Origin of the sequence: Pseudohongiella nitratireducens (genome assembly GCF_001642735.1) — a bacterium.
Taxonomy (GTDB): Bacteria; Pseudomonadota; Gammaproteobacteria; order Pseudomonadales; family Pseudohongiellaceae; genus Pseudohongiella; species Pseudohongiella nitratireducens.
The window spans coordinates 115,344-173,014 of record NZ_LWHM01000001.1; the positions used below are offsets into that span (position 1 = coordinate 115,344).

Annotated in this window: 45 protein-coding genes (1 of these 45 only partly in view); 21 read left to right on the forward strand and 24 right to left on the reverse strand. The window is 51.6% G+C overall.

Translation table 11 applies throughout. From position 1 onward, the window contains the following. The 7 genes from PSCS_RS00565 to PSCS_RS00585 all read left to right on the forward strand — a co-directional run. On the forward strand, positions 1–45 hold the 3' portion of the coding sequence (locus PSCS_RS00565; protein ID WP_068809843.1) for a VOC family protein. Its footprint begins 756 nt before the window's first position; only the last 45 of its 801 coding nucleotides appear in the window; the start codon falls outside the window, past its left edge; it ends in the stop codon at positions 43–45. A 12-nt stretch (positions 46–57) separates the two neighbouring features. Beyond that, positions 58–429: a YciI family protein gene (locus PSCS_RS00570; RefSeq protein ID WP_068809844.1), complete on the forward strand. Its 372-nt coding sequence runs from the start codon at positions 58–60 to the stop codon at positions 427–429. Between the two features lie 93 nt (positions 430–522). Next, a complete protein-coding gene (locus tag PSCS_RS00575; RefSeq protein WP_068809845.1) occupies positions 523–1,368 on the forward strand; it encodes a diguanylate cyclase domain-containing protein in 846 nt (281 codons plus the stop codon). Further along, on the forward strand, positions 1,365–1,661 hold the full coding sequence (locus tag PSCS_RS00580; protein WP_068809846.1) for a GNAT family N-acetyltransferase: 297 nt from the start codon (positions 1,365–1,367) through the stop codon (positions 1,659–1,661). Before PSCS_RS00575 ends, PSCS_RS00580 begins: the two co-directional genes overlap by 4 nt. Positions 1,662–1,692: 31 nt before the next feature. After that, complete coding sequence (locus PSCS_RS15770) at positions 1,693–1,848, forward strand: SRPBCC family protein (protein ID WP_157885574.1); 156 nt, start codon at positions 1,693–1,695, stop codon at positions 1,846–1,848. Between the two features lie 55 nt (positions 1,849–1,903). Next, complete coding sequence (locus PSCS_RS16200) at positions 1,904–2,032, forward strand: hypothetical protein (protein WP_267890024.1); 129 nt, start codon at positions 1,904–1,906, stop codon at positions 2,030–2,032. A 188-nt stretch (positions 2,033–2,220) separates the two neighbouring features. Beyond that, positions 2,221–2,787: a tetratricopeptide repeat protein gene (locus PSCS_RS00585; protein WP_157885575.1), complete on the forward strand. Its 567-nt coding sequence runs from the start codon at positions 2,221–2,223 to the stop codon at positions 2,785–2,787. Between the two features lie 156 nt (positions 2,788–2,943). Here the strand turns inward: PSCS_RS00585 and katG are convergent, their stop codons facing one another. Further along, positions 2,944–5,148 (reverse strand): catalase/peroxidase HPI, encoded by a 2,205-nt coding sequence (gene katG / locus PSCS_RS00590; protein WP_397387139.1) that lies wholly within the window; start codon positions 5,146–5,148, stop codon positions 2,944–2,946. Positions 5,149–5,377: 229 nt separating this feature from the next. Between katG and PSCS_RS15950 the strand changes: the two genes are divergently transcribed. The 4 genes from PSCS_RS15950 to PSCS_RS16375 all read left to right on the forward strand — a co-directional run bounded on the left by PSCS_RS15950 (position 5,378) and on the right by PSCS_RS16375 (position 6,899). Beyond that, complete coding sequence (locus PSCS_RS15950) at positions 5,378–5,515, forward strand: hypothetical protein (RefSeq protein ID WP_188619122.1); 138 nt, start codon at positions 5,378–5,380, stop codon at positions 5,513–5,515. Further along, a complete protein-coding gene (locus PSCS_RS00595) occupies positions 5,512–5,898 on the forward strand; it encodes a cupin domain-containing protein (RefSeq protein WP_068809849.1) in 387 nt (128 codons plus the stop codon). Before PSCS_RS15950 ends, PSCS_RS00595 begins: the two co-directional genes overlap by 4 nt. A 130-nt stretch (positions 5,899–6,028) precedes the next feature. Then, on the forward strand, positions 6,029–6,454 hold the full coding sequence (locus tag PSCS_RS00600; RefSeq protein WP_068809850.1) for a MarR family winged helix-turn-helix transcriptional regulator: 426 nt from the start codon (positions 6,029–6,031) through the stop codon (positions 6,452–6,454). A gap of 49 nt (positions 6,455–6,503) precedes the next feature. Continuing rightward, positions 6,504–6,899: an ACT domain-containing protein gene (locus PSCS_RS16375; RefSeq protein WP_082866700.1), complete on the forward strand. Its 396-nt coding sequence runs from the start codon at positions 6,504–6,506 to the stop codon at positions 6,897–6,899. Here the strand turns inward: PSCS_RS16375 and PSCS_RS16205 are convergent. Together PSCS_RS16205 and PSCS_RS00610 are read right to left on the reverse strand one after the other, a co-directional pair. Then, positions 6,801–7,535: a hypothetical protein gene (locus PSCS_RS16205; protein ID WP_267890023.1), complete on the reverse strand. Its 735-nt coding sequence runs from the start codon at positions 7,533–7,535 to the stop codon at positions 6,801–6,803. The two genes, PSCS_RS16375 and PSCS_RS16205, sit on opposite strands and share 99 nt — an antisense overlap. Beyond that, positions 7,507–16,704, reverse strand: a complete 9,198-nt coding sequence (locus PSCS_RS00610; protein WP_068809852.1) for a DUF4347 domain-containing protein — start codon at positions 16,702–16,704, stop codon at positions 7,507–7,509. Before PSCS_RS00610 ends, PSCS_RS16205 begins: the two co-directional genes overlap by 29 nt. Positions 16,705–16,948: 244 nt before the next feature. On the opposite strand from PSCS_RS00610, the gene PSCS_RS00615 reads away from it, so the two are divergent. The 3 genes from PSCS_RS00615 (at position 16,949) to PSCS_RS00625 (ending at position 20,993) form a co-directional block, all read left to right on the forward strand. Then, positions 16,949–18,331, forward strand: coding sequence for an SEL1-like repeat protein (locus PSCS_RS00615; RefSeq protein ID WP_068809853.1), 1,383 nt, complete (start codon positions 16,949–16,951; stop codon positions 18,329–18,331). Positions 18,332–18,422: 91 nt separating this feature from the next. Continuing rightward, positions 18,423–19,277 (forward strand): class I SAM-dependent methyltransferase, encoded by an 855-nt coding sequence (locus PSCS_RS00620; RefSeq protein WP_082866699.1) that lies wholly within the window; start codon positions 18,423–18,425, stop codon positions 19,275–19,277. A 45-nt stretch (positions 19,278–19,322) separates the two neighbouring features. Then, positions 19,323–20,993 (forward strand): CocE/NonD family hydrolase, encoded by a 1,671-nt coding sequence (locus PSCS_RS00625; protein ID WP_158662882.1) that lies wholly within the window; start codon positions 19,323–19,325, stop codon positions 20,991–20,993. Positions 20,994–21,025: 32 nt separating this feature from the next. Here the strand turns inward: PSCS_RS00625 and aroA are convergent, their stop codons facing one another. From aroA to PSCS_RS00640, 3 genes are all read right to left on the reverse strand, one after another. After that, a complete protein-coding gene (aroA, locus tag PSCS_RS00630) occupies positions 21,026–22,330 on the reverse strand; it encodes a 3-phosphoshikimate 1-carboxyvinyltransferase (RefSeq protein WP_068809855.1) in 1,305 nt (434 codons plus the stop codon). 345 nt (positions 22,331–22,675) lie between these two features. After that, positions 22,676–22,888 (reverse strand): DUF2061 domain-containing protein, encoded by a 213-nt coding sequence (locus PSCS_RS00635; protein WP_317621767.1) that lies wholly within the window; start codon positions 22,886–22,888, stop codon positions 22,676–22,678. Between the two features lie 253 nt (positions 22,889–23,141). Beyond that, positions 23,142–25,217, reverse strand: coding sequence for a PQQ-binding-like beta-propeller repeat protein (locus PSCS_RS00640; protein ID WP_068809856.1), 2,076 nt, complete (start codon positions 25,215–25,217; stop codon positions 23,142–23,144). 344 nt (positions 25,218–25,561) lie between these two features. Between PSCS_RS00640 and PSCS_RS00645 the strand changes: the two genes are divergently transcribed. Next, positions 25,562–27,103, forward strand: a complete 1,542-nt coding sequence (locus PSCS_RS00645; protein ID WP_068809857.1) for a bifunctional GNAT family N-acetyltransferase/carbon-nitrogen hydrolase family protein — start codon at positions 25,562–25,564, stop codon at positions 27,101–27,103. Positions 27,104–27,110: 7 nt separating this feature from the next. Here the strand turns inward: PSCS_RS00645 and PSCS_RS00650 are convergent, their stop codons facing one another. Continuing rightward, the gene (locus PSCS_RS00650; RefSeq protein WP_068809858.1) at positions 27,111–27,656 is read right to left on the reverse strand and encodes a hypothetical protein; all 546 of its coding nucleotides are present in this window, start codon (positions 27,654–27,656) and stop codon (positions 27,111–27,113) included. Between the two features lie 179 nt (positions 27,657–27,835). Here PSCS_RS00650 and rlmKL point away from each other — a divergent pair, with 179 nt between their 5' ends. Further along, positions 27,836–30,013 carry a bifunctional 23S rRNA (guanine(2069)-N(7))-methyltransferase RlmK/23S rRNA (guanine(2445)-N(2))-methyltransferase RlmL gene (gene rlmKL / locus PSCS_RS00655; protein WP_068809859.1) on the forward strand — a complete coding sequence of 726 codons (2,178 nt, stop codon included), beginning with the start codon at positions 27,836–27,838 and terminating at the stop codon, positions 30,011–30,013. Here rlmKL and PSCS_RS00660 read toward each other — a convergent pair. From PSCS_RS00660 to PSCS_RS00685, 6 genes are all read right to left on the reverse strand, one after another. Further along, a complete protein-coding gene (locus tag PSCS_RS00660; protein ID WP_068809860.1) occupies positions 29,983–31,551 on the reverse strand; it encodes a BCCT family transporter in 1,569 nt (522 codons plus the stop codon). The two genes, rlmKL and PSCS_RS00660, sit on opposite strands and share 31 nt — an antisense overlap. A 22-nt stretch (positions 31,552–31,573) precedes the next feature. Then, the gene (locus tag PSCS_RS00665) at positions 31,574–32,683 is read right to left on the reverse strand and encodes an NADH:flavin oxidoreductase (protein WP_068809861.1); all 1,110 of its coding nucleotides are present in this window, start codon (positions 32,681–32,683) and stop codon (positions 31,574–31,576) included. Positions 32,684–32,846: 163 nt separating this feature from the next. Beyond that, a complete protein-coding gene (locus PSCS_RS00670; RefSeq protein WP_068809862.1) occupies positions 32,847–33,830 on the reverse strand; it encodes a monooxygenase in 984 nt (327 codons plus the stop codon). A 184-nt stretch (positions 33,831–34,014) separates the two neighbouring features. Continuing rightward, entirely contained in the window at positions 34,015–34,974 is a 960-nt protein-coding gene (locus PSCS_RS00675; RefSeq protein ID WP_068809863.1) for a monooxygenase, read from the reverse strand. 189 nt (positions 34,975–35,163) lie between these two features. Beyond that, a complete protein-coding gene (locus PSCS_RS00680; protein ID WP_068809864.1) occupies positions 35,164–36,027 on the reverse strand; it encodes a redoxin domain-containing protein in 864 nt (287 codons plus the stop codon). Between the two features lie 313 nt (positions 36,028–36,340). Beyond that, the gene (locus PSCS_RS00685; protein WP_068809865.1) at positions 36,341–37,300 is read right to left on the reverse strand and encodes a monooxygenase; all 960 of its coding nucleotides are present in this window, start codon (positions 37,298–37,300) and stop codon (positions 36,341–36,343) included. A gap of 276 nt (positions 37,301–37,576) precedes the next feature. Between PSCS_RS00685 and PSCS_RS00690 the strand changes: the two genes are divergently transcribed. The 4 genes from PSCS_RS00690 to PSCS_RS00705 all read left to right on the forward strand — a co-directional run bounded on the left by PSCS_RS00690 (position 37,577) and on the right by PSCS_RS00705 (position 44,163). Further along, the gene (locus PSCS_RS00690) at positions 37,577–38,932 is read left to right on the forward strand and encodes an NfeD family protein (RefSeq protein ID WP_082866696.1); all 1,356 of its coding nucleotides are present in this window, start codon (positions 37,577–37,579) and stop codon (positions 38,930–38,932) included. A 99-nt stretch (positions 38,933–39,031) separates the two neighbouring features. Further along, positions 39,032–39,793, forward strand: coding sequence for a slipin family protein (locus PSCS_RS00695; protein ID WP_068809866.1), 762 nt, complete (start codon positions 39,032–39,034; stop codon positions 39,791–39,793). 213 nt (positions 39,794–40,006) lie between these two features. Next, positions 40,007–42,748: a pyruvate, phosphate dikinase gene (gene ppdK, locus PSCS_RS00700; protein WP_068809867.1), complete on the forward strand. Its 2,742-nt coding sequence runs from the start codon at positions 40,007–40,009 to the stop codon at positions 42,746–42,748. A 242-nt stretch (positions 42,749–42,990) separates the two neighbouring features. Further along, entirely contained in the window at positions 42,991–44,163 is a 1,173-nt protein-coding gene (locus tag PSCS_RS00705) for a type III PLP-dependent enzyme (protein WP_068809868.1), read from the forward strand. On the opposite strand, the gene PSCS_RS00710 is transcribed toward PSCS_RS00705, so the two are convergent. Continuing rightward, positions 44,126–46,690 carry a bifunctional diguanylate cyclase/phosphodiesterase gene (locus PSCS_RS00710; protein WP_232790074.1) on the reverse strand — a complete coding sequence of 855 codons (2,565 nt, stop codon included), beginning with the start codon at positions 46,688–46,690 and terminating at the stop codon, positions 44,126–44,128. The genes PSCS_RS00705 and PSCS_RS00710 overlap by 38 nt on opposite strands. Before the next feature lie 65 nt (positions 46,691–46,755). Beyond that, the gene (locus tag PSCS_RS00715) at positions 46,756–47,475 is read right to left on the reverse strand and encodes a DUF599 domain-containing protein (RefSeq protein WP_082866695.1); all 720 of its coding nucleotides are present in this window, start codon (positions 47,473–47,475) and stop codon (positions 46,756–46,758) included. Positions 47,476–47,662: 187 nt separating this feature from the next. On the opposite strand from PSCS_RS00715, the gene PSCS_RS00720 reads away from it, so the two are divergent. After that, positions 47,663–49,108 (forward strand): sensor domain-containing diguanylate cyclase, encoded by a 1,446-nt coding sequence (locus tag PSCS_RS00720; RefSeq protein WP_068809870.1) that lies wholly within the window; start codon positions 47,663–47,665, stop codon positions 49,106–49,108. 77 nt (positions 49,109–49,185) lie between these two features. Here the strand turns inward: PSCS_RS00720 and PSCS_RS00725 are convergent, their stop codons facing one another. From PSCS_RS00725 to rpsF, 9 genes are all read right to left on the reverse strand, one after another. Next, positions 49,186–49,947, reverse strand: a complete 762-nt coding sequence (locus tag PSCS_RS00725) for an ABC transporter permease (protein WP_068809871.1) — start codon at positions 49,945–49,947, stop codon at positions 49,186–49,188. Continuing rightward, a complete protein-coding gene (locus PSCS_RS00730; protein WP_068809872.1) occupies positions 49,947–50,873 on the reverse strand; it encodes an ABC transporter ATP-binding protein in 927 nt (308 codons plus the stop codon). The genes PSCS_RS00725 and PSCS_RS00730 overlap by 1 nt, the downstream gene beginning before the upstream one ends. Positions 50,874–51,014: 141 nt before the next feature. Next, positions 51,015–52,397 carry a DNA repair protein RadA gene (gene radA / locus PSCS_RS00735; protein WP_068809873.1) on the reverse strand — a complete coding sequence of 461 codons (1,383 nt, stop codon included), beginning with the start codon at positions 52,395–52,397 and terminating at the stop codon, positions 51,015–51,017. Between the two features lie 340 nt (positions 52,398–52,737). Then, positions 52,738–53,934: an alanine racemase gene (alr, locus tag PSCS_RS00740; protein ID WP_157885577.1), complete on the reverse strand. Its 1,197-nt coding sequence runs from the start codon at positions 53,932–53,934 to the stop codon at positions 52,738–52,740. Beyond that, a complete protein-coding gene (gene dnaB / locus PSCS_RS00745; protein ID WP_068809874.1) occupies positions 53,927–55,342 on the reverse strand; it encodes a replicative DNA helicase in 1,416 nt (471 codons plus the stop codon). Before dnaB ends, alr begins: the two co-directional genes overlap by 8 nt. A gap of 140 nt (positions 55,343–55,482) precedes the next feature. Continuing rightward, a complete protein-coding gene (gene rplI, locus PSCS_RS00750; protein ID WP_068809875.1) occupies positions 55,483–55,935 on the reverse strand; it encodes a 50S ribosomal protein L9 in 453 nt (150 codons plus the stop codon). 45 nt (positions 55,936–55,980) lie between these two features. Then, complete coding sequence (locus PSCS_RS00755) at positions 55,981–56,802, reverse strand: hypothetical protein (protein ID WP_082866693.1); 822 nt, start codon at positions 56,800–56,802, stop codon at positions 55,981–55,983. A gap of 69 nt (positions 56,803–56,871) precedes the next feature. Then, on the reverse strand, positions 56,872–57,102 hold the full coding sequence (rpsR, locus tag PSCS_RS00760) for a 30S ribosomal protein S18 (protein ID WP_068809877.1): 231 nt from the start codon (positions 57,100–57,102) through the stop codon (positions 56,872–56,874). 26 nt (positions 57,103–57,128) lie between these two features. Continuing rightward, positions 57,129–57,632, reverse strand: coding sequence for a 30S ribosomal protein S6 (rpsF, locus tag PSCS_RS00765; RefSeq protein WP_068809878.1), 504 nt, complete (start codon positions 57,630–57,632; stop codon positions 57,129–57,131). Between the last annotated feature and the right edge of the window lie 39 nt (positions 57,633–57,671).

A 57,671-nucleotide genomic window follows, 5' to 3' on the forward strand; every position in this document is an offset into this window, starting at 1 on the left:
CAAGGGGCCAACTTCCAGCTAATCGGTACCCGTGGTGACAGTTAAGGAGGGTTAATAATGAAATACCTGTGTCTGGTCTATTACGACGAATCCATTATGGAAAAAATGTCACAACAGGAGTGGGACGAGCTTAATCAGGAGTGTATTGGCTGTGTAGAGAACCTGACAACCAAAGGGAACTTCCTTGATGGCGCCCCTCTGGAATCTGTGACTACTGCAACAACATTACGGATGAGAAATGGAAAGCCATTGCTGACCGATGGGCCTTTTGCAGAAACAAAAGAGCAACTGGCCGGTTTTTACATGCTGGAAGCGAAAGACATGAACGAGGCCATCCGTCTGGCAGAGAAAATTCCCCCGGCACGCTATGGCTCCATTGAAGTACGTCCGGTCAGGGAGTTAAAGCCGGAAGGTAACACTCGTTCTTGACATGAATATAGTGTAAATTGATCCCGTTGAATGGTTAAGCCAGCATAGTCAACCAGCAGAAAATGGTTATAAAGGGTTTCAAGTATCACTGGTATGAATGACACGCTCAAAGAAATCCTTAATGATGTAATTGACCTGATGCTAGACCCTGTATTCCTGGTAGATAAGCATGGTGTTATTTTGTATGTCAGCTCTGCTGTCGAGCGAATCCTCGGTTACCAGCCACAGGAGATGACAGGCAACTATATTCTCGACTTTGTCGTACCTGATGACCGTGAAGCGACTCTGAAAACAGCCGAATCAGTTATCGATGGCCGCATTCATGCCAATTTCGAGAACCGCTACCAACATAAAGACGGCCATGTGGTTAACTTATTGTGGTCTGCCAGGTGGATTCATAACCATCAGGTCCGTATTGGTGTGGCCCGCGATATCACCGAACGAAAACGGGCCGAGGAGCGCCTTTATCATTTCGCCAACCACGACCCGCTCACCAATCTGCCAAACCGCTTACTGTTTCATGATCGAGTCACCCGGGCCATTGAGCATGCCAAGCGTTATCACAGTAAACTGGCACTGCTGTACCTTGACCTGAACGGGTTCAAGCTGGTGAATGACAAGCACGGCCACAGTGCAGGTGACCAGTTCCTCCAGGAAATGTCAGTCAGACTGAGCAGTAATATTCGCAATGCGGACACGATAGCCCGAATTGGCGGTGATGAATTCGCCGTTCTACTGACGGGTATTGCCGATCACGATTCTGTCTCTGAGGCCATTCTCAAAATTCGCAAATTGATCGAGATGCCAATTGAGATTAATGAACACCTGTTATCGGTAACCGCCAGTATCGGCTTTGCCCTCTTCCCCGAGCAGGGCGATGCCTTCGACGAATTACTCCACCAGGCCGATACCAGTATGTACAGGACGAAACGACAATGAGCTCACCGAACTATCGCCACCTTGCCGAAGAACAGAGTTATCAGCTGGAGCTTGAGCCTGACCAATGGGCTCGCCTGGACTATCAGCGTGAGGGTAATGTTTTACATCTCAACCACACCATCGTTCCCCCCTCGCTCCGGGGCAAAGGTGCAGCAGCCATGCTCCTTGAGTTTGCTTTAAAAGATATCGATGAGCAGGGCTTGATGATCAACCCGGTATGCACCTATGTGCAGTCTTATTTAAAACGTTACCCGAAATGGCAACGACTGGCATACAACCGCGGCGACAGTTGACCTGCGAGAGGGCGGAAAATTTTGCTCCCGAATGGAAGCAAAAGATGACAGTCACCCCAGACATGCGACAGTGACAATCACGCTTGATAGCGAAGACTCTCACTCAATTGAGCAGCAAATATCAGGCTGGCAAAGCATTCTGGCGAACTTTCGGCAATGTGTTGAGTCTGGTGATAACAGAGGATAATATATTTACTGTACGTTCCAGTCATTAGCCACTTAACGTAGTGAGGATGTTTACCATGCTACATATTGTCAAAATGATCGAACACCGCCGTCAGGGACATGCAACTCACCCGGCTACCATACTGTTATTGTCAGGTTCAGCCCTGTTACTTGGCATTGGCTGCATGGTGCTAGCCAGCCAGTGACTTCTTTCTCTTCCAGGCAGATCATGTTACCGGCACTTCTGGTAATAGCTGGCTTATCATCATGGTGGCTCATACAAAGTGAAGAACCTCGATCTGATATAGAGCAAACACCTGCCCAACACAGTTCCTTTGCAACCGCCGACCAGCCTTCGGTTACTACTGATGGAGCCTCCATAGAAAGCAGTCAAGTGCTGAGAAACACAGAATCAGCGAGCGCTACCACCTCTGCTGCCCCAGAAGCTGAACCACCTGCCACGCAAAGCGCAACAGGCCTTCATCTGGGCAATACCAGTGACAACCCTCAGCAAGAGACAGAAAGTTTGTCAGAGAATACAGAGCCTGAAGAAACCCCTCGAATGAGTCAGGCCACTTTTTCAGTGACCCAGCAAGTCCAGGAGCTGCAACTGAATGGGGAATGGCTGGCTTCCCTGGAAGCAATGAATAGACTTTATAACAACTTTGAACAACTGAACTCTCTCGAACAGGTGACACTGCTCAACTTCTATACCAATGCGCTGATACAACTGAAAATGTGGCAGGAAGCTATTTCTGTGTTCACATTGATGTTAACTGTCCCGGACCTCCGAAGCGATTTAAATGCCCGAACACTGATTGCCCTGGGGCAGTTACATTCACGGGAAAATGAACCGGAAGCCGCCAGAGCCTACCTTGAGGAATGGCTGATTATGCATGGTGACCAGCCTGAGTACGCTGACCAACAAGCCCGGGTAGAAGAGCTGTTATCTGAACTATAGTTACCCTGGGTAGTGCCCGCGGATAGTTGCCGCGGATAGTTGCTGCGGAAAATTAACGCGGATAGGCACTACAGATAAATACGACAAAGAAGATTGTCCAAAAAAAGCGGTGGTACGTCACCGTACCACCGCTATCCTTTCTTGCAGGACTATTAATTAACGCAGATCAAAGCGATCCAGCGTCATTACTTTCGTCCAGGCATCCACGAAGTCACCGACAAATGCATCAGCACCTTCATTGGTTGCATAATACTCTGACACCGCGCGCAGCTCAGAGTTCGATCCAAAGATCAGATCAACCGGTGTAGCAGCCCATTTCATTTCACCGCTGTCCCGATCGTAACCTTCGTAGATGCCAGCCATGTTTTCTGACTGTTTCCACTCGGTGGACATGTCGATCAGGTTAGCAAAGAAGTCATTACTCAGGGTCTGCGGCCGATCTGTGAAGACGCCGTTGTCCGATCCATCAGCATTGGCATCCAGCACACGCATACCACCAACCAGCACTGTCATCTCAGGCACGGTCAGATCCAGCAAGGCCGCACGCTCAACTAACGCATCAACTGGTGCCCGGTCGTAACCCTCGGCAATATAGTTTCGGAAACCATCGGCTTTTGGCTCAAGATAACTGAATGACTCAACATCCGTCATTTCCTGTGTCGCGTCAGTACGCCCCGGTGTGAAAGGGACTTCGATGTCGTAACCGGCATCATCAGCCGCTTTTTCAATCGCGGCTGCGCCACCAAGTACGATGACATCTGCCAGTGATACCTGCTTATTACCTCGCAGATCATCGTTGAACTCGTCACGCACATCTTCCAAGGTACCGAGCACACGGTCGAGTTCGTCTGGCTGATTTACCGCCCAGCTATTTTGTGGTGCCAAACGGATACGTGCGCCATTGGCACCACCGCGCATATCAGTATCGCGGTATGAGGCCGCAGAAGCCCAGGCAGTGCGAACCAGCTCCGATACACTCAGACCAGAATCCAGAATCTCTTCCTTCAGTCGAGCCACCTCACGATCGTTAATCAAATCGTAATCTGCTTCAGGAACCGGATCCTGCCAGATCAAATCTTCACCAGGTACCATGTCACCCAAGTAACGGGTGTTTGGCCCCATATCCCGGTGAGTCAGTTTAAACCAGGCGCGGGCAAATGCATCTTCGAACAGCTCTGGCTCTTCCAGCCAGCGCATGGTGATCTCTCGATACGCCGGATCCTCCTTCAGCGCCAGGTCTGTGGTCAGCATCATTGGCGCATGACGTTGTGACGAGTCATGTGCGTCAGGCACCAGATCCGAAGCCTGACCAGCCGCTGGCTGCCACTGGATCGCACCTGCAGGACTGCGAGTCTGTTCCCACTCAAAACCGTATAGGTTCTGCAGGAAGTTGTGTGTCCACTGCGCCGGGTTAACTGTCCAGGCACCTTCCAGGCCACTGGTGACTGTATCAGCACCATTGCCTGTTCCGCAGTTGTTCTTCCAACCAAGACCTTGCTGCTCAATCGGCGCGGATTCCGGGTCAGGCCCCACACAGTTTGCCGGATCGTGCGCACCATGCGTTTTACCAAAGGTATGACCACCGGCAATCAAGGCAACCGTTTCTTCGTCATTCATAGCCATGCGGCCAAAGGTCAAACGAATCTGCTCTGCTGCAGCCAGTGGATCGGGATTACCACCAGGACCTTCCGGGTTCACATAGATCAGCCCCATTTGGGTTGCACCCAATGAGCCCTGTAAATCGCCGTCAGACTGATGACGATCACGGCCCAGCCACTCGCCTTCTGGCCCCCAGTTCACTTCTTCCGGCTCCCAGGCATCGTCACGGCCAAAGGCGAAACCAAAGGTTTCAAAACCCATGTCATCCATAGCGACTGTACCGGCCAACACAATCAGGTCAGCCCAGGATACCGCTTCACCGTATTTTTCCTTGATCGGCCAAAGCAGGCGGCGCGCCTTGTCCAGGCTGGCGTTATCTGGCCAGCTGTTCAATGGAGCAAAGCGTTGCATACCACCATCAGAGCCACCTCGGCCGTCAACAACACGATAGGTGCCGGCAGCGTGCCAGGACATGCGAATAAAGAAAGGACCATAGTGACCAAAATCTGCTGGCCACCAGTCCTGAGAGTCAGTCATTAGATCTCTCAGATCACTGACCAGTGCATCCGTGTCCAGGTCCTGAAATCGCTCTTCGTAATCGAATTCGGCACCACGTGGGTCAGCATCATCGGCATTATTGCGAAGCGGTGTGAGATCAAGCCGATTAGGCCACCAGTAAGCGTTATCAGGCGCGCCATCTTGCGCAGTAGCCAGATTTAATGGCAACAACGGTGCCGTGAATATAGCACCGAGTGTTAGCATGGAAATGGATCGTCGTAATGTGGTTTTTCCTATCATAGGATTGTCCCCCTGCTATGATGAGTCCATGAATGATTCATGTGAACAGTCAATGTATCGAACACCTTGCCTATTAATCCAATTGATCTTTTCTTGCTTTTTGATAGGTTTAATCGATCATCTATTTTTTATCGGCGATTTCACCTTAATTGGCTGTTATTGTTTGCAAACCCATTAAAAACGGAGGTTTGGTATGGAATACGTAGCATTACCGATGGCCGTAGTTGGCATGACATTCGGTATTATTGCCTTTACCCGTATTGCTGCACTGGAAGCAGAACTCAAGAAGCGCGGCCACCTGGATGAATCCTATGATTCGGAGGAAAAATGAGCTTGCAAAATATTCTCCAGACATTTGCCGTCATTAATCCCAACAAGCAGGTCAGTACCGAAATAGCTGACAGCTCCCTGTATCAACGACTTAATGAAGACTATAACAGCTTCAAAGGTTGTGAGCTTGTATCTTGCTATACATTCGATAAAGACTGGGATAGCTGGGAAATCCACCCCGCTGGCGATGAGTTAGTGATTCTGATGTCAGGTCTGGTGACATTTGTTATTGAATCTGGCGTAGAAACACGGGAAACCTGCCTGTCAAAACCTGGCGACTATGTCGTCGTACCTAAAGGACATTGGCATACGGCACGCCTGAGCAAGAGCAGTACTGTGCTGTTTATCACACCGGGCGAAGACACTCAGCACCGATCAGCCTAAACACGCCCCCTGTCTTCGACAGTGTTTTTGAAAAATACTTGCGCTCTCAATCATTTTAGCTATATGATTGCGTATTCAAGTTTTAATCAAATATATATCAATCTTATTGCAACCAAAAATCGAGACAAAAATGAAACCCTCTAGATCAGCCACCGGTATTATTTTGCTACAAGCCAAACTGGCAGCAAGGATGAGCCGAAAAATATCCAACCACCTCAGCTTGCACGGTGTCAGCCTGACCGAATACCTTGCACTGCACTACATAGCCAGCGCCGGACAACCTGAGATTTCTCGTATATTACTAGCCGAAAATCTGGAAATGAGTGCCTCTGGTGTCACGCGGTTATTGGCACCAATGGAGAAAAACAACCTGGTTGAGCGTACTCGTAACCCCAGAGATGCACGTCAGAGCCAGGTTCGTTTAACCGGACCCGGCAAGCAGGTATACCAGGAAGCTTCCGTCAGTTTTCAGGATACGGCTAATGATATGATCGGTGAACTACCTGAAGAAACAGCGAGTGCTTTACATGCGTGGTTTAAGCAAATGCTGCGCTAGGACGCAAAATAACTGTACATAGGTAAGTTAGTCGTTAAAGGTACTCTTGATGGCAGTTAACAACTTAGAACAAATGCTCAAAACCTTAGCGCCATCGTTGGATGACAATAGCTATGTGTTTTGCTCATTTCCTGACAGAAACGCGCTGCCCGATATTGACAAGTTCATGCCATTAGCAACCTTTCCGGAAGAGGAAGGCATCACATGGATTATCACTCAGGATCAAGCTGACAGACTAAAGCTGGTCTATGAACGACAAACAAAAGCCCGGCGAACCGGGCTTTTTGTTGTGCGGGGGCAGGGCCTGCTTTTTCTTCAGCTATCCAAGTCAGCAGGCCCAGTGCTATCAGTACACCCCGGCCAGCCCAGTCCCATTCACGTCTTCCACCGACATCTGCCCGATGATTTCCACGAGTGCATAGTCTGTGCCTTCATTATAGCCTGACAGGTCTTCATTCAGCTCGAAGTAGTGGCCACCGATCTTCAGCAGCTCAATGCCCTGCAGCGTATCGGTTTCGCCAGTGGCTGTTCGTGTTATTTGCAGTTGTAAATACTCAAGACTGATCTCTGGAACCATCGCTGTATCCGGATACACCACCTGGAAAGTAAAGTCAGCTGCACCGCCAGTGTAGACCGCCACGTCCGTGCCTTCGCCACCATCGAGCAGATCATTACCGTCACCGCCGACCAGACGGTCGTTGCCGGTGCCACCGCGCAGGATGTCGTCACCGGTGGCTGACGACCAGCCGGTTTCACTGGTTTGGTAGGTCTCTACCAACACCAGCTCGCCGTCTTCGTTGGCCAGCAGCTGATCCGCCTGTTCAGCATTTGCCAGGATCAGCATGGCATCGGCCCAACTGCTGCCGTTGCTGAGGAAGTTAACCCCCTCAGCAACCAGGGCATCAGAAGCACTGCCTTCGCCCCAGACGGCTTCGATCAGCATTTCGACCTGTACTTCCAGTGCCTGAGCCACCAGGCCCTGACTGTTGAAGTAGAAGTTTACGGCTTCGTTGGCCAGTGCCTCAGCACTGAGGTCGCTGTTGACGAAGGCGTTAAAGTCCATCAGTGATGGCTTTCTCACCAACGGCCGCCTTGTACAGCGTAGCAACCAGTTCCAGTCGGGCGTTATCTGCATAGCTGAACTGCAGGCGGGTATCACTCTCCAGACCGCTGCTGCCTTCGGTGAACCAGGGGCCGACCAGCTCGAAGGTCTCGGTGTCGGTAGCGATCACATCCGAGGCATTGAAGCGGCTGACCAGTTGGTTGTCTTTGAGACTGAAGATCCACTCACCGGCATCACTGGCTCCGCCTTGGATAATGTCGTTACCGCTGCCCCCTTCCAAGGTGTCATTACCAGCACCGCCAATGACCTTGTCATTACCGGCATCGCCGTACAGCATGTCATCACCGCCGCGGGAGCCGACCAGGTCGTCACCACCGCCGCCGCGCAGTACGTCATCGTCTTCACCCAGTACCATGATCTGTACCCGGCCATCGCCGCTCACCGAGTTCTGGCCGGTACCACCAATGATGATCACCTCACCAATGATGGCGCCAAACTGTACGCTATCGAGAATCAGCATCTGGCCAGTTGGCAGCTCGGTGGTATCAATGACCACCGCCACCGGTTTGCTGCCGGCCGGGGTACCGCTGACCTTGATCGGGCTTGCTGTTGGGGTGTTGTTCGCCACTTTTGGCACCAGGGTGCGCACCACCAGGTTGTCCGGATCGGGCAGATCACCCAGGAAGTTGTTGCCCGAGCCGGTCAACTCTTCCTGGTCTTCTTGCTGGCCTTCACCGTTAGTGCGCTGACGGATGGCGTTGATCAGACCGTTGGCACCGGTGCCACCGCCTTCGCTTTCGATGCGCATGCCTGAGCCGGTGGGCAGGCCCACTTCCAGCAGGCGTTCATCACCTTCTGTGACAACGGGCACATCGGCCTGTTCAGGATCACCGGTTTCTTCTTCGCGGTCATCACTAATAATATCGATCTCAGTGACATCAACGGTACTGCCGTCTTCGCGGGTTTCGGTGTCTGTATTAACTATGGCACCATCCGCAGAATCATCACTGTTATCACTGCCGCCTGAACTGCCGCCACCAGTCGAGGGCGGAGGCGCCGCTGCTATCGCACCCGTCTCAACACTGGAAACAGACTCGGCTTTACCACCCTCATCGGTATACTGGACGGTAGCGGATATCTTTTTACCCACATGCTCAGCTGCCAGCATCATGCTTTCTGCAGTCTGATCCGCGAGCACGACGCCATCTGCTCGCCAGACATAACTCAATGCTCCCAGCCCGTCTTTGTCGGCCAGGTCCTGATTGATCTGAAGTCGCATACCTGCCTGGGTACCACCGGTCAATTTCACAGTGCCCGTCGGCGCATCATTGATATTGTTCACCTCAATACTGACCGTATCACTGGTGCTTGAATACGGATCCGACGAGGATGTCCGGCCAATATTGACGAACTCTCCGCCCTCACCGCTGCTTTGATCCCAGGCATGGAAAGTGATGACATCATCCACGCTGCCATATTCATCAGCAGCAGGCTGCCAGTACAAATGCCCATTCGCTTCCAGTAACAGAGCGTTGTCACTGGCGACAGTTGTGAGCTCTTGCCAGGTACTACCGTTATTACGGGAATACCACAGCGTGCCTTTATCCGTATTGTTGGCGGAGATGACGATACCCTGCTCATCGCCCTGATCAACGTCGCTGACACCGGCCAGCAGGCTGGAGACCGCAGTGGCGCCAGCCAGACTGCCTGTTGCCGGTGCCGCGCTATCTTCATCAATAGCTGTCATCGCGGGAGACTGCGTGTCATCCAGCTCAGGGGAGTCATTGACCGGTGACACTGCCAGGCGGGCGGTAGCCGTTTCAGCAGAGTACGCTGTTGTGCCACCATCCGTGGTGGTATCGATCCGCTGTGCACTACCATTGGTGGAAGCCGCACCGACGGTCTGATCCCAGGCTTTAAATACCAGATCAACCTGACTTTCGGCGTTTTCCCCGTCTGGGACATAGCGCAACTTGGTGGCACTGTTCAATAGTAGCGCATTGATTTCAGCAACCGATGGCATATCCGCCCAGTTGTCATCATTCTGCGCATCATATTGCCAACTGCCATTACCCGTCATTGAAGTGATCGCGATACCCGATTTATCGTCACTATCAATCTCGCTGTAATCAACGCCGGCAAGAATAACAGCAACCGTTGTTTCAGAACTGATCTCATCTTCTGTTGTTGACGTAAGACTGAAGAAATCGTCATTCGTGATCAACGGCGCATCATTGTCCTCTGCAACAAAAACACTGGCCGTATCGCTGGCTGAAGAGAAGTGATAGCTGCCACCATTATTACTGACATCACCACGTTCGCCACCATAATTGACATCCATGGCCCGGAAAGTGATCGCATTATCGACACTACCATTCTCATCACTGACAGGCTGCCAATACAGGCGGTGATCACCATTCAGCAGCAAGGCGCTGCTTTCACTGACGGTACCCACCTGCTGCCAGTTATCACCATCATTAAAGCTGTACCACAACGTGCCTTTGCTGCTTTGGGTGGCCATGATGGCAATGCCAATATCGGTATCACCATCAATATCACTCACACCACCGGTCAGCGCAGAGACTAGCGTACTGCCTGCCGTGCTACCGTTAACCGGTTGAACAGCATCCTCACTGATGCCAGTCAGAGCCGGGCTTTGTGTATCATCCAATACCGGCGCATCGTTTTGGGCATTAATGGTCAGTGCGACGGAATCCGAACTGTCGGAATAAAAGCCATTGCTGATATCACTGACACCGGTATCGGCCAGTGACCCTGCAGAGACACCGCCTTCACCAGCGCTCCAGGCTTTAATCGTCAGGGCATCCGTAATCGTGCCGTTATCATTCTGCTCAGGCTGCCAGTAAATCTCATTCGTTTTCGACAGGACCAGAGCATTATCTTCGCTTAATGTCTCAGTGACCTGCTGCCAGGTTGTGCCATCATTCAAGCTATACCAGAGCGTACCCTTATCACTATTCATGCCGGTAATAGCGACACCTGATACCGGTGTGCCATCTGGGTCACTGATGCCACCCATCAGCGCTGTCGACACCTGTGTGCTACCGGCTGTGCTGCCATTACTGGGCGCAGCAGCATCTTCGTCGATACGGGTAAGACTCAAGTCTTTGCTGTCATCAATTTGCGGCAGGTCATTCACATGCACTACATTCAATGTGGCAGTCGCTTCATTGCTGGAGAAGGCACTTTGCCCGCCACGGCCTTCGGCTGCGCTAACATCGACAGCATCGCCCTGCGCACCGGTGAATTGATCCCAGGCATAGAACGTTAAGGTGGCCGACTCTCCCTGAACCTGATCCGGTACATAGCGCAGTGATGTATCCGCAGTTAACAACAGTGCATTTTCATCTGTGAGCTCAGCAATATCAGTCCAGTTATTGTCATCAGTGGAATATTGCCAGGCACCATTGCCACTGGCACCGCTCAGTGCAATACCGCTATCCGCATTTTCATCAAGATCGGCATAGCCAGCATTGTTCAACAAATTTGAAATGGCAAAAGCGTCGCTAGTGGTATCTTCGTCGGTTGCCGAGAGTACCTGAGTGCCTGCTGTCAGGGTTGGCGCATCGTTAACCGAATCCACCGTCACAGCAACCGACTCTTCCTGCTCGGAAAATGATGTCGTCCCCCCTGTGGCAGATGCACTGGCATAAGTACCACTTGTTCCATTAACACCATCCCAGGCGCGGAAGGTAAACACATCAATGGGTCCGTTATCATTACTCTCAGGCGTGAAATACAGCAAGGCATCACCATCCAGAAGTAACGCGTTATCCTGGTCCAGTGACTCTGCTTTATCCCAATTCGCGCCACCGTCAGTGGAATACCAAAGCGAGGCCGTCGTTCGACCACCCAACAAACCCGTAATCGCCATACCTGCCGGATTGTTCTCAACATCCGAGTAACCATCGAGGAGACTGGAGACCAGGGTCGCGCCATCATCCTCATCCTGGGTGATACCACTTTGAGGGTCTGCCTGATCTTCCGAGACGGTGGTTAATGCGGGTGAGTGTCCATCCACGTCCAGCACAGGCGCATCGTTGGCGCCGTCTACCTGGAGCGTGACCGTACCAAAATTACTGGAAAAGGCACTTGTTTCACCCGTTTCAATCTCAACCTTTGATCCATGCGTACCAGAAGTCATGTCCCAGGCCGAAAATCGCAAGTCGGCCGTCTCCGAACTTTTACCATCCCCCACATAACGAAGTTGAGTCTCACTGCTCAGCAACAATGACTGGGAACGACTAACCTCACCCACCACGCTCCAGTTATTGCCATCAGTGGTATATTCCCAGTCACCATTACCTGAAGCGGAAAAGATCGCAAGGCCTTTATCAGCATCGTTATCCACATCAGCATAACCGGCACTTTGCAGAAGGGATGTTGCCGTCACTGATGCCGAGGTTTCATCCTCGTCAATACTGGTCATCTCATATTCTGTGCCACTGTTCAACGTTGGTGGATCATTGAGGTCAGTCACACTCAGTGTGATGCTGGCCTGCTCTGTAGAAAACGCACTGTCGCCGCCATTAACCTGTGTATTCAAGGTCGACACACTCGCTTCATCACTGGCCGTACCCGCACTGCCATCCCAGGCCCTGGCTGTCAGTGTGACATCTTCTCCATTTTCGTCATCAGGTGAGTAGCGAAGCATGGCACTTTTACTCAGTAATGCGGCAGCGGAAGCGGCCACCTCCCCCAGATTGTGCCAGGTATCACCCAGATCAATGGAATATTCCCATGCCCCATTTCCAGATGAGCCAGTGACTGCAATACCACCGTCGCTGTTCTCAGTATCCGCATATCCCAGCGATGTTAGCAGGGTTGATACTGAGATAATGCGAGCATACTGCTCAGTTGTTGGCGTTGCCACATAATCTGTTTTCGACAACGTAGGTGCGTCATTAACGCCAGCCACACTGACAGAAACGTCATCACTGGCGGTAGAGAAATACCCATTGGCGTCGCTATTCAAGGTTGTTAGTACGCGGGTATCACCACCCTCAGGCGCCGACGCATCGCCGCCAGATTGCCAGGCCTTGACAGTAATCACATCTGAGATTTCACCAAACGTATCGGCATTGGGCTGCCAGTACAGGTGATCATCTGCATCAAGCAACAAGGCATTGTTATCACTCAACGTGGTGTTGCCCACCTTCAGCCAGTTATCACCACCATCCAGTCTATACCAGAGCGTTCCATCACTCATATTACTGGACGTGATGGCAATGCCAGTGACACTGTCATCATCCACATCCGTCATGCCCGTCATCAGCGCCGACACCGGCGTGGCATTATCGGTGCTGCCCTGCACAGGTGCAGCGGTATCCTCGTTGATACCTGTCAAACTCAGCTCTTTTTCCATACCAACAACAGGCGAATCTTCTACGGCTGACACACTCAAGGTAACGGAATGTGGTGTGCTGGAAAACGCTGTTTCCCCACCACGTGATGAGCTGGCACTTATATCTGCCCCTCCACCCACTGTCCCGGATATTTGGTCCCAGGCACGGAAACCTAATACGACAAGGGCCTCACCATCGACCAAGTCTGGTTGGTAATGAATAAGCGTCGTCCCGTCCAGCAGCAAGGCAGCCTCGCTGCTTACCTCAGTGATATCATTCCAGCTTTGGCCGTTATCATTCGAATACTGCCAGTTACCATTACCATGAGTCGTTGTAATGGCAATGCCTTCCTTTGCCTCACTATCCGCGTCTGAATGCCCCGCATTCTCCAGTAGTTGCGAAACAGAAATGGCATTCGTTGCAGTATCTTCATCCGTATTTGGTAATGTTTGTGAATCTTCACTCAGTACCGGAGCATCATTGACTGGATTGATCGTCACGGTAGCTGTGTCAGAAGATGCTGAGAATGCGCTACCAACACCATTTGTGGTGGTATCCACACCCGTATCGCCAGCCGCGCCAGCACTTCTGTCCCAGGCACGGAAGGTAAAGGCGTCAATGTCCTCACCACTGGCACCTGCTGCCGGCTCAAAATAAACCAGGTCACTAGTGCGCAATAGAAGGGCATTGTTTTCAGCCAGGCTACTGGCTTTTGACCAGGTTTCACCGGCATCAATGGAGTACCAGAGGCTGGCTGTACTGGCATTCAACTGGGTGATAGCGATACCACCAAGATCACTATCGACATCGGAATAACCTGCACTGACAATATTGGTCACTACCGTTGCGCCTTGTGCGGCACCGACTGTTGTTTCATTTACCGGTGCACTGGCACCTTCATCGACGGTCGTCAACGCCGGGGATTCGCTTGCATCCAGCACCGGTGCATCATTGACACTGTCGACCGTGACCTTCACCTCTTCAGTTTGTTCAGAGAAAAGTGAGGTGCCACCATTGTTTGATGTATCTACATACTCGCCGGTACTTGATATACCCAGCGCCCGAAATAGAAAGGCAGTTTCTGCCACACTGTTATTTTCATTCTCAGCTGGCTGCCAATAGACCCGATCCGTTCTCTTCAGAGTCAGTGCACTGCTATCGCTGACCTCATCCGCTTTTTTCCAGATCCCCCCATCGTTGAAACTAAACCATAGAGTCCCTTTGTCTGTTTCAATATCAGTGACAGCGATACCTGGCACTACAATACTTGAACCATCAGGATCGCTGACACCCTCCATCAGGGAGGACACCAGTACACTGTTGGCAGTGCTGTTTTCTGATGGTGCGCCTATATCCTCAATAGATTCCAGCATTGGAGATTTTGTTGTGTCGATGACTGGGGCATCATTGACATCATTCACGGTCAGGGAGAGCGTCGCCTTCTCGCTGGAAAAGGCATTGGTCCCGCCTTGACTGGTGGCTGAGCCCTGCCCCACACTGCCGGCATCCTGATCCCAGGCCCGGAAAGACAGGGTGGCGGTCTCGCCATTACTACCGTCAGCCTCATAGCGAATTTCGGTTTGCGCATCCAGCCTGAATGCACTGGTATCCGTCAATACTGCGGGCATGTCACTCCAGTCAGAATCATCGCTCGCTTTATACTGCCAGGCACCACTGCCACTGCGGCCTATAACTGCGATACCGCTACCATCGCCTGTATCAATATCAGCATAATTGGCATCACTGAGCAGCGTTGAAACCAGCACGGCGTCACTGGTCGTATTGTCATCTATAGCATCCAGTGTCACCGTGGCATCATCGGTCAGAGACGGTGCGTCATTCACCGGGGCAATATCAACGGTCACCGTATCAGTGGCGGTGGAGTAGGCAGTGTCATCACCATTGCTGGTGGTATCTGCCATGTCACCACTGCCTTGGCCATTGGTCTGATCCCAGGCGCGAAAAGTGAATGCCGTGACATCATCGCCATTGGTGTTAGCACTGGGCTGATAATAGAGCAGGTCAGTCCCAATCAAATGCAAGGCGTTCTCGGCCGTGACAGCTGAGACATTGGCTACTTCAGTCCACGTATCGCCACTGTCCTGGGAGTACCAAAACGAGGCTGCTTCATCGGCAATATCAGTAATCGCTATCCCCTGATCGTCATCGGCCTCCGCGTCGGTGACTCCGCCGAGCAAACTGGAAACCAGAGTTGCGCCCTGTTCGCTGCCTTTGGTGGTACCTGCCTCCGGTGCAATAGCATCTTCGTTTACACCGGTTAACTCGGGGGAAAGGGAATTATCCAGCACGGGAGCATCATTCACTGCCGTCAGGGAAACGGTTGAAGACTGGTTGGGGGCGACCGATTTGGAATCAGTGCCACTATCTACCAATTCAGTCAGGGTAATCACCCGGTCTGTCGTATCAGGCGCGTCGCTTTCAGATTTATAGGCCAGACCATTCAGAATGGTGGCCGCCTGCGCTTCCGAGACATCTCCCTGGAATGTGACAGTTGCCACACCTGATTCAACAGTCACTGTCGCCGTCATGGCGTCACTGAGCACAGATGCACTTTCACCATCATTTAACTGCAACCAGCCTTCTGAGGTATACAGGTAATCACTGCCATCGTCAGCCACATTGCTGACTGTCAGGGTAATGCTCTTGACGGTTTGCCCGTCATCGTTGGTGAGTAGGCTGACACCGCTATATAAATCAACCTCACTGCCATTTTCAATAAAGGTCGGCGTTGCTGTCGTTAATGATACAGAGGGTTCTTGCTGCGGGAGAATGGCTGGGCCTACAGCAAGATTATCAATACCTATTATATACTTTGGCGACTCAACCAACTCTATATACACGCGAGTGACATTGTTGAGCTGCCCTTCTGCTTGCCATGTTATCAGTGAGCCGGAGGCTCCTCCACTTGACAGGAGCTCTGACTGGTAAACATTGTTATTTTCATTATAAGCAGTGATTGCAATTCCTGAATTTCCCCCTATATCTATAGAGTTCAAAGCAAAGGCGCCGCCATCAGTGCGCTCTACCCTGAATGCAAGATGACTGGGCAGACCATCAGGCCGGCCAGCTCTAGCCGCAATGTGGACATCCCCATTTTGATTTACGCTACGAAATCCATACTCTATAAAGGGAAGGTTTTGCGGGGTACTGTGGTATATAACAACCCCTTCAATCTTCCATCCATCATGAAGTAATGTGGGAAACGCTCCGTAATCGTTCGCATCATTTAGAAATCCAATCTCAGTCCAATCAACATCATCGAACGTAACCGTAGTGGGTGATGTTATCCCCAGAGTGCCTTCCAATGAGTCAAAACCTATGGCCATTTGTTCAACCTGACCATGTTGATACTCCAGCGCCCAGTCTCCTCCCTGTAACGGATTTGCAGAGATGTCATCAGAGGCGGCAACATCAGCCAGCGTCAAGTGCGCCAGTTCATCAATAAAATGCGTTCCTTGCTCTCCTTTCGCCAGATCGCAGGCATAAAGCAACAGGTCGCCATCCGGGTGAAGCGCATCTTTTATTGCGGTTGTCAGTTCAGGGTAGGAATTCAGGTTATCGGCTGTGAGAGTGTTGTCCCCGAGTTGCAACGCACCACTGCTGCCATGCGAGTAAACGTGGATGGCGTCGACATCTTTATAATTGGCCAGCTCCTGTGCCAGCCCTGAGAGAGCTTTTTCAGATGCTGGTAACAGGACCACCTGCATATCCTTGGCAGTTGCCTCTGCTGCTATCGCCTGGTAGTTATCTACGCCCTGATCAACAATGGCTATCATCTTTGCGGCTGAATGTTGGCTCATGTCTTTTCCCTCAAGCTGTCTGGCACCTGCGACTGCTAACCTTGATGCATTTTTATTGATAAACTGAACAAAGCAGTTGCTTGTATCTGTTTGTTATCTATAAATTATACGAAGCCGGTCACAATTTATCTTGGCATAGCGTCTCAATGTTTTGACTTTGCGTCTCAATTCGCCAAATGCGACAGAATGTGGCAAAAAGCCAAATGACTTGGCCACGGCTGACAGGCCAGCTACAATCAGATCCATGAATATATTGATTTCAAAACAAAGCATTCGAGTGTCCAGTGCCCTGGTGGTAACTGGTCTTCTGACCTTGGCCAGTTCACTGGCATTCAGCCAACCCATCGCACCTGATGGCGCCACAGAGGCGCCTGCCGCCCAGGCGGCACCACAGCTGCCGTCTCTGGCGTCTCCCGAAGATAGTCAGGCTGATTCTGGTGCAGCGGGGAGTGAGGACTCACAAGCTGCCGATGACAACGCCTACGACATCCAGGAAGGCCTGCAAGCCTTTGAGGAGCAGGACTACGAAGGCGCACTGGCCAATTTCACTGACGGCGCCATGAAAGGCCATGCGCTGGCCCAGTTCAATCTGGCGCTGATGTATCACAATGGCATCGGTACCGAAGCTGACTATGAACGCGCCATGCAGCTCTATGCACTGGCAGCCCAGCAAGGTATGACCTCAGCGCAGTTCAACCTGGCATTGATGTATGACCGTGGCGAAGGCGTTGAGCGGGACTTTGACGAAGCCTACTACTGGTACATGCAGGCAGCCGAACAAGGCGATGCCAGTGGTCAGTACGCCATTGGCACCATGAACTTCTATGGCCAGGGCCGCCCGACAGATTACGAAGAAGCCATTCGCTGGTATCAGGAGGCCGCCCGACAGGGTCATCGAGATGCCCAGTACAATCTGGGCGTCATGCACTTGAGCGGGATGGGGACCGAAGAAGACCCCGTCGTTGCACTGACCTGGTTTACCATGGCTGCTGATAACGGCAGTGCGGATGCGCAATATAACGCGGCATTAATGTACGCCGCTGGCAGCGGTACAGAGCAGGATCTAGACAAAGCTGTTGGCTATCTCGAGCGTGCTGGTGAGCAGGGACTGCGCGATGCCCAGACACGCCTGGGTATGCTTTATGTGTCAACCAACACAGCAGACTTTCCGCGCGACTATGAAAAAGGGCGCCACTGGTTCAATGAATCAGCTCATCAGGGTGATCCACTGGGCCAGTTTTACCTGGGTCGCATTTATGCCGAAGGTCTGGGTGTTGAGCAAAGCGACAAGATCGGCCACATGTGGTACGAAATCGCCATGCGCTTTGGTCATGAGGCCGGGCGCGAGTATATGCTGGATTTGCGCAGTCGCATGACCAGCACTGAGGTCGAAGAAGCTGAGGTGATGGCCCTGCGCTGGATGATCGCCTATGCCGTGAGAAACCCTGGTGAGTTACAGCTACGCCAGGAGACCCAGGACGGTCGGCCACAAGGCGCCCCGCAAGATAATGGGCAAGGCAGCGGTGCTCCACAACCAGGCAACGCCCCGGGCAACAACGGCGACAATCCACAGGGACAACCACAACTACCCTCTCCAGTCATTGATCAGCCGCGCACCGCATCCTGATCAGCCATAACCGTTGCGGCCTGCTTCCGAATTCTCCTGACTGCGTGTAGAGTGAAGACTCTAAAATAACAACGCAGTCAGGAGACTTTGCATGTCCAGCATGTTTCGTTCACCCCGCTCTTTTTCCTTAGCTTCAGGCCACTTCCCACGACTCGGCGCCACCGCCCTCCTCTGTGCACTGCTGACACTTGCTGCCTGCAGTGGGAATAATGTTTCTTCAATAGACAGCATTCTTAATGGCGAACATCGCTCTGCGGTCAACAAGGCTCGTGATGCTTATCGTCATCCGGCGGAAACGCTGGCCTTCTTTGACATTGCTCCTGATGACGTAGTCATCGAAATCTTCCCTGGCGGTGGCTGGTATACCGAAATTCTTGCCCCGTATTTACGTGATGAAGGCAAGCTGATTGCAGCGGGCTACCCGCGCGACCCCTCGCAAGCCTCTGACATGATGATGAACATGAATCGCAGCTACGCAGATATGCTGGCCTCCTACCCGGATGTCTACGATCAGGTAGAAGTGGTTGATTTGCATCCCCGACAACGCTCCACCCTGGCAGCGCCAGGTACCGTGGATGTCGTGCTGGATTTCCGCAATGCTCACAACTGGATGAACTGGGGCGCTGAAAACATGCTCTCTGCCTGGCATGAAGCACTCAAGCCCGGCGGTATTGTCGGTATTGTTGACCATCGCATGGACGCAGATCGTGAGTCGGGCAATGGTTATATTCACGAACAATCACTGATTGATGTGATGGAAATCAACGGATTTGAATTTGTCGCCTCAAGCGAAGTTAATGCCAATCCGAATGACACCAAAGATCATCCCGGGGGTGTCTGGAACCTGCCGCCCAATCTGCGCGGGGTTCCGGAAGATGAACAGCAACACTACCTGACTATTGGCGAAAGTGATCGGCTGACCATGTTGTTTCGCAAGGCACAATAAGTTACAAAGAACGATCAGATAATAATCACAATGGAGACACGAACCATGCCTGCAAACCTCCAAGTCACCTCTCCCTCTGGCCGGCAGAAAAGTCATCACTGGCTCATCGCTCTAGTGCTATGGCCAATGCTAATGGTCAGTGCATTAAGTTACGCACAGTCCCGCGAAACCGTCATGGTACCCATGCGGGACGGCGTGAACCTGGCAACCAACATTTACCTGCCAGCCGGCGAGGGCCCCTGGCCAGTCGTGCTCACACGTACACCCTATGACAAGGATGGCCTGGACAACCGAGCCGACAACTATCATGAGCGTGGTTACGCGCTGGTTTCCCAGGACGTACGAGGACGCAATGATTCGGAAGGCGAAAACCGTCCCTTTGAAAATGACATGGAAGATGGCTACGACACTGTTGAGTGGATAGCCGAACAGGACTTCAGTAACGGGAAAATTGGTATATTCGGCACTTCAGCGCCTGGCATTACCTCGAACCTGGCCGCAGCCGCCGCACCACCTCACCTGACAGCCGCCTATGTCACAGTTGCCCCCGACAGCCTGTTCTACCGATCTCGGTTCATTGGTGGCGTATTCAAAGAAAGCCATTCCGGGGGCTGGTTGCGCGGTCAAGGGGTTAGCGAGGAAGATATTGATGCTTACCGGGCTCGTGCCGTACTGGACGATCAGTGGAAGAACACTGACTTTCTGTTCTACCGTCAAAACGTGGAAATCCCAGTATACAACGTTGGCGGCTGGCACGACATTTATGCCGAGGGGTCACTATCCAACTACCTGTATCTGCAGAAAGAAGGCAATCCGGCAGCCCGCGGCAAACAAAAACTGTTTATGGGAGCCTTTGGTCACGGCACATTGCAAGGCGACTTGACCTACCCTGGCGGCGGCCTGATCAGCGGTGACCAGGAAGAACAGTTCCGCTGGTGGGATTACTGGCTCAAAGGCATCGATAACGGCATTATGGATGAACCACCGGTTCACTTTTACATGATGGCGTCTGCCCGCAAAGGCAATGTCTCAGACAAGAATCGCGTCATAGCCAGCGACCACTGGCCGTTAAACCAGTCGCTGACGCGCTACTACCTGCAACCGGACATGCGCTTGCGTACCACTCCTCCCGTTAAGCCCGAACACGCGATCACTTACACCTTTGATCCCGAGAACCCTGTTCCAACAGTGGGTGGACAGAACCTGGGACAGGATGTCGGACCACGGGATCAGCGCGAGATTGGCGAGCGCGATGACTACCTGCGATTTGAGAGCATGACACTGACTGAAGACGTTGTGGTGGCAGGTCACATTGATATGGAGCTGTATGTCTCATCTGATGCCCCGGATACCGACTTTATGGTCAAGCTGGTCGACATTTACCCGGACGGGTATGAAGCACTGATTCTGGATTATCCGCTTCGGGCCCGATTCAGGAACGGCCAGGAAGCTGGCAACGAGGCTATGCTCGTACCCGGCGAGACCTACAAGTTAAATATTAATATGTGGAGTACAGCGCAAACGTTCGAGGCAGGGCACAAGATTGGCGTGCATATCACTTCCAGCAATTATCCGCGCTTTGCCGTCAACCCGAACAATGGGACAGCGCTGGACGATAGCCGCACCCCTGCTGTTGAAGCCCGCAACACTATCCACCTGGACAGTGATCACCCTTCAGCCATCATCCTGCCGGTGGTAACCGAGACGCTTGATTGACCGTCCCTCTGTCTGATGACACAGCCAGCCATTCAGGCTGGCTGTGTCATTTCCTTAAACAGCTCAAAGTAAGTGGGAAACGTTTTCGCCGTACAACCTGGATCATTAATGGTGATCGGGCTGTTACCAAACGCCGCCAGCGAGAAACACATCGCCATTCGGTGATCATCGTAGGTATCAATAGCCGCCGATTGAATCTCGCTCGGGGGCTCAATGCGAATATAATCCTCACCTTCTTCAACGGTTGCCCCTACCTTGCGCAACTCAGTCGCCATGGCTGACAGACGATCTGTCTCTTTCACTCGCCAGTTATAGACATTGCGAATACAGGTCGGACCCTCGGCAAATAGCGCTGTGGTAGCGATGGTCATGGCCGCATCAGGGATGTGGTTCAAGTCAATGTCTATCCCGTTGAGAACTGAATCAGCCTGTCGTTCCACTTCTATCCAGTCTCCACCCCAGCGTATCTCTGCTCCCATTTTGGCAAGCACATCAGCAAACTTCGCATCGCCCTGGACACTGTGGCTGCCGGCGCCATAAACCCGAACCGGCCCACCGGCAATGGCAGCCGCCGCCAGAAAGTAGGATGCAGACGAAGCATCACCCTCTACCATAATCTGTGCCGGCGACTCGTATGACTGGCCACCTTTAATGTGAAAAGACTGATAATCATTATTCTCAACCCTCACCCCGAAGCGGCTCATCACATCCAGGGTAATATCAATGTAGGGCTTGGAAACCAGTTCTCCTTCCACATTGATTACGACGTCACCCTGGCAAAGTGGAGCGGCCATCAACATGGCAGTCAGAAACTGGCTTGATACGTTCCCCCGAATGCTGACCTGACCACCTCGAAGCGCATGACCATTAATATGTAAAGGCGGGAATCCTTCATCACCCAGGTATTCAATGTCAGCGCCACACTGGCGTAGTGCATCAACCAGGTCACCGATGGGACGTTCATACATGCGCGGTTCACCGGTCAGCTCAAACTGGCCAGTCGAGGCACATAGCGCTGCAGTCAGGGGACGCATCGCTGTGCCGGCATTACCGAGAAACAAAGCTTCCAGCTGAGAAGTATCCGGCAACTGAAAGGCACCACCAATCCCCTGTACCAGGCACTGTTGGCGATCCTCTGAAAGTTCCAGCTCAACGCCCAGCGCGGTCAGTGCCGTCAACATATGCCGAACATCATCGCTGTCCAGCAGATTAGTAATTTTGGTGGTGCCACGGGCAAGCGCGGCCAGCAATAGAATACGATTGGACAGGCTCTTGGAGCCAGGCAGAGTAATCTGCCCTCTCGCCGAACTGACAGGCTGAAGGGTCAACGTTTGCATGCGGAAATCCTTGGCGCAGATGGAGGGCCTGCGCAGGTATGTGCGCAGGCCGTTCTAAAGATATTATAGCGAATACTAAGCCTTCTTGCTCTAACAGGACAGCGGCTACCGGAAGGGGCAAGCGAAAGGCAGAAATATTTCATTTTACTATTGCAAATAGTAATTATTATCATTACTATTAACATCAATGCAGCAGAGGTAGTGAGTGAATCGCTAAATACTTCGTTTTTGTGAGCATTTTCCCCTATAACACCCGGGTTGGTTTGTCGTCTCCGGCCCGGGTGTTTCTTTTTCTCAGTGCCATGTCGTGCCCCCCCTAGTGAGCCAGGCAACTATATAGCAGAGTCAGACAGCTATGACCTCAGCTTCAGGAGCAGTCTCAGGGAATTTCGCCGACCAGACTCGCTCATGAATAAAAAAAACAACAGTGTTTATCGCTGGCTCTACTAATGCGACGGCACCACCGATCAACCAGCTACCTGTCATCACCCAGGCCACTGTAAAAGCTGTTAAGAAATGTAATACCGCAAAGCTTGCCGTTTTCTGAATCTGTTTCATTACCACACCCTCTTTCCGCATCATTAGATGCTTTACATCATGTAAGGCATTCATTGAGCACTATGCTAATGCGCAGGAATGATAAAGAATATTTCTTAATTTCTATGCCAATGATAACCATTATCAATAATGCAAAGAACGGAGATACCTCTCATCAGAAAACCTAAGGCAATAAAAAACCCGCTCTGACTTCAGTCAGAGCGGGTTTTGATTCAGTGCAGCTATTACACTGCCTGACAGGCGTATCTGGCTCTTAGTGAGCCGGGCCACCCATGTCTACCGGACCGTGCAGCGACAGCGCAGTCAGCGTACCGCCTGTTTGCAGAACAACATACTGAACACCTTCGTGCTGGAAGTTCATCATGCCGTAACGGCTGTTGGCAGGTACTGCCACTTTACCAATCTGCTCACCGGTTTCTTTGTTAACAGCGAACAGAGTCGGCGTGCCATCACTTTGCTGGCTGGCGTACATCAGCATGGTTGCAGTCACAGTCATTGGAGCCACTGTGCCAGAACCTGTGTTGCCAACGTCAATACCTTCCAGTGCAGGATGGTTTTTCACGCGATCAGGTGTTTCACCCACAGGGATGAACCATTTGTGATCACCTGTGTTCAGGTCGATCGCCGTGATGCGGCTATATGGTGGCTTGTACAGAGGCAGACCCTGAGGACCACGCAGCAACGCTGAGCGCAGAGACGCGTAACGTGCGAACGTTGTACCTGTAGGCAGCTCGATCATGGCATCACGCTCTTCAGCTGGTGCCACAATACGGTTTGTGCAGTTCTTGCGAGACGTTACAAACAGTGTGCCTGAAGTCGGATCAGCAGCCGCTGGTCCGTCAATGTTTACACCGCCGATGTCACCTGGGCACCACAGTGCAGCCACATAACCTTCATCATTATCACGATGCAGAGGTGGGTTGAACAGTGGACCAATTTTGAAGTTGGAAATCGCTTCAATGGCCTGCTCGCGCAGCTCTGGTGTGAAATCGATCAGGTCGTCGTGTGTCAGACCCTGCATGTCATAGGCTTCTGGCTTGGTCGGGAACGGCTGAGTTTCCGACAGGATTTCACCAGGCACTGTTGACTGAGGTACTGGACGCTCTTCGATGGGCCATAGTGGCTCACCTGTTTCACGGTTGAAGACATACGTGAATGCCTGCTTGGTGACCTGAGCAACAACTGGCGTTTCAACACCTTCGTGCATCACGTCCAGCAGAACAGGTGCAGTTGGTGTATCGAAGTTCCAGATGTCCTTGTGGACCAGCTGGAAGTGCCATTGACGCTCACCTGTGGACGCATCCAGTGCAATCAGACTGGAACCGTACAGGTTGTCGCCCTGAGTGTGACCACGGTAGAAGTCGATCGTGGCGCTGTTGGTGTTGATGTACACCATGTCACGTTCCGGATCGGCTGCCATTGGCGCCCAGGAAGAGTTCTCACCCGTGTAGGCACGAGGATCTTCCAACTGGTTGCCATCACCGTCTTGCCACGTATCCCAGCCGAACTCGCCTTTGTCAGGAATGATGTTGAACGTCCACTTGTGCTCACCGGATGTCTTGTCGATACCCAGGATATCACCAGGAATGTTCTCGATACGGGTCTGGTTGTAGCCCTGCTCAGCAGAGTTACCAACTACAACCGTATCGTTAACCACGATGGGTGGAGAAGAGCTGGTGATGTAACCTTCTTCCAGCGGGATGCCGTAGTAGGGATCAAACTCGTAACCATTGTGCTCGGCAATGATCTTCTGCAGATCGACAACACCGGTATTCGGGAAGCCTTCTACACCGATCTCATGACCGAAATCTTCCAGAGGAGCGCCTGTTTTGGCGTCCAGTGCAGTCAGGAAGAAGCCAGGGCTGACGATGTAGATCACACCGCGGCCGTCTACTTCACTGTAAGCAACACCCTTGCCGTAGTCCTTACGCATGGAATATTCATAACGGAAGGTGTGTGGCTCGCGATAGGACCAGATTGTCTCACCCGTCTGTGGCTCAATCGCTACCACGTGACGTCGGTCACCAGCTACCGTGTACAGGATGCCATCGATGTAGCTGGGGGTTGCCCGGCCGCTGCTGGCGTTAAAGCTGGAACCGTCCCATACCCAGGCGGTTTCCAGATTTTCAAAGTTATCAGCGTTGATTTCGCTGGCAGGGATGTAACGGGTGTGTGCGTAATCCGAACCAAGCGTCAGCCAGTCAATGGATTCCTGTGCAGACACCAGTGCAGGCGTTGCCATCGCCATACCGACAACCGCAGCGGCGACGCCACGAACTGCCGACATACGACGCAAGCCGTCTGCCAAATGTTTACTTTTTATCTTCACTTGCACTCTCCTCATCAAGCCGGATTCTTAGTTCTGGCTTTGTGGTTTTCTTGTTCCTCGTAGAGCGGAGCCTTCACGCTGGCACCGGGTGCAATCACCCGGATACCCCGATCTTGATCAATCTCAGGATGTATACTACCTGCTGAACCTGCCTAAACAGATTCACGGAAGGAACCCAGAGAATACCGCAGACGCCTTAGTAAAGTCCACAGGCCACCCCCTGCCTATTTTGTGTCAGTTTTAAACAGCAGATTGGCACTGCCGTCACATTCCTTTTCTGATATTTTATGCACCAGAGTGTCCCGACTTAATCCCGACTTATTTAGATACAGGCATGTTTGTATATGAGCGATGAATCCCCCTCAGATGTTCGTCTGAAACTTCGCAATCTCACGCTGGAAGACTACCCCCAACTTGCTCGCCTGATGGAGACCATTTACCCCGATATTGGCGGCGCCTGGCCAGCTACCTCGATCAAACGGTTGATACAGGAATTCCCGGAAGGTCAGGTAGTTATCGAAGACTCAGGGCACCTGATTGCCGCCGCGCTGACCATTCAGTGCAACTATGACCGCTTCAGCCGCCAGCACACCTACGACGACCTGATTGGCCGCCGGGAACAGATGAAGCACGACCCCGAAGGTGACGCTCTGTATGGCATGGACCTGTTCGTTGACCCTGAGTATCGTGACCTGCGTCTGGGCAGACGCCTGTATGACGCCCGCAAGGAAATTTGCCGAAACCTGAATATGCGCGCCATCCTGGCCGGTGGACGCATCACTAACTATCACAAGTATGCTGACGATATTTCGCCGACTGACTACATCGCTGCGGTAGACCGAAAGGATATTCACGACCCTATCCTGAGCTTCCAGCTGGCTAATGACTTTGAGGTCAAACGGCTGCTGAAAGACTACAACCCTCAGGATGAAAAATCCCAGGGGTACGCCACCTTGCTGGAATGGAACAATATTCTCTATGAGCCGGATTGGGATGATCTGAGCCAGCACCGCAAATCCGTAGTCCGGGTAGGCATCCTGCAGTGGCAGATGCGCCTGAGCAAATCGTTCGAAGACTGGCTGTCGCACGTTGAGTACTTCGTCGATACCTTTGCTGATTATCAGGCTGACTTTGTGCTTTTCCCGGAATTTTTCAATGCTCCGCTCATGGGCCTTGGCGATCAGGGCAATCAGTTTGAAGCGATTCGCTTCCTGTCGACATTTGCCGAACGCACTATAGAATCTCTGTCAGAGTTTGCCATCACATACAACATCAACATCATTGCCGGTTCAATCCCGGTTACCGAAGGTGAACTCTTACTGAACCGGGCTTATCTTTGCCGCCGCGATGGCACCGTGGACTACCAGGACAAACTGCATATCACCCCACACGAACGTCGTGACTGGGTGATTGATGGCGGTGACAAACTTAAGGTGTTTGAAACCGATGCGGGGCGCATCGGTATCCTGATCTGCTATGATGTGGAATTCCCGGAACTTTCCCGACTGCTGGCCCGCCAGGGCATGGACATTTTGTTTGTGCCTTTCTGGACAGACACCAAAAACGGTTTCCTGCGCGTGCAACGCTGCGCTCAGGCACGAGCGATCGAAAACGAATGCTATGTCGCCATCGGCGGGAGTGTCGGCAACCTGCCCCAGGTTCACAATGTCGACATTCAGTATGCAGAATCGGCGGTGTATTCACCGTCAGACATCATGTTTCCACACGACGCGGTGATTACTGAAAGCACGCCCAATACAGAGATGGCCCTGGTCGCCGACCTCGATCTCGACAAGCTTGCCCAGCTACGCCACGAAGGTTCGGTCACCAACGCCAAAGATCAGCGGCTGGATCTGTACGAAGTAAAATGGATGGGCAAATCCTGACTTGAACTCAGTTGCCAGCCGCTTCGGCTGGCAACTCGTCAATCTGCTCGATCAACATGGTGTACTCACCGGCCTCGCCTGGCGCAAAGGTATTAATATAAACCGAGTAAAAAGGGTATTCCGCCGTCATGGAGACCCGTGCGTCAGAGTTGCCTTCCTCAAAATTGTCGTTTTCATATTGCAGCAGTACATCCTGACAAAACCCGGCCCCAACCAGCAGGTAAGCGTTAAAGTCGTCTGAACGCAGCGTAAACTGGTAAGACTCTCCTTCAGTGGCTTCAAACTGATAACAGTCCGCGTAGGTACCGTCTCCCATCTGCGGATGGCTCGTTACCAGTTCGCCCTCATGCAATTCATTCAATGGCAAGCCGGTACCGCTGAAATTGACACCAGGCGCTGCCGGGACGGTTTCCACATCCTCCTGCAACTCCATTGGTGTTGGCGTATCACCTTGACTGGCCTCATCAGATACAGGCGCCACCTGGGCGCTCACCGCAGATGAGAAAACATACCCGATCAGACTGCCAAGAAACCCTACTTTCATCACTTTCATACACACACTTCACTTCGCTGGTTTTAACCGATGACAGAGCATAGCACGGTGCTACAGGCAGCAATCAAGAAGGAGACTGTTGGCCCCGGGGCTGATCTGACAACCTCCTGTGCTGACTTATTCTTTGCAACAGCAATTTTAGCCGACAAATCAGCCACTGAACGTAGTATCATGCGCGCATGAATCCTGCCAACACATATACCTTTTTCTCCACCTGCGCAAAGAGCCTGGAACCATTACTGGCCAGCGAGCTGGAGCAGTTTGCAGCTGAAGACATCAGACCAACCGTTGCCGGTGTCTACTTCAGCGGAACCCTGGACGCTGCTTACCGCGTCACCATGTACTCAAGAATTGCTAACCGGGTCATCGCCACACTGGCGGAGGCCCCGGTCAGTGACGCTGACAACCTCTATGACGCTACGCTGGCTATCCAGTGGACCGATCATATGGAGCCAGGCGCCCGTTTCGCCGTCAGCGCTGCGGGTACAACGCCAGCTCTGCGCCATACCCGGTTTGTCGCCCAACGCGTCAAAGATGCCATTGTTGACCAGTTTACCGAAGCTGGCTTAACCCGACCTGAAGTGGAAACGCAAAATCCCCCCCTTCGCGTGCATGCCGTGCTAAAAAAAGGTCGAGTACTGCTTGGCGTAGAATTGACACGAAGCTCACTGCACCGTCGTGGTTACCGCCTTGAGCAAGGCGATGCACCGATGAAGGAAACGCTGGCCGCCGCCATATTGATTCGCTCGGGATGGCCCGAACTCAGCAAACAACCCGGTGTCCGCATTTTCGACCCTATGTGCGGTGCTGGTACCCTGATCATCGAAGCATTGCTGATGGCAATGGATGTCGCTCCCGGCCTGATCCGGGTTGGCGGCCTGTCTACCTGGAAGCTTCACAATCACGAGATAGAATCCAGCATCCGCGCCCAGGCCGAGGTTCGCCGGGAAGCGGGGCGCAATTGGGACGGTCAGGCATACGGCAGTGACCAGGATTTACGCGTCATCGGCATGGCTCGCCGCAATGCCGAGCGTGCCGACGTCTGGGATCAGATCGAGTTCAGTTCTGACGCCATTGACGAGATACCACAAGACCGTAAAGCGGAGTTAGTCGTTACTAACCCACCCTACGCACAGCGCCTGGGTGAAGAAGAAGAGGTAATGGCGCTATACAACCGCCTTGGTCAGGTCATTCAACGCACAGCGCTTGGACAGCAGGCCGCCGTTTTTACAGCTCGCCCGGAATGGGGCAAATTGCTGGGACTGCACAGCCATAAACAATACGCCATGTTCAATGGCCCGCTGCCTGCTCGCCTGTTGCTCTTCAATGTCAGCGAAGACAGCATATACAAACAACAACGTAATGCCGCTGACCAGGGCAAAATCGTCCCCGCTCAGGCGTTGGATGAGCAGGGTCAGATGTTTTATAACCGCTTGCGCAAGAACATCAAAAACATTGGCAAATGGGCTCGTCAGCAAAAAATTACCTGCTACCGGCTCTACGATGCCGACATCCCTGAATTTTCTTTTGCACTGGATATCTATACGGACATCAAAGGCAAAGTCAGTGTGCACTTGCAGGAATACGCCCCGCCGGCTACCGTTAACGCGGCCGATGCTGCGATACGCCGGCGACAGGCATTACTCGCCACAGAACAGGCACTGGAAATACCTGCGACTGACATCAGCCTGAAAGTTCGGGAGAGACAAAAAGGCAGCAACCAGTACCAGCCCCAGGAACAGTCAGGCTCAGACCTGATTGTCGATGAATACGGTGCACAGCTATATGTCAATCTGCACCAATACCTGGATACCGGCCTGTTCCTGGATCATCGCCCATTGAGGCGACTGGTCCGCAAACTGGCCAAAGACAAGTCGTTACTCAACCTGTTTTGCTACACCGGGTCAGTCACGATACAGGCGGCACTAGGCGGTGCCAGCCGCTCAGTCAGCGTCGACCTGTCCAAGAAATACCTGTACTGGGCTGGCAGAAACCTGGCATTAAACAACCTGTCTTTAAAGCAGCATCAATTGGTGGAAGCTGATTGCCAGCAGTGGCTGAAGACCTGTAAGGATCGCTTTGACATCATTTTCCTGGACCCACCCACGTTCTCGAACTCAAAGCGGACAGAGCACGACCTGGATATCCAGCGTGACCACGTCAGCCTGATCGAGACCTGCATGGGATTACTGAGAGAGGGCGGTCTGCTGATCTTCTCAAACAATATGCGGAAGTTCCGTCTCGACCCCCAGGTCCAAGAGACCTGGAATGTCGAAGACTACAGCCGACCCAGCATCGACAAGGATTTTCAGCGCAACCCGAAAATTCACCGAGCCTGGTTAATTCGCGCTTCCTGAGCCGTTTGTTCGGCCATTAACCGCTCTTCTTCATAGTCCTTCTGTAGGCTTTGTTTCATGGCCCAGGCCATGAAAACCAGCAACACACAAAACGGAAAGCCCAGCGCTGTAATGACATTTTGCAGCGCTGGCAGCCCACCGCCAAGCATCAATGTTCCAGCCACCGCCCCCAGCATAAACGTCCAGAATATGCGCTGCCCGGTTTTACTGACCTGCAGGTTGCTGCGCGAAAGCTGATCAACCACCAACGCAGCGGAATCCGCCGAGGTTGTCAGAAAGATGATGATAACGATCAAGCCCAGCAGCGACATAAAGATCGCCATGGGGTAATGGGACAGAAACTCAAACAACGCTATCGACACATCTGCCTGAACCTGCGTGACAAGATCTACCCCCTGATTCAACTCCAGATCCATGGCAGCCAGCCCAAACACGGTAAACCAGACCAGTGAGAACAGGGATGGCGCGCCTAGTGAACCAATGACAAACTGCCTAATTGTCCGCCCCCGGGAAATTCTGGCGATAAAGATACCGACATAAGGCGCCCAGGCAATCGTCCAGGCCCAGTAAAATACTGTCCAGCTTTGTTGCCAGCTGGTTCCCTGATATGCCTCAGTCCAGAATGCCATCCACGGCAGATTTTGCATGTAATTACCAAAGTTCTGCACGATACCCGAGGTAATGAACAGGGTTGGCCCACAAACCCAGATAAAGAGCATGACAAACAAAGCAATACCGATATTAAACTCGGAAAGTCGTTTGATCCCTTTATCCAGCCCAAGTGCGACTGAAATTGTGGCAATGATAGTAATAACGGCAATGATCACAATCTGGGATGTTGATCCTACAGGCACGCCCAATACATGATTCAAACCACTATTGAGCTGCAAGGTGCCCAGTCCAACAGAAACCGCAACACCAAACAGGGTGCCCACCAGAGCAATGACATCAATGACCCAACCAATGGGGCCAAATACCCGATCACCCAAGACACCGTAAAAAATACTACTGATGCGCATGGGTAAATTTTTGCGGTAAGTAAAATAGGAAATGGCCAACGCCGGTAATGTGAAAATGGTCCAGGTATGCAAGGCGAAGTGATATAGCGCGATATTCATCGCATGTTTGGCAGCATCAATCGTTTGAGGCTCAATACCTTCCAGCGGAGGATTAGCAAAATGGGACAGCGGTTCTGCCACCCCCCAAAACATCAGAATAGTACCGATACCTGCGGCAAATAACATGGCAAACCAGGTCGTGGCACTATATTCGGGCTTTTCCTCATCTCGCCCCAATTTCATGCCGCCAAAGCGACTGAGTGCCACCCAAACCAGAAAAATCAGCAGCCCCGATACGGTAGCCACATAAAACCAACCAAAGTAACGAAACGTGAATCCGCCAATCGCACCAAAAAAGTCAGCGAACTGTTCATGAAACGGAATGGCCGCACAAACAAACAGAATGACAAAAATCGCTGCTGAGAAAAAAATCTGCGGAATCGCACTCAGATTCAGCTTCTCACCCAGACGTTCAAACATAAGCCCCCCAATTTTTGTTGTTTTAGACCAGCTCTGCCAGCAAGCTCTTGTCAAATGACTTCAGTTTGTCCTGATCACCCGATGCTACTGTTTGCAGCCAGTCTGGATTGGCTATCAACGCCCGCCCAACGGCCACAAGATCGAACTCATCAGCAGCCAAACGGTTGATCAGGTCATTAATATCAGCTGACTCTGCCGAACCACCCTGGAAAGTAGAAATAAATTCTTCATTTAGACTGACACTTCCTACTGTAATAACAGGCTTACCCAAAAGTTTTCGTGTCCACCCTGCCAAATTCAGCTCAGAACCTTCAAACTCTGGCTCCCAGAACCGACGTGTACTGCAGTGAAAAATATCGACACCTGCTTCTGATATAGGGTACAGCACATCAAAAAGCTCTTCTGGAGACTGGGCCAGCTTTGCCTTGTAATCCTGTTGTTTCCACTGGGAAAAGCGGAAAATAATCGGAAAGTCCTCACCGACTTCAGCACGGATGGCCGCCACGATATCAGCCGCAAACGTGCTTCTTCCTGCCATAGAACCACCATACCGATCATCCCGGTGATTAAGCCCTTCCCAGAGGAAATCATCAACCAGATAACCATGGGCTCCGTGTACTTCCACCGCATCAAAGCCTATTGCTTTCGCCTTCCCTGCAGCTGTCGCAAAAGCGCGAACGATACTATCAATTTCATCGGCACTTAATGGCTCGCCAACTTTTTTATCAGGTAATGCATAACCGGAAGGGGTCGCCGATGGGTATTCCGGGTTCGGCCCGGTGCCTGGCTTACGGGCACAACCTACATGCCATAGCTGTGGGGCAATCTTGCCGCCAGCTTCATGAACCGCATCCACTACCTTTTTCCACCCGGCCAGGGCTTCTTCACTATGAAAATTGGGGATTTTGTCGTCAAATGAGGCCGCAGGGTGATCGACTGTGGTGCCTTCGGTAATGATTAAACCCACATCACCTTCAGCCCGGCGCCGATAATAATCAACTACCAACTGATTTGGCACACCACCCGGCGAAAACTGACGCGTCATAGGCGCCATGACAAGACGGTTTTTCAGGGATAATTTAGTGGATTCGAAAGGTTTGAGCATTGCGTCCATGGCTGGGACTTGCGTCATGACTGGTTTCCTTGTTGTTCACGTTGCACTATGACAACCCAAAGGGTAACCGCCATGAATGGCGGTTATAAAAAAGGCTGCTCCTGTACAGAAGCAGCCTCTTTTTTACTGCTAGAGGGGACTGATTTCAAGTCATAATCGACGAATCAGTCCTTACCCCAGTTTACTCAGGGACATCGGTATATGAGAAGTAACCGATGAACATTTCTTCCCAACTTTGCAAACCACCCATGGCTGTCACGGTTGGATCCGGCACGCCCAGGTTGTACTCAGAGTTGTCGAACAGACCTTCAACAACTACGCGTGAGCCGGCTGGCAACATAATAGGCTCATCCATTTGATAAGTTGGCTGCCAGGCAAAGTTGTAGTTAGGGACATTAATAATGTCTTCTGTTGTGTTATCCGGATAGATAACGCGTGCTGCCATCGCCTTACCGCGATAGTGCATGTGCGCTCGGAAGCCGTACAGCATAATATCCTCTTCAAACACATGCGTTGCAGCCATTTCATGATTCATGGCGCCCGCAGGAATCTGGATATTCTCTGTTCGGTTACCCGGAGACACTGAGTGTGTGTGATACTCCAGAGCAGACTCAGCATCAGCTTCGTCGTGGAACCACAGACCCACTTTCGTGTTGTCGACAGTTTCCTGACCGAATGAAGTGTAGTGGATGCTCATGCGCAGTGCAGAGTCCACAGGCACTTTGATACCTGTTCCTTCTGGATATTGAGTCGCATATTCCTTACCCGGCGCATAGCCTTCCAGGAACTCACGACGTGGGTCGTTTTCAGCCTCGTCCAGCATCCCTTCATGGGATTCCGGCTCATCAGCTACGACATAAGACAACAAGTGGTGTAATACTCGTTTGTCACCAGGGATAAATTGGACTGCCTTGACCCACTTCTCTTCTTCAAACTCAAGTGGGATAACAGAGTCGATGTAATCGATGACACCGGTCGCCGGTACAGTGAATGACGGAACATCCACTACATAATCAGGCGCGGTACCATCATAGGTCCACTCGCTATCCATTGGTTTGACTTCCGTCAGAGGGTCTACTCCCGCATTAGCAACCGATGCAAACGCAGCGGATGCAAACGCAGCGGATGCAAACAGCATGGCAGCAGTCAGACTCGTTTTTTTCATTTTCACTGCTCCTCTACTCCAGTACATATGGGTTCATACATTTAACGTCGATTTCAGACTAGATCAGATTAATCTGTCGCACAAGTACAGAGGCAGTGATTTTGCAACATTGTGTTACCTGCAAAAACGCCGCCCTGGCGTTTACATCCAGGGCGGCGCTACTTAACTGATATATATAGATATTTTATTCAGGCATATCGGTATATGAGAAATACCCGATAAACATCTCCTCCCAGCTCTGAGGGCCGCCTATGGCTGGCACCGTGGGGTCCGGATTACCTAAATTGTATTCAGAGTTGTCGAACAACCCCTCTACAACCACACGCGAACCGGCAGGCAGGGCAATTGGCTCATCAATACGGTATGTAGGCTGCCAGGCAAAATTGTAATTGGCAACGTTGATGATATCTTCGACGGAATTGTCCGGATAAATAACACGTGCACTCATGGACTTACCACGGTAGTGCATGTGTGCGCGGAAGCCATATAGCAGAATATCATCCTCAAACACGTGACTTGCCGCCATCTCATGATTCATTGCACCGGCAGGAATGTGCAAACGATCCTTGCCATTCGCTGAAACAGAGTAAGTGCGGAAATCCAGGCTAGGCTCCTCATCTTCCTCATAGAACCAGAGACCAACCTTGGTGTTGTCGACAGTTTCCTGGCCAAATGAGGTGTAATGGATACTCATACGTATCGCAGAATCAACTGGCACACGAAGGCCTGTCCCTTCCGGAAACTGCGTCGCATATTCCTTACCCGGCGCATAGCCTTCCAGGAATTCACGTCGCGGATCATTATCGGCCTCATCAATCACACCATCAGCTGCCGCTTCTTCAGCCACGACATAAGATAACAGGTGATGAAGCACGCGCTTGTCGCCCGGGATAAACTGTACAGCCTTGACCCATTTCTCCTCTTCAAATTCCAGCGGAATAACAGAGTCAATATAGTCAATGACACCTGTAGCGGGAACAGTAAAGCTGGGCACTTCGACAATGTGATCAGGCTGAGTGCCATTGTAGGTCCACTCACTCTGCGGGGGTTGGATCTCTGTCAGCGGGTCAACACCGGCAAGTGCCGCACCACTGACTGACATGGCCATAGCAGCCATTACAGCAGTCAAACTCTTTGATTTCATTATTATTTTCTCCTGAGTGTACAATCAGAAGCTGCACACAGACTGCCTTGCAGCTAAGCTGATCGTAAATCAGGTGTTCAAAAATGGCAAATAAAAAGGCCAGCTGTTAAAACAGCTGGCCTTTTAAATCACACTCTTGGTCGAATTGCCTTTATTGGTTACCAGCAAGGCGACTCAAGCAAAGCTAACTTAGTTTCGAGGAGAGCCCGCATTGATCCAGTGAATCAGTGTTTGACGCTCTTCGATTGGGAAGTTGCCTGAGTTAACCCAGGTTTTAACTGTGGGATCTACCTGCATTGGAGGCATACGATTCGTCATGATCACTTCTTTGATCATTGGGCTCCAGCCCTGAATCATCATGTGGCTGTTCATCGCGAACGGACCAATACCGCCTTCGACGTGACAGCCAGTGCAACGCTCGATCAGGATCGGTGCAACTTCTGTTTCATAATCAGGCACGTCAGCCAGGTGTGCATCACGCGCTGGGAACTCAACAGCACAACCTTCAGCGGTTTCCATGTCAACATTTACAGTTTCCATGTCACGGCTGTCAGCACCGTCAGCCAGAATGGCTTCCAGCACTTCACCCAGAGGCGCACGCGCCCACTGTGCAGGCATTGGACCACGGTACAGAACGCTCATACGCTCAGGGTCAACAACAACGACCTGACCAGCTTTCTCAATACCCAGTGATTCAGCTACCAATTGAGAATCATCGTCCATAATCGGCAGGTCATAGTTCCAGACCGCTTCTTCGGCAATGATGTCCTCACGGCTATCTTCATCTGATGCATTCAGCATCACGAAGCTGACGCCACGGTGATCGAAGTTAGTACGCAGTTGCTTGTAACGAGCAATGTTTTGCTGGTTGTCAGTACAACCGTTTTGCTGAGATACAATAACAACAGCCTTATTGAATGCATACTTGCTGAGTTGATGACCTTTACCTTCGTCGTCGATCAGGAAGAAATCGCCGACTCGATCAGCAGCTTGTGCGTTAAAGCTGAAAGCGGCAGCTAAAGAGAATAGTGCCAGCAAACTAAATTTTTTCATGGTGAACAAACCCTCATAACTCTCTCTGGATACTTCTGCGGAACACCTACGCTAGCGGCGCAGGTCAGCTCAGCGGCATTTATAATTTATTGTTCTTCTTTGGTCCATATTCTCAACATATGTTCCAAAGCAGTCAAATTCTACAACACCTAAATCCGGAAATCCTTAACCTGGCGCAAACTTATGACAATTATCTTCAAACACTGTCACAGCCAGGCATATTTAATGTCAGGACAAACAAAAAGGGCTGCTTCTCATGGAAGCAGCCCTTTTTTGTTGTTGTGCTGCTCAATCAATAACTTCTGATTGACGATTACTCAGGTACGTAATCGTGGTAAGAGAAGTAACCGATGAACATTTCTTCCCAGCTCTGCAGGCCGCCCATGGCGTTTACGGTTGGATCCGGAACACCCAGGTTGTACTCAGAGTTGTCAAACAGACCTTCTACTACTACGCGCGAACCGGCTGGCAGAACCATTGGCTCGTCAGTCTGGTAAGTAGGCTGCCAAGCGAAGTTGTAGTTAGGAATATTGATGATTTCTTCAACAGTGTTATCAGGGTAAACAACTCGTGCTGACATTGACTTACCACGATAGTGCATGTGAGCGCGGAAACCGTGCAATACGATGTCTTTTTCGAAGACATGGCTTGCTGCAGCTTCGTGCTCGAAATCACCAGCAGGGATTTCGATCTGGTTCATAGGCGTAGCCACTGAGTAAGTGTGGTATTCGAAATCTGGCTCTTCAGCCTTGTCGAAGAACCACAGACCAACACGTGTGCTGTCGACAGTTTCCTGACCGAAAGACGTGTAGTGGATGCTCATGCGCAGTGCAGAACCTTCTGGTACGAAGATACCAGTGTTGTCTGGGTATGACGTTGCATACTCTTTACCTGGCGCATAACCTTCCAGGAATTCACGACGCGGATCGTTAACTGTTTCGTCCAGCATGCCTTCACGGCCGCCAGCGTCATCAGCTACTACATATGACAGCAGATGGTGCAGTACGCGCTTATCGCCTGGGATAAACTGAACAGCTTTTACCCACTTGTCTTCACCGAACTCCAGTGGAATTACTGAATCGATGTAGTCGATAACACCAGTAGCAGGTACAGTGAAGCTAGGTACGTCTACAACGTAGTCAGGCTCTGAACCGTTATACTGCCACTCAGCGTCGATGGGCTTGATTTCTGTCAGCGGATCAGCTGCGTTAGCTTGCAAGCTGAATGCAGCTGTTGTCGCGATAATCGCGGATAAACCGATTTTCTTCATCATTATGGAATTCCTCCCGCAGGGTTAAGTGATGGTGAATTCTTCACTTGAGTCGTAGCGAACTACCCCATCACCTTTTCTGTCGTTTCTGCGTCATGTCTATCAATCAGCATTGCGATGGATCGTAAACCAAGTTTTTCAGCGAGTACAACGCTTGCCACCCTATTTTTGCAACAAAGTGTGTCGAGCAAGCGTTAGATTTTTCAGATCAGCCCATTCGACTCTGTTAATTTATAAGCGTACTATATTGATATTACAGGCATTACCGAGCGAGCACTTATGTTAATGGTTAGCCTTTCCCGCAAAAACAGCGCCAATGGCAGCAAACTTTTTTTCTGCCTGTTTGCACTTTTTTTACTGCTTTTCACTAAGCCGTCATCAATTTCATGGGCACAATCTGAGCCAGCCCCCGCCCAAAGCTCATCAACCATCCCGCTAATCCCTGTTCAAGGGCCCATCGGACCAGCGACAGCCGACTTTGTTGCCCGGCAATTTGCCAACACCAACAGCAACACCGCTGCCATTATTTTGCAAATCAACACCCCCGGGGGCCTTGATCAGGCCATGAGGCAAATCGTAAACACGATACTCCAGGCACCTGTTCCGGTAATCACCTGGGTCGCCCCGGCTGGCGCCAGAGCCGCCAGCGCCGGTATGTTCATCATGATGGCAAGCGATGTTGCCGTTATGTCGAGCACCAGTAATATGGGAGCAGCCACACCGGTTAATGCCAACGACCCTGAAAACAATGTTGCCCGCAAAGTCATTAGCGATGCCTCTGCCTATATGCGCACTCTGGCTGCTCGCCAGGACCGGAATGCCGACATCGCAGTGACCGCAATTACAGATGGCAGCAGCTTCACGGCCGACGAAGCGTTGATTAACGGCCTGATCGATCTGGTAGCAGACTCCCTGCCCGACCTGATTGCCACACTTAATGGCCAGTCGGTTGAAAAAAACGGCTCAACGCTCTCACTCGACCTGGACAATGCCGTGATCGAGCCCCGCGAAACCGACTGGCGAGACGACCTGCTCGCTTTTGTCGCCCAGCCAAACATCGCTTACTTGCTCCTGACCATTGGCTTTTACGGCATTATTCTCGAGTTTTACAGCCCCGGCATCGCCCTTGGTGGCATACTGGGGGTGATCTGTCTGGTATTAGCCTCATACGGTCTGTCGTTACTGCCGGTGAACTATGCTGGTGCCAGCCTGATGGTGCTGGGGCTGGTACTGCTTTGCGCCGAGTTGCTGACACCGGGCATTGCCGTGCTCGGAGCGGGTGGATTGCTGGCATTTTTACTGGGTTCATTCCTGCTCATCGATACCGCAGAACCGGCCTGGCAAATATCCCGCGCGCTAATTGCTGCCACGACAGTCTCAACAGGCGCGCTAATGGCGCTGGTCCTGTGGTCAGCACTGAAAGCGAGAAAACAGCCACCGGCCAGTGGCGTAGAACACATGATCGGCCAGTCAGCCGTCGCCCTGGAAGACTTCCAGCGACAAGGGGCAGTGCAATTACAGGGCGAGCGCTGGCAAGCTGTCAGTAACCAGCCAGTGCAACGGGGCGAGCATATAACAGTGACACGGGTAGAGGGGTTAACCCTGTATATTGCCAAAAAAGATCGTGCCACATAAAAACACCAAGCCCAACCCTGGCATATCGTTCGGGTAATTCGCTGATATTCTGAGGCCCTGATACCCGCAGTCTTTTCACCCTGAAGAAGGAGAAGAAACATGGAGCCTTTTATTCTGATTAGCATCGCGGTTGTTGCCGCCTTCTTTGTCGCGACGTTCAAGATACTAAAAGAGTACGAACGCGGCGTCATCTTCATGCTGGGGCGTTACTACAAAGTCAAAGGCCCCGGACTTATCATGGTTATCCCCGGCCTGCAGCAAATCGACAAGATCAGCCTGAGAACGGCTGTCTGGGATATTCCTTCGCAAGACCTTATCACTCGTGACAACGTCTCTGTCAAAGTGAATGCCGTGCTGTATTTCCGGGTAGTGGACCCGCAGAAAGCCATTATCAATGTCGAGAATTTCATGGAAGCCACCGGCCAGTTGGCGCAAACCACACTGCGGTCGGTACTGGGCCAGCACGAACTGGACGAACTGCTCTCTGAACGGGAAAGGCTGAACGCTGACATACAGGAAATTCTTGATCAGCAAACCGATAACTGGGGAATCAAGGTCTCCAACGTCGAGATCAAGCACGTAGACATAGACGAGAGTATGATCCGTGCCATCGCCCAGCAAGCCGAAGCAGAGCGGGCGCGACGCGCCAAGATCATTCATGCCGCTGGTGAGTTTGAGGCATCACAAAAGCTTGTAGAAGCCGCCCGACAATTATCCGGCCAACCTGAATCTCTGCAGCTAAGGTACCTGCAGACACTGACCGAGATTGCTGGCGAAAAGAATTCGACAATCGTATTCCCGCTACCTGTCGATTTACTGCAATCACTGAAAAGCCTGGCCAAAGTCACGGAAAAGCCTTAAACCGAGCGGGTGCTCTATATTTTTGTAGTATTACTACAATGGTAGCGAATTAGCAGCCAATCGCCGCGACTTCACGACAGTTCGTTGCACTTTCACTACCAATTTTCTTAGCCATTTGCTGGATTTTAGGCCAGACTTACTATATCCTTCGGCACCTCGCCAAAGTGGACGGCGCCCCTAAAAAGTTCAATTGCTGATTAAGAATGCGGGAACATGAAACAGATGTCTGATACCAGCACAGCGAAAGCACAACCCACCACCCAGAAATTTGTCTACAACTTCGGTAGCCAAACCGACGGCAACGCAACTATGCGTGAGCTCCTCGGCGGTAAAGGAGCCAACCTGGCCGAAATGGCATCCATCGGTTTGCCAGTGCCTCCCGGTTTTACCATCAGCACAGAAGTCTGTACTTACTTTTATGATCATGATCGCACCTATCCTGCTTCTTTAGCTGAAGATGTAAAGCAGGCCATCCAGAGCGTTGCAGAACAGATGGGCCGTGGGTTTGGCGATGCCGCCAACCCGTTGCTGGTTTCTGTGCGCTCAGGTGCACGCGATTCCATGCCTGGCATGATGGATACCATCCTCAACCTCGGCCTTAATGACGAAACGGTGGAAGGTCTGGCCAAGATCTCCGGCAACCCAAGTTTCGCCTGGGACTGTTACCGGCGCTTCATCCAGATGTACGGCGATGTCGTCATGGGTGTTGAAGCTGCCAATGAAGAGTCCGAGGATCCCTTCCACGTTATTCTGGAAGAGACCAAAAAAGCCGCTGGTAAAGCGCAGGATAATGAGCTGACTGAAGACGAGCTGAAAGAGCTGGTCGTCAAATACAAAGCGCTGATCGCCAGGGAAACCGGATCTGAATTCCCGCAAGATGCCTATGATCAACTGTGGGGCGCTGTTGGTGCCGTATTCGGTTCATGGAAAAACGAGCGCGCCATTCTTTACCGGCAGCAGTACGGTATTCCGGCAGAATGGGGCACAGCCGTCAACGTTCAGGCCATGGTATTCGGTAACGCTGGCAATGACAGCGGCACCGGTGTTGCCTTTACACGCGATCCCGCCAGCGGCGAGAAAGTGTTTTATGGTGAATACCTGACCAATGCCCAGGGCGAAGATGTTGTTGCCGGTGTTCGCACCCCAAAGGCTATCGCGGAAATGGCAGACGAACTGCCTGAGAACTTCGCTGACCTGGAGAAAGTCCGGGCCCGCCTGGAAGAGCACTTTAAAGACATGCAGGACTTTGAGTTCACGATTGAAGGTGGTCGACTCTTCATCCTGCAGACCCGTAACGGCAAGCGCACCGGCCTGGCAGCGATCCGTATTGCGGTAGAAATGAACAAAGAAGGCCTGATCGACCAGAAAACGGCGTTGCTGATGATTCCAGCTGAGTCTGTCGACACCTTGCTGGTTCCGGTCTTTGACCCGGAAGCGCAAGAAGCCGCCAAGAAAATTTGTGGCGGTCTGCCAGCAGGCCCTGGTGCAGCTACCGGCCGCATTGCTTTCACCGCAGCCCAGGCTGAAATTGAAGCACGCAAAGGTAATAAAGTCATTCTGTGCCGCTCTGAAACATCACCGGATGACCTGAAAGGCATGCTGCATTCACAAGGCATTCTGACCACGCGTGGTGGTGTTTCCTCTCACGCTGCACTGGTTGCCCGACAGTTAGGTAAAGTCTGCGTTTGTGGTGCTGGTGACATCACCATCAACTACGAGAAGAAAACGCTGGTAGCGAATGGCGTGACGTTGAAAGAAGGCGATTACATCTCCATTAACGGCACCACAGGCTCCGTATATGAAGGTCTGATCGAAAGCGCCGATTCAGAAGTGAAGCGCGTTCTGGAAGGCACCCTGAAGGCGGAAGAAAGCTATACTTATCAGCTTTTCCAAACCGTAATGGACTGGTCAGACGAGTTCCGTACTCTGCGTATTCGCACCAATGCCGATACGTCAGCGATGGCTGAACAGGCTGTGGCATTCGGCGCTGAAGGTATCGGTTTGTGCCGCACAGAGCACATGTTCTTCGAAGGCAGCCGCATTGACGATATGCGCCAGATGATTCTGGCGGTAGATGGTGTCCAGCGTCGCGAAGCCCTGAAAAAACTGTTGCCGATGCAACGCCAGGACTTTGTCGGCCTGTTCCGTGCTATGGGCGACCGCCCTGTCACCATTCGACTGCTGGATCCACCATTGCACGAATTCCTGCCACATGACGATGCTGTCAGACGCCAGTTGGCTGACAAACTTGGCCTGCCGTTGGAGTTCGTCATCGACCGCATCAAGGCGCTGCATGAAGAAAACCCGATGCTGGGCTGTCGCGGCTGCCGTCTGGGCATCCTCTACCCGGAAATTACCGAGATGCAGGTTCAGGCCGTATTTGAAGCAGTTGCTGAAATCAAGACCAACGATGGCACTGAAGTGAACCCGGAAATCATGATTCCGCTGGTTGGCTTCAAAGCGGAACTGGCAGACCAGTTAAAAGTGGTTCGCCGCGTCGCTGAACAGGTCATGAAAGACAAAGGCGTTACAATCGACTACCTGGTCGGCACCATGGTTGAAGTGCCTCGTGCCGCCATTACCGCTGATGAAATCGCTGAACAGGCGGAGTTCTTCAGCTTCGGCACCAACGACCTGACACAGACTACCCTGGGCCTGAGCCGAGACGATATGGGCTTGTTCTATGACGAGTACCAGAGGAAGGAAATCTATAGCAAGAACCCCTTCGCCAGTCTCGACAAAACCGGTGTTGGCAAACTGATGCAGTTTGCTGTCGCTAACGGCAAGCAAACCCGCCCTGACCTTAAGCTGGGTATTTGTGGCGAGCATGCCGGTGACCCAAGTTCGATCGACTTCTGTCACAACCTGGGACTCCAGTATGTGAGCTGCTCTCCACCCCGTGTGCCAATTGCCCGACTGGCTGCGGCGCAGGCTGCATTGCGTGCCGGCAACTAGCAGCTGCCAACACGGTAGCAGTACAAGTCACTCCAGATAGAGTGGCAACAGTGGCAACGATAAACTCGACAACCGCCTGTAGATCATCATAACCTACAGGCGGTTGTTTTGTTTTTAACGATAGATAAAATTGTGTAGTCATAATACAAATAACATTTACGCAAAATGAGCTTTTGCTACAATGCGCGCGTTTTAACCCGCCCCCACTCTCTTTACCAAGGCTTAAGGAGATTACACCCCGCATGAGCGCAAACCCAATTCAGATTGAAGACTACTACACTCAAGAATCTTTCCAGAAAATCAAAGTGTTAGCTGACACAAAAGAAACGCCTTTTGTGGTTATCGACCTGGCGACGATCAGTCAGCATTATGATGCGCTGACAGAGCACTTTCCCTACGCCAATGTCTATTACGCAGTTAAAGCCAATCCGGCCAATGAAATCCTGGAATTATTGCGCAATAAAGGCTCAAACTTTGATGTTGCTTCCATCTATGAACTGGACAAGCTATTAGCGCTCGGCATCGAAGCCAGTCGCTGCAGTTATGGTAATACCATCAAGAAAGCTCGCGACATTCGTTATTTTTATGAGAAAGGTGTGCGCATGTTTGCCACCGACTCGGAGGCGGATTTACGCAATATTGCCAAAGCAGCTCCTGGCGCTCGCGTCTATGTAAGAATCCTGACCGAGGGCAGCCACACTGCGGACTGGCCCCTGTCTCGAAAATTTGGCTGTCACACCGACATGGCTATTGATCTGCTGATTCTGGCACGGGAACTGGGCCTGGAACCCTATGGCATTTCATTCCATGTGGGCTCTCAGCAACGCGACATTGGCGTCTGGGATGCGGCTATCGCTAAAGTGAAAGTGATCTTCGAACGTCTGAAAGAAGAAGATGACATCACGCTGAAAATGATCAACCTGGGTGGCGGCTTTCCAGCTAATTACCTGATGCGGGCCAATACCCTGGAAACGTATGCTGAAGAGATCACCCGCTTTCTGAAAGAGGACTTCGGCGACGAGCTACCGGAGATTATTCTGGAGCCAGGCCGCTCTCTGATATCCAATTCGGGCGTACTGGTCTCGGAAATTGTGCTGATTTCCCGCAAATCACACACGGCGCTGCATCGCTGGATTTTCACTGATGTGGGTAAATTCTCCGGTCTGATCGAGACACTGGACGAAAGCATCAAATTTCCGATTTACACAGAAAAGCAGGGAGAAAGTGAAGACGTCATCCTGGCCGGACCGACCTGTGACAGTGCGGACATCATGTATGAACAGCACAAGTATCAGTTGCCGTTGAACCTTGCCAGCGGAGACCGGCTGTACTGGTTTTCAACCGGTGCATATACCACAAGCTACAGTTCGATCGAGTTCAATGGCTTTCCACCACTGAAGTCTTATTTCGTTTAACAAAGGCGAGAAACTCTTTCTCAGGCATTGGCGGCGCAATGTGATAACCCTGCAACATATCGCAATGGTTAGCTCGCAGAAACGCCGCCTGGCTTTCGGTTTCCACACCTTCGGCAATCACCTGCACACCCAGCTTGTTCGCCAGCAGCAAAATAGTTTCAACCAGTGTGGTTTCTGTTTCACTGGTATTTAAGCCGTTGATAAAAGAGCGATCAATCTTGACGACTGAAACCGGAAAGCGGGAAAAATAACTCAGCCCTGAATAGCCGGTACCGAAGTCATCAATCGCAATACGTATCCCCGCCAGGTCGAGCTCATGCAGGACTTCATGCGTGTCGTCGGAATCTTCAACCAGCACTCGCTCTGTAATTTCAATGGTCAGATCAACTTCCTGCCGCTGGCGCAGGGTATCCAGCCAGGCTTTTGCATCCTCATCCCGCAAATGCAGTAGTCTAGGCGAGACATTCACGGACAGATGTACCTTAGTATCCAGCTCCTCGTTCATTTGCTGAATAAAGGCGAGTGAATTGCGCAGAACGAATAAATCGATACGATTAACCAGACCTCGCTCTTCTGCCACACTGATAAAAAGATCCGTAGAAATTAGTTTGCCTTCACTTTGCGGCCAGCGCACCAGGGCTTCGCAGCTGACTACCTGGCCGTCGCTGGCTCTGACAACGGGCTGATAATAGACCTGCAGTTCGTTTTGGCCGATAGCCACTACCAGATCATTGAATAACTGATGCTTCTCTTCAGACTCCTTTTGCATCGCCTGGGTGTAAAACTGCCAACCGTTACGGCCCGACTTCTTCACCTGATACATTGCTTGGTCAGCCTTAATGACCAGCGTATCAACATCACTGCCATCATCGGGAGAGAACGCAATACCTACACTGACACTGCAGTAAACACTCCGACCATCAAGCACAAAAGGCTGGCGCATCGACGCCACAATGTCATCTGCGATTCGTGATACAACTGCCGCTGAGCCAACATCTGTCAGCAGTGCGACAAACTCATCGCCACTATGCCGGGCTACCGTATCTGAGGTGCGCATACACGCCTGTATTCGCTGCCCTGTTTCTATGAGCAAGTCATCACCAGCATCATGGCCCAGGTTGTCATTAACTGATTTGAAATTATCGAGATCAAAAAACAGAACAGCGATTCGCTTTTGGTCTCTTTTCGCCATCAATAAAGCATGCCGCAGGCGATCCAGAAATAATGCCCGGTTTGGCAGCCGGGTCAGTTGGTCATAGTTGGCCTGAAACTCAATAATCTGATCCGCTTTCTTTTGCTGGGTAATGTTCTGGATTGCACCGATCAGCTCAGGCGACTTGGTATCACTTTGATCGATAGCCGCTTTAATGTGCAACCAAAGAGATTCACCATTATTACGCTGCACTTCAATTTCGCAATCGAGTTTTTCCCGGTTAAGGAATGCAATCTCGATATAATCAGACAATGCCTGCCGGCTACTCGCATTGAAGCTGCTGGTAAATTCAGACATCGGGACAGCTTTCCCGACAGATGGGATACTTAAAATCTGTCGGGCATGGGCTGACAGATCAGTAAATACTGTTCCATTCCAGCGCCAGCCCCCTACATGAGAGACTTGTTCAACCGCTCTTAAGAACTGCTCGTTGCTGAAAATAATCCGGCGTAACCGGGCATTTTGATTTTCCTGGCGATGCCGGAGTAATAGCAGGGATGCCAAGCCCAGGAATACGGCCAGGCTACTGGCACGCAGAACAAACACCCCAGCGCCAGCACCAATGGGTGCCCTGGGCATGGCAGCGAACTCCCAGCTTCTGTTGGCAGCACTGACCGGCATGACAATAGCCATTTCATTGTCAAAAACCGCGCCATTACCATAAAAGGTTTCACCGGAAACAGCATCGCGGATTGCCATGTTAGCAAGTGAATCAATATCCTCCAGTCCTGCCGCTTCGTACACCGAATCGATTCTGATTGCCGAAGCAACTATTCCCCATACCTGGGCTTCGCCACCCTCGACATCTACCAGAACCGGCATACGGCCAATAAAACCATTTCCCCCCTGCACCAGAGCCACAGGGCCATCAACCACCATCTCACGCTGCTCAACAGCCTGAAGCACAGAGTCCCTCTGCTCATCATTCTGCAAATAGTCCAAACCAAGAACGGCTTCATTGCCAGCGAAAGGGTAAATATGTCTCGCCACCAACCCCGGTGCAGCGACCAGACTGAGGAGCGTCGGCTCTCTTTCGACAACTGTCTCTGCATAGAGCTGGAATTGATCATCAGTGAAGTTAGGGTCTGAAGCGATGAAGGCCGCGACACCATTAATGAGAGAAAGCGTATTACTGAGAGTACTTTCCAGTTGATAGCGGATGGTGCTCAGGCGATCACTGACCTCGGCTTCCCAGCTTTGTTTCTCACGCTGGGCCAACCGGTATTCAAGGTAGGTATGGAAGATTAACACCAAAGCCAGCAACAACACCCAATGCACAATTAACCGCCCCCACACAGCCCAAGGGGATGGCATGGTACGGTCCTGCTGTGATTGGGTGGCTTTCTGCATGATGTACCCGTTTTAGTGAGATACGTTTTTTATTGTTCTGGCAGGTCATCCATCATAATTGCCAGGGTGTCTGATTTAAACTCACGTCGATACAGAATCAGCACAATCATGACCGACAAAAACATGAATAGCCAGGCATTGATGAACCAGCCCAACGCAGCCATAGCGAAATAATAGCTGCGCAAGCCATTGTTGAAATTACCTGACGCTTTAGAAGACATCAACGAGATTGACTCGACATGGCGTGACATCTCGTGCTTTGGAGTATTCAGAAAGGTTTCCGGCGCCCCGCCAATCATCACTGATATCAGCCCATACTGTCGCAGGGCCCAGGTAAACTTGAAAAACCCATATACGAACAACGTCACCAGCAGCAAGACTTTCAGCTCCCATTCCGCCTTATTACTCTGGTCGGCAAACGGGATATCCTGCAACATGCCGAGCATGGCATCAGCGGAACTTAACAGCGTGACCAGACCGGCAAGAACCAGCAGAGTTGAAGAAGCAAAGAAGGAAACATTCCTTTCCAGATTGGCCACGATATTGGTGTCGGCAATACGGTTCTCCCTCAATAGCGCCATGCGAATCCATTGCTTGCGGAAACGGTGCATGGCAAACGCAAGACAGGGAGTATCCACACTGCGCAGCGATGTATAATAAAGGTAACCACGAAAACAAAGCACGAAAAACACCAACGCGATGCAATCGAGCTGATTCATACGAATGATATGAAATATCGTATCAAACATTCTGCCAGTTTCCGTTTTTTGAATTACCCCTTATTCTAACATTATGTGCAGAACCTGGGGTGATACCTATACTAATGGGCAGTACTGCGCCCATGAGGGATTGTGCCTTCTTCAAGCGTGCCAATATGCGGTATGATACGTCACTTCACCCGGCCACTACCCCACTTTTAAACTGAAAGACAGCATTATGGCTAGACGCAAGTATCTGTTCGTAAGCGCCCTGTTCCTGCTAATGGTAATGGGGTTCCTGGCCACCAGCCTCAGCAGCTATATTATTGCTCGCAACTCTCTGTCGGAGAATGTCGCCGGTCAGACACTCCCGCTGACCAGTGACAACATTTACTCTGAAATCCAGCGAGACCTGATTCGTCCGGTACTTATTTCATCACTTATGGCGAATGATACTTTCGTACGCGACTGGACCATCTCCGGTGAAGAGGATAACTCACGCATCATCTCTTACCTCAATGAGATACAGCAACAGTACGGCACAATATCTGCATTTTTTGTCTCTGAGAAAACCAGGCAATATTACCATCCAGAAGGCATATTACGGACCGTCTCTCCCAGCGACCCGCAAGACAGCTGGTACTTCAGGGTAAGCGACATGCGGGATCCCTACGAAATCAATGTCGATACAGACACCGCTGACACCAGTCGGCTGAATATTTTCATCAATTACCGTGTCTTTGACTATAACAGAAATTATATTGGTGCCACGGGCGTCGGCCTCTCTGTCAATGCGGTAACCGACCTGATCAACACCTATCAGGAGCGTTATAACCGCTCAATTTATTTTGTCGACCGTCAGGGCAATGTCACATTAACCGGCCCCTCCACTGACCAACCGCCGCAAAGGCTGCAAAACCAACCCGGCCTCAGTGAATTCGCCACACAAATTCTGAGCACACCGAGCACTTCCCTGTCTTTTGAAAGCGAAGACAACGAAACCGTTTACGTCAATGCCCGGCTGGTTCCCGAATTTGATTGGTATCTGATTGTTGAGCAACATGGCATGCAGGGGCAGTCGGAGCTGGACTCGGCGCTGGTATCAAATCTGGGGATTTCGGCAGCGATTATGCTGCTGGTGCTAATCATCGCTCACTTCACCCTGCGCGCCTATCAGCAGAAGCTGGAAATCATGGCAACCACTGACCGCCTGACCAGTACAGGAAACAGGCATTATCTTGAAGCCAGCTTTGAAGAAAAGATTCGCAGCCTGAAGACAAATCCTCGAGCATTGTCCATGCTGATTATCGACATTGATTATTTCAAGCGGGTCAACGACACTCACGGACACCATGCAGGAGACCTGGTTCTGCAGTCCGTGGCCAACTGCATTCGCAGCCAGACCCGCAGTACTGACTCATTGTGCCGATGGGGTGGTGAGGAGTTTGCATTACTGCTGGATCATTGTGATCTGGATGATGCGATCAAGCGAGCCAACGACATTCGTGAAGCGGTCAAATCACAGTCTGTTGCCTTTGGCAAAACTCCGATCAACATGACCTTGAGCGTTGGTGTAACAGGCTATCATAAAGGGGAAACACTGGAAGGTCTGATTTCCAGAGCTGATACAGCTCTCTATCAGGCTAAAGAGAATGGCCGCGACCAGGTCGTCCCCCTGCCCTGATCGCGTTTATTGTCTACCGCCCTGCCGTTACCGCTTTCGTCAGCTTGGTCCCCGAAACTTCAGTTTAAGGGCTAAAGTCAGGAACGTAAGCGGTAACCTGTCTTAAATATCCAGGCCAGCACCAGCAGGCAGATGCTCATAAACACAGTGATCATCGCCAGACTGACCCAGATACTGACATCCGCAATCTCGTAAAAACTCCAGCGGAAGCCACTAACCAGATACAGCACCGGATTGAACAGTGTAATCGTCTGCCAGGTGGGACTTAGCATGCTGACAGAGTAAAAACTGCCTCCAAGAAAGACCAGCGGGGTCACTACCAGCAAAGGGATCAACTGCAGCTTTTCAAAATTATCAGCCCAGATCCCGATAATGAAGCCAAATAAACTGAAGGTAATGGCTGTCAATATCAGAAACAGCAACATCAAAAAAGGATGCTCAATCCGCAAGTCGACAAAAAAGAATGCCGTCAGCAGGATAATCAACCCAAGCATCACTGATTTCGTGGCTGCTGCCCCGACATAACCGCATACCGCCTCTATCATGGAAACCGGCGCTGACATTAATTCATAAATAGTTCCGGTAAATTTCGGGAAATAAATACCGAATGACGCGTTTGAGATACTCTGCGTCAGCAATGACAGCATAATCAGACCAGGCACCAGGAACGCGCCATAACTGACACCCTCGACCTCCTGAATTCGCGAGCCAATAGCAGAACCGAAGACCACAAAATACAGTGATGTCGACAATACCGGGGCAATCACACTTTGTAGTATTGTGCGTCGCGTGCGTGCCATTTCAAAGGCATAGATGGATTTAATCGCTCTCAGGTTCATCAGGCTTCCTCCACCAACTGCACGAAAATCTCTTCCAGAGAACTTTGCGCGGTTCTCAAATCATTGAACTGTATACCCTCGTCTCGCAACGCTTCCATCAACCGTGTAATACCGGTTCGCTCGCCCTGACTCTCAAAGGTATAAATCAACTGCAGATTGTCCTCTGACAGTTTCAGATCAAAATCAGGCAGGCTTTCAGGCAGAGCCTCAAGAGGCTGGGAGAGATCCAGAATCAGTTGTTTCTTACCCAGCTTCTGCATCAGCGCCTGTTTCTCATCCACCAGGGTGATTTCACCGTTGGCTATGACAGCTACCCGATCTGCCATTTCTTCCGCTTCCTCGATGTAATGTGTGGTCAAAATCACGGTCACACCATTTTCACGCAAACGGTGAACCAGGCGCCACATATCCCGCCTTAACTCCACATCCACACCCGCTGTCGGTTCATCCAGAAACAAGATGCGGGGTTCATGAGACAGTGCCTTGGCAATCAACAACCGACGTTTCATACCACCAGACAAGGTAATAATCTTGTTGTCCTTTTTCTCCCAAAGCGCAACGTCCTTCAACACACTTTCAATGTAGGCAGGATCTTTAGGCTTGTTGAACAAGCCGCGGCTGAAACTGACAGTGACCCAGGGCGTTTCAAACGAATCTGTCGTCAACTCCTGCGGCACCAGGCCAATCAGGCTGCGCGTTTCCCGGTAATCCCGAACTGTATCGTAACCACCCACGGTAACTGTGCCGCTGGTCGGTTGATTAATGCCGCAAATTGTCGAAATCAGAGTCGTCTTGCCGGCACCATTGGGGCCAAGCAAAGCAATAATCTCTCCGGGATAGATATCCAGGTTAATATTCTTGAGTGCCTGATACCCACCTTTGTAGGTTTTGTTCAGGTCACGTATGGAGACGATGGGTTCAGGCATAACATTTCATCCTGACATGTTAAGTGATTTGATTATTTTCATGTGCGCTACAACAAACCAGTAAGCTTGTCGCAAGGTTGCTGCATTGTGACGCTCACAGCCAGGCAGCGCAACCGCCGTTTTATTCTGCCTGGCCGCCCGCTAGAGAGCGTCCAGAGCCTCAGACAATTTACTGATCCCAATAACTTTCATACCGGATACCCCCTGCTTGGGCACATTAGCCTTGGGTACAATGGCTTTTTTGAAACCATGCTTGGCAGCTTCCTGTAACCGCTCGCCGCCACTGGGTACCGGCCTGATCTCTCCAGCCAGGCCCACTTCTCCGAAAACCACCAGTTCCCTGGGTAAGGCTTCGTCGCGCAAACTCGATACAATGGCCAGCAACAACGCCAGGTCAGCACTGGTTTCGGTGACCTTTACGCCGCCGACCACATTGACGAAGACATCCTGATCAGCGACAAACAGGCCACCATGGCGGTGCAAAACGGCCAGCAACATACCCAGACGATTCTGATCCAGCCCCACTGCCAGTCGACGTGGATGCCCGCCCTGACTGGTATCGACCAGTGCCTGGATCTCCACCAGTAACGGTCTGGTGCCTTCCCAAAGCACCATCACCACGGAACCCGGGCTGTTATCTTCCGTGCGAGCCAGAAAAATTGCCGAAGGATTTTTAACTTCCTTAAGGCCACGCTCGGTCATGGCAAACACGCCAAGCTCATTAATGGCCCCAAAGCGGTTCTTTTGTCCACGCAGCACACGGAAACGTGAGTCGTCATTACTTTCCAGCATGACAAAACAGTCAATCATGTGCTCCAGCACTTTAGGGCCTGCCAGCGTACCATCCTTGGTGACATGGCCAACCAGAAACAGGACGGTACCGGTCTGCTTGGCATACTGCACCAGATAAGCGGCGCTTTCCCTGACCTGTGCCACACTGCCCGGTGCCGATGTCACACCGTGACTGTGCATCACCTGTATAGAATCAACGACCAGTACGCGGGGATTGATTTCCTGGGCCAGACGACAGATGGTTTCCACCTCTGTCTCAGCCAACATTTTCAGATTTTTTTCGGGCAATCCCAGACGGCGGGCACGCATGCCAACCTGTTGCAGGGATTCTTCCCCGGTGACATACATGGCTGGCATCTGTTGAGCCAGGTGACACATAACCTGCAACAGCAAGGTACTTTTACCGGCACCCGGGTTACCACCAATCAGTACCGCCGAGCCAGGCACCAGCCCGCCACCCAGCACCCGGTCCAGTTCAGCCATTCCGGCACTGAAACGCGGCAGTGCTTCCAGCTCAATTTCAGCCAGATCCTGCACAGCTGCCGCAGTTTTACCCGTATACCCCTGCTTGCGAAAATCTGCCTGCACAGCTGGCGACTGACTGCCACCCCCGCTACCCAGATTGATCTGCTTCAATGTATTCCAGGCTTTACAAGACGCACACTGCCCCTGCCACTGCCCAGACTCACTGCCACAATCTTCACAAACGTACGCGATTTTACTCTTTGCCATGTTACAACTTTTTATGATCGTCGGATTCTTTATGAAAAATGACTTGCCTACCTATTTATCCACTTACCCACTTACCTATCTTTTACACACCCAGCCGCCACCCAAAAACGCTGCAGCGATGGCACCAAGGTCAGGACATCATGGCTCCAATGGCAGACGACCACAGCACATCGGGCCTCGCTCGGCGGGCGGAAACTCAGCCTGGCGGCTTCAGACAGTCCGCCCGCTTATTCGAGCGACACCCGATGTGCTAGACGTGGTCTTATTGTCTGACATCGGAACCATGATGTCCTGACCACTTTTCCCACCAGGTGTCACCCTATAGGTAACGCCTATTATTTCATGACCGGATATACCGTCTGGGCACACGCTGAGTTAACCGGCAAAACAACTCATAAGGAATAGTACCAGCAGCATCAGCAATTTCATTCGCGGGCAAATCATGCCCCCAGGCCTGCCCCCATAACAGCACTTCATCACCGGGCTTTGCCGACTGATCATGGCTGAGGTCAACCGTCAGCATATCCATGGAAACCCGACCCGCCAGCGGCGCTGTGATAACACCTTGCTCTGTGGCAACCAGCGTGCGAGTACCATTGGGTGCATGTCTGGGGTAACCATCACCATAGCCTAAACCAATGACACCAACTCGCATATCATGCTCAGCCACATAGGTCGCTCCATAACCGATCGAGTCACCGGCCCTGACATGATTGATGGCCACTAATCGTGATTTCAGGTTCATCACCGGACGCAACCCTTCATCAGGGCCAACTCGCCCCATCATTGGCGTTGCGCCATAAAGCATAATGCCTGGCCTGACCATGTCCATATGCAATTGTGGCCAACTCAGGATGCCAGCCGAGGCAGCCATTGTCTTCAGTGTATATTCTGGCAACACCAGCTCGGTCTCTGCCTGCTGGAAAGCCAGAAACTGAGTCTCTGTCAGCGTATCACCCAGATCATCAGCAGTGGCCAGATGTGACATCAACCCTAGTGGCAAGATGAAAGGCAATTCCGACAAGGCAGCCAATACCTCCCTGGCATCCTTGATTGGCATCCCCAGACGGTTCATTCCGGTATTAATCTTTATCCAAAGCCTGGCCTCACTCTTTACCAGTGCCGACTTTACGCCAGAGGGATCCGCTGCAATACAATCGAGCAATAAATCGAGCTGATAGCGGGAGTGAATGACCCAGTCCATACCACCAGCCAGGATCGCTGACATTTCATCGGCACTGACCGGCCCGCGCATCACCAGGACGCGTCGATGTGGCACTACCTCTTTGACAACGCTGGCCTCCTGCCAACTGACGACAGCAAACTGGTCATTGGCATCCATAACCTGATCCAGCGCTGCCACGACAGGCTGAACCCCATGCCCATAAGCATTGGACTTGACGACAGCGCATGCCCGACATAAAGGGGAAGTAAGATGGCTCTTGGCCAGCAGAAAATTGTGCTGAACCGCCTTCAGGTCGATATCGGCCCAGGCGTGCGGTGGCATGGTCACTGATGAGAAATCACTCTCAGCCATAGTTACCATCAAAATCCGGCATGGCCAGATTATCAAAGCGGGTAAACTGACCCAGGAAGCTCAGACGCACAGTACCAATTGGACCATTACGTTGTTTGCCGATAATAATTTCTGCAACGCCTTTGTCCGGCGAGTCTTCATTATAGACTTCGTCCCGGTACACAAAAGCAATGATATCCGCGTCCTGCTCGATCGCACCCGATTCCCGCAAATCTGACATCACCGGCCGTTTGTTCGGGCGCTGCTCCAGGCTTCGGTTCAACTGTGACAGGGCAATCACGGGACATTCGAACTCCCGCGCCATGGTTTTCAATGAACGTGAAATTTCCGAGATCTCGCCAACCCGGTTATCGCCAAAGCCTTTAATTTGCATCAGCTGCAGATAGTCGACGACGATCAGTGCGATACCGCCGTACTCGCGCGCCACCCGTCTTGCCCGGGCGCGCATCTCAGTGGGACTCAGACCCACCGTATCATCGATCAGCAGCGGTCGGTCTTTCAGCTTGCTCATGGCAGAGGTCAGTTTCGGCCAGTCCTCTTCCTCCAGCTGCCCGCTGCGCAATCGGCTCTGGTCAATATGCCCGACGGAACTCAGCATACGGAACACCAGGCTTTCGGCTGGCATTTCCAGGGAGAATACCAGCACCGGCAAGTCCTGGTTGAGCACCGCATGCTCTGCCAGGTTCATAGCAAACGTGGTTTTACCCATGGACGGTCGACCGGCGACAATCACCAGGTCAGATTTCTGTAACCCTGATGTCTTTTTATCCAGATCCTTAAACCCGGTCGGCAAACCGGTAATACCGCCCTTGGACTTGATCAGTTCATCTATCTTATCAAGCGCCTGGGTCAACAGTGGGTTAACCTGTTTGGGGCCGCCATCTTTCGCGCGATTGTCAGCGATATTGAAAACCAGGCGCTCCGCCAGATCCAGCACATCAGCGGCCTCTTTACCGGCCGGATTGAAGGCGTTGTCAGCTATCTCATTAGAGACAGAAATCAAGGTTCTTAAGGTGGCGCGCTCACTAATGATACGCGCATAGGTAGTGATGTTGGCAGTACCACGGGCATGGCTGGCCAGGTCTGTGAGGTACTCGATGCCACCAGCACTTTCCAGTTGGTTCAGATTATCCAGAGACTCAACCAGCGTCACCACATCAATGGGGCGTTCGGCTTCAACCTGACGCTGCATCACGTCAAAAATCTTTTGATGTTCGTGCCGGTAAAAATCTTCGGTCTGAAGTAACTCAGCAGCATTGTCCCAGGCAGTGTTGTCCTGCATGAGACCACCCAGCACCGCCTGCTCGGCCTCTACCGAATGCGGGGGCACCTTCAATGTGGAGACGGCATCACTGCGCTTGCCAAACGATGGTTCTCTGACCACCTGTGATTCCGTACTATCCGACATATTCAGTCACCATCGCTATTTGTGTTTATTGTAGCCAAAAAAAAGCACCGCTTCACAGACAGGAGCGGTGCTTTTTATTTTCCCACCCGAAGCCGGATGGAAACAAGTTTATCTGCAGTCTCTGTGACTGCCAATCAACTTCAGTCTTTCGCCGTGACGACTGAAAGCTGAATATCGGCCTCAACTTCTGAGCCCAGGTCGATTGTGATGGTGTATTCACCCGTTTCACGAATCGCGCCGACAGACAGACGAACTTCTGATTTGACAATATCACCACCAGCAGCGTTCACCGCATCAGCGATATCTTTAGTGCCTACAGAGCCGAACAGCTTGCCTTCTTCACCAGCGTTCACGCCAATAGTCACTGTCATGTTTTCCAGCTTGGCAGCACGAGACTGTGCAGCAGCCACTTTTTCGTTGTGGGCGGCCATCAGTTCAGCGCGGCGCGCTTCAAAGTCTTTCAGGTTTTCTTTCGTTGCAGCGACAGCCTTGCCCTGAGGGAACAGGAAGTTGCGTGCATAACCGGCTTTAACTGTCGCCTGATCACCAACGCTGCCAAGACGGCCTACTTTTTCCAGCAAAATTACGTTCATGTTAATTACCTCAATTTAATCCAGATTCGTGTCCGGTCCAGATGCTTAATTCTCGTTGTCATCACGGCGTTTCAAGCGGCCGCGGAAATCATAAAAACTGTCGATCAGCGCAAAAACTGCGACTATCTGCATGATAGGCGGGCTCATCAGCAACAAGTAAAAGCCGAGCAGCATCATCCCTGACCAGCCTTTCACTTTAACCAACCCATGCACCATCGCAATACCGGCAATAAGCAGGGGCAAACTGAAATACATTGCCCACCCTGCCAGCGCCGTCGATCCAAACCCTGCTAACAAGAACAGCAGCAACAACAGCCCTGCCACTTGTGGTTGTAATCTCAGCGCGTGAAATTCAGCCTGAAACCCACCAGGGTTGTACAACCGGGCTTGCCACCATCGGGCAAGGATCAAACAGGTGATCGCCACCATCATGTGCATGACGCCAAACATGCTGATCAGCGTCGTCTGCAGCAACTCTGCAGATATCTCAGGCTGATCGGTCGCACTTTGCGCCAGAAAGTTACCGACCTGAGTCTGCAACTGCTCCAACACACCGGGGCGAAGCCGTAGAGCCACTTCGCTTCCGGCACCAACCAGCAAACTGACCAACAGCGCTGGTTGCCATGACTGTGTTCGCCTCAGCACAGCGGCCATCGGCAACACACCTAACAACAGAATAAGTGGCGTCAGATCACCAACCCAGGCCCAGCCCAATAATGGCAGTACGGCCCAAATGGCGACCTGCATCGCCGCGGTTCCACCTTGTCTCAACATGACCAGGCCGACAATAGCCGGACTGATCAGATTCAGTAGTGGAACCATGCCTGACAACATGGATGCGACTATCGCCTGTCGGCGACCATTCATTGCATACCTGGCCAGGCCTAGCATCTCTGCTTACCACTCCAACCCGCAGACTGCGGGATAGAAACGTGCTTACACGTTATGACTATCAGTGTACGGAATCAGAGCCAGATGGCGAGCGCGCTTAACGGCTGTTGCCAGTTGACGCTGATAACGTGCTTTAGTACCGGTAATACGGCTGGGGACAATTTTGCCTGTTTCAGACACGTATGCCTTCAGCGTTTCCAGATCTTTGTAGTCGATTTCCTTGACACCTTCAGCGGTGAATTTGCAGTACTTACGACGGCGAAAAAATCGTGACATGTTATAAGTCCTTCAGTAACTGGTGATTATTTATCAGCGTCTTCGCTGCTGGCTTCTTCCGCTTTCTCTTCGCTGGCTGCTTCAGAAGTAGCTTCTTCAGCTTTGGCTTCTTCAGCCTTCTTCTCTTCAGCTCTTTCAGCGGCACGAGTTGCGGCTTCATCGTCCTGACGACGCTTTTGCTCAGCACGAGCACGACGCTCACGGCTTTCACGCTCACCTTGCAGAATCAGGGACTCTTCAGTGATAGCTTCGTCTTTCTTGATTTCCAGGTGACGCAGAATAGCATCGTTGTAGCGGAACAGCGTGATAATTTCATCCAGCACTTCACGGCCACATTCAACGTTCATCAGCACGTAATGTGCTTTATGGATCTTGTTGATTGGGTAGGCCAGTTGGCGACGACCCCAGTCTTCCTGACGGTGGATTTGACCGCCAGATTCTTTGATCATCTGGGTGTAGCGCTCAACCATTGCCGGCACCTGATCGCTCTGATCGGGATGCACGACAAATACGATTTCGTAATGTCTCATAGAGACTCCTTTCGGCAATAAGTCTTCCGTCTTATAAAA

What these genes read in the sequence shown, in the direction of transcription:
- PSCS_RS00570 (WP_068809844.1), top strand. Translation starts at nt 58, where the DNA reads ATGAAATACCTGTGTCTGGTCTATTACGACGAATCCATTATGGAAAAA.
- PSCS_RS00575 (WP_068809845.1), top strand. Translation starts at nt 523, where the DNA reads ATGAATGACACGCTCAAAGAAATCCTTAATGATGTAATTGACCTGATG.
- PSCS_RS00580 (WP_068809846.1), top strand. Translation starts at nt 1,365, where the DNA reads ATGAGCTCACCGAACTATCGCCACCTTGCCGAAGAACAGAGTTATCAG.
- PSCS_RS15770 (WP_157885574.1), top strand. Translation starts at nt 1,693, where the DNA reads ATGGAAGCAAAAGATGACAGTCACCCCAGACATGCGACAGTGACAATC.
- PSCS_RS16200 (WP_267890024.1), top strand. Translation starts at nt 1,904, where the DNA reads ATGCTACATATTGTCAAAATGATCGAACACCGCCGTCAGGGACATGCA.
- katG (WP_397387139.1), bottom strand. Translation starts at nt 5,148, where the DNA reads ATGCTAACACTCGGTGCTATATTCACGGCACCGTTGTTGCCATTAAAT.
- PSCS_RS15950 (WP_188619122.1), top strand. Translation starts at nt 5,378, where the DNA reads ATGGAATACGTAGCATTACCGATGGCCGTAGTTGGCATGACATTCGGT.
- PSCS_RS00595 (WP_068809849.1), top strand. Translation starts at nt 5,512, where the DNA reads ATGAGCTTGCAAAATATTCTCCAGACATTTGCCGTCATTAATCCCAAC.
- PSCS_RS00600 (WP_068809850.1), top strand. Translation starts at nt 6,029, where the DNA reads ATGAAACCCTCTAGATCAGCCACCGGTATTATTTTGCTACAAGCCAAA.
- PSCS_RS16375 (WP_082866700.1), top strand. Translation starts at nt 6,504, where the DNA reads ATGGCAGTTAACAACTTAGAACAAATGCTCAAAACCTTAGCGCCATCG.
- PSCS_RS00610 (WP_068809852.1), bottom strand. Translation starts at nt 16,704, where the DNA reads ATGAGCCAACATTCAGCCGCAAAGATGATAGCCATTGTTGATCAGGGC.
- PSCS_RS00615 (WP_068809853.1), top strand. Translation starts at nt 16,949, where the DNA reads ATGAATATATTGATTTCAAAACAAAGCATTCGAGTGTCCAGTGCCCTG.
- PSCS_RS00620 (WP_082866699.1), top strand. Translation starts at nt 18,423, where the DNA reads ATGTCCAGCATGTTTCGTTCACCCCGCTCTTTTTCCTTAGCTTCAGGC.
- PSCS_RS00625 (WP_158662882.1), top strand. Translation starts at nt 19,323, where the DNA reads ATGCCTGCAAACCTCCAAGTCACCTCTCCCTCTGGCCGGCAGAAAAGT.
- aroA (WP_068809855.1), bottom strand. Translation starts at nt 22,330, where the DNA reads ATGCAAACGTTGACCCTTCAGCCTGTCAGTTCGGCGAGAGGGCAGATT.
- PSCS_RS00635 (WP_317621767.1), bottom strand. Translation starts at nt 22,888, where the DNA reads ATGAAACAGATTCAGAAAACGGCAAGCTTTGCGGTATTACATTTCTTA.
- PSCS_RS00645 (WP_068809857.1), top strand. Translation starts at nt 25,562, where the DNA reads ATGAGCGATGAATCCCCCTCAGATGTTCGTCTGAAACTTCGCAATCTC.
- PSCS_RS00650 (WP_068809858.1), bottom strand. Translation starts at nt 27,656, where the DNA reads ATGAAAGTGATGAAAGTAGGGTTTCTTGGCAGTCTGATCGGGTATGTT.
- rlmKL (WP_068809859.1), top strand. Translation starts at nt 27,836, where the DNA reads ATGAATCCTGCCAACACATATACCTTTTTCTCCACCTGCGCAAAGAGC.
- PSCS_RS00660 (WP_068809860.1), bottom strand. Translation starts at nt 31,551, where the DNA reads ATGTTTGAACGTCTGGGTGAGAAGCTGAATCTGAGTGCGATTCCGCAG.
- PSCS_RS00665 (WP_068809861.1), bottom strand. Translation starts at nt 32,683, where the DNA reads ATGACGCAAGTCCCAGCCATGGACGCAATGCTCAAACCTTTCGAATCC.
- PSCS_RS00670 (WP_068809862.1), bottom strand. Translation starts at nt 33,830, where the DNA reads ATGAAAAAAACGAGTCTGACTGCTGCCATGCTGTTTGCATCCGCTGCG.
- PSCS_RS00675 (WP_068809863.1), bottom strand. Translation starts at nt 34,974, where the DNA reads ATGAAATCAAAGAGTTTGACTGCTGTAATGGCTGCTATGGCCATGTCA.
- PSCS_RS00680 (WP_068809864.1), bottom strand. Translation starts at nt 36,027, where the DNA reads ATGAAAAAATTTAGTTTGCTGGCACTATTCTCTTTAGCTGCCGCTTTC.
- PSCS_RS00685 (WP_068809865.1), bottom strand. Translation starts at nt 37,300, where the DNA reads ATGATGAAGAAAATCGGTTTATCCGCGATTATCGCGACAACAGCTGCA.
- PSCS_RS00690 (WP_082866696.1), top strand. Translation starts at nt 37,577, where the DNA reads ATGTTAATGGTTAGCCTTTCCCGCAAAAACAGCGCCAATGGCAGCAAA.
- PSCS_RS00695 (WP_068809866.1), top strand. Translation starts at nt 39,032, where the DNA reads ATGGAGCCTTTTATTCTGATTAGCATCGCGGTTGTTGCCGCCTTCTTT.
- ppdK (WP_068809867.1), top strand. Translation starts at nt 40,007, where the DNA reads ATGAAACAGATGTCTGATACCAGCACAGCGAAAGCACAACCCACCACC.
- PSCS_RS00705 (WP_068809868.1), top strand. Translation starts at nt 42,991, where the DNA reads ATGAGCGCAAACCCAATTCAGATTGAAGACTACTACACTCAAGAATCT.
- PSCS_RS00710 (WP_232790074.1), bottom strand. Translation starts at nt 46,690, where the DNA reads ATGCCATCCCCTTGGGCTGTGTGGGGGCGGTTAATTGTGCATTGGGTG.
- PSCS_RS00715 (WP_082866695.1), bottom strand. Translation starts at nt 47,475, where the DNA reads ATGTTTGATACGATATTTCATATCATTCGTATGAATCAGCTCGATTGC.
- PSCS_RS00720 (WP_068809870.1), top strand. Translation starts at nt 47,663, where the DNA reads ATGGCTAGACGCAAGTATCTGTTCGTAAGCGCCCTGTTCCTGCTAATG.
- PSCS_RS00725 (WP_068809871.1), bottom strand. Translation starts at nt 49,947, where the DNA reads ATGAACCTGAGAGCGATTAAATCCATCTATGCCTTTGAAATGGCACGC.
- PSCS_RS00730 (WP_068809872.1), bottom strand. Translation starts at nt 50,873, where the DNA reads ATGCCTGAACCCATCGTCTCCATACGTGACCTGAACAAAACCTACAAA.
- radA (WP_068809873.1), bottom strand. Translation starts at nt 52,397, where the DNA reads ATGGCAAAGAGTAAAATCGCGTACGTTTGTGAAGATTGTGGCAGTGAG.
- alr (WP_157885577.1), bottom strand. Translation starts at nt 53,934, where the DNA reads ATGGCTGAGAGTGATTTCTCATCAGTGACCATGCCACCGCACGCCTGG.
- dnaB (WP_068809874.1), bottom strand. Translation starts at nt 55,342, where the DNA reads ATGTCGGATAGTACGGAATCACAGGTGGTCAGAGAACCATCGTTTGGC.
- rplI (WP_068809875.1), bottom strand. Translation starts at nt 55,935, where the DNA reads ATGAACGTAATTTTGCTGGAAAAAGTAGGCCGTCTTGGCAGCGTTGGT.
- PSCS_RS00755 (WP_082866693.1), bottom strand. Translation starts at nt 56,802, where the DNA reads ATGAATGGTCGCCGACAGGCGATAGTCGCATCCATGTTGTCAGGCATG.
- rpsR (WP_068809877.1), bottom strand. Translation starts at nt 57,102, where the DNA reads ATGTCACGATTTTTTCGCCGTCGTAAGTACTGCAAATTCACCGCTGAA.
- rpsF (WP_068809878.1), bottom strand. Translation starts at nt 57,632, where the DNA reads ATGAGACATTACGAAATCGTATTTGTCGTGCATCCCGATCAGAGCGAT.